This is a genomic window from Sorangium sp. So ce1504 (assembly GCF_051521635.1).
GTDB lineage: Bacteria > Myxococcota_A > Polyangia > Polyangiales > Polyangiaceae > Sorangium > Sorangium cellulosum_B.
This window is the reverse complement of record NZ_CP150365.1, coordinates 10,795,343-10,853,013: the sequence shown is the minus strand read 5'-3', so window position 1 is coordinate 10,853,013 and position 57,671 is coordinate 10,795,343. Positions and strand designations below refer to the sequence as shown.

General features: G+C 70.4%; 39 protein-coding genes (2 of these 39 running past the window's edge). 29 read left to right on the top strand and 10 right to left on the bottom strand.

The window, feature by feature from the left end; translation table 11 throughout:
- From WMF39_RS40795 to WMF39_RS40785, 3 genes are all read right to left on the bottom strand, one after another.
- On the bottom strand, window positions 1–182 hold the 5' portion of the coding sequence (locus WMF39_RS40795) for a hypothetical protein (protein WP_437741843.1). It extends 34 nt beyond the left edge of the window; 182 of the gene's 216 nt are visible here — the first part of the coding sequence; it begins with the start codon at window positions 180–182; its stop codon lies off the left edge, out of view.
- Between the two features lie 189 nt (window positions 183–371).
- Window positions 372–968: a dihydrofolate reductase family protein gene (locus tag WMF39_RS40790; protein WP_437741842.1), complete on the bottom strand. Its 597-nt coding sequence runs from the start codon at window positions 966–968 to the stop codon at window positions 372–374.
- Between the two features lie 46 nt (window positions 969–1,014).
- Entirely contained in the window at window positions 1,015–1,716 is a 702-nt protein-coding gene (locus tag WMF39_RS40785) for a hypothetical protein (RefSeq protein WP_437741841.1), read from the bottom strand.
- A gap of 195 nt (window positions 1,717–1,911) precedes the next feature.
- Here WMF39_RS40785 and WMF39_RS40780 point away from each other — a divergent pair, with 195 nt between their 5' ends.
- The 4 genes from WMF39_RS40780 (at window position 1,912) to WMF39_RS40765 (ending at window position 4,522) form a co-directional block, all read left to right on the top strand.
- A complete protein-coding gene (locus WMF39_RS40780) occupies window positions 1,912–2,343 on the top strand; it encodes a hypothetical protein (RefSeq protein ID WP_437741840.1) in 432 nt (143 codons plus the stop codon).
- The gene (locus WMF39_RS40775) at window positions 2,309–2,800 is read left to right on the top strand and encodes a DoxX family protein (RefSeq protein WP_437741839.1); all 492 of its coding nucleotides are present in this window, start codon (window positions 2,309–2,311) and stop codon (window positions 2,798–2,800) included. The genes WMF39_RS40780 and WMF39_RS40775 overlap by 35 nt, the downstream gene beginning before the upstream one ends.
- Window positions 2,801–2,909: 109 nt before the next feature.
- Window positions 2,910–3,548 (top strand): glutathione S-transferase family protein, encoded by a 639-nt coding sequence (locus WMF39_RS40770; protein WP_437741838.1) that lies wholly within the window; start codon window positions 2,910–2,912, stop codon window positions 3,546–3,548.
- Entirely contained in the window at window positions 3,545–4,522 is a 978-nt protein-coding gene (locus WMF39_RS40765) for an endo alpha-1,4 polygalactosaminidase (RefSeq protein ID WP_437741837.1), read from the top strand. Before WMF39_RS40770 ends, WMF39_RS40765 begins: the two co-directional genes overlap by 4 nt.
- 24 nt (window positions 4,523–4,546) lie before the next feature.
- Here WMF39_RS40765 and WMF39_RS40760 read toward each other — a convergent pair whose 3' ends face one another.
- Window positions 4,547–5,557: a LysR family transcriptional regulator gene (locus tag WMF39_RS40760; protein ID WP_437741836.1), complete on the bottom strand. Its 1,011-nt coding sequence runs from the start codon at window positions 5,555–5,557 to the stop codon at window positions 4,547–4,549.
- A 90-nt stretch (window positions 5,558–5,647) separates the two neighbouring features.
- Here WMF39_RS40760 and WMF39_RS40755 point away from each other — a divergent pair, with 90 nt between their 5' ends.
- On the top strand, window positions 5,648–6,841 hold the full coding sequence (locus tag WMF39_RS40755) for an FAD-dependent oxidoreductase (protein ID WP_437741835.1): 1,194 nt from the start codon (window positions 5,648–5,650) through the stop codon (window positions 6,839–6,841).
- 78 nt (window positions 6,842–6,919) lie between these two features.
- Here the strand turns inward: WMF39_RS40755 and WMF39_RS40750 are convergent, their stop codons facing one another.
- The 3 genes from WMF39_RS40750 to WMF39_RS40740 all read right to left on the bottom strand — a co-directional run bounded on the left by WMF39_RS40750 (window position 6,920) and on the right by WMF39_RS40740 (window position 10,788).
- Window positions 6,920–9,100, bottom strand: coding sequence for a penicillin-binding transpeptidase domain-containing protein (locus WMF39_RS40750; RefSeq protein ID WP_437741834.1), 2,181 nt, complete (start codon window positions 9,098–9,100; stop codon window positions 6,920–6,922).
- 1 nt (window position 9,101) lies between these two features.
- Window positions 9,102–9,482 (bottom strand): BlaI/MecI/CopY family transcriptional regulator, encoded by a 381-nt coding sequence (locus WMF39_RS40745; RefSeq protein WP_044969989.1) that lies wholly within the window; start codon window positions 9,480–9,482, stop codon window positions 9,102–9,104.
- A gap of 88 nt (window positions 9,483–9,570) precedes the next feature.
- The gene (locus WMF39_RS40740) at window positions 9,571–10,788 is read right to left on the bottom strand and encodes an FAD-dependent monooxygenase (RefSeq protein WP_437741833.1); all 1,218 of its coding nucleotides are present in this window, start codon (window positions 10,786–10,788) and stop codon (window positions 9,571–9,573) included.
- 209 nt (window positions 10,789–10,997) lie between these two features.
- On the opposite strand from WMF39_RS40740, the gene WMF39_RS40735 reads away from it, so the two are divergent.
- Window positions 10,998–11,663, top strand: coding sequence for a TetR/AcrR family transcriptional regulator (locus WMF39_RS40735; protein ID WP_437741832.1), 666 nt, complete (start codon window positions 10,998–11,000; stop codon window positions 11,661–11,663).
- Window positions 11,664–11,690: 27 nt separating this feature from the next.
- Here WMF39_RS40735 and WMF39_RS40730 read toward each other — a convergent pair whose 3' ends face one another.
- Complete coding sequence (locus tag WMF39_RS40730; protein ID WP_437741831.1) at window positions 11,691–12,704, bottom strand: formylglycine-generating enzyme family protein; 1,014 nt, start codon at window positions 12,702–12,704, stop codon at window positions 11,691–11,693.
- Window positions 12,705–12,811: 107 nt separating this feature from the next.
- Window positions 12,812–13,438, bottom strand: a complete 627-nt coding sequence (locus WMF39_RS40725) for a hypothetical protein (protein WP_437741830.1) — start codon at window positions 13,436–13,438, stop codon at window positions 12,812–12,814.
- Window positions 13,439–14,048: 610 nt separating this feature from the next.
- Between WMF39_RS40725 and WMF39_RS40720 the strand changes: the two genes are divergently transcribed.
- From WMF39_RS40720 to WMF39_RS40710, 3 genes are all read left to right on the top strand, one after another.
- On the top strand, window positions 14,049–14,723 hold the full coding sequence (locus tag WMF39_RS40720; RefSeq protein ID WP_437741829.1) for an HAD hydrolase-like protein: 675 nt from the start codon (window positions 14,049–14,051) through the stop codon (window positions 14,721–14,723).
- Between the two features lie 338 nt (window positions 14,724–15,061).
- The gene (locus WMF39_RS40715; protein ID WP_437741828.1) at window positions 15,062–16,060 is read left to right on the top strand and encodes a hypothetical protein; all 999 of its coding nucleotides are present in this window, start codon (window positions 15,062–15,064) and stop codon (window positions 16,058–16,060) included.
- Window positions 16,050–17,234, top strand: coding sequence for an alpha/beta hydrolase family esterase (locus tag WMF39_RS40710; protein ID WP_437741827.1), 1,185 nt, complete (start codon window positions 16,050–16,052; stop codon window positions 17,232–17,234). The genes WMF39_RS40715 and WMF39_RS40710 overlap by 11 nt, the downstream gene beginning before the upstream one ends.
- 51 nt (window positions 17,235–17,285) lie before the next feature.
- Here the strand turns inward: WMF39_RS40710 and WMF39_RS40705 are convergent, their stop codons facing one another.
- Window positions 17,286–17,651 carry a hypothetical protein gene (locus WMF39_RS40705; RefSeq protein WP_437741826.1) on the bottom strand — a complete coding sequence of 122 codons (366 nt, stop codon included), beginning with the start codon at window positions 17,649–17,651 and terminating at the stop codon, window positions 17,286–17,288.
- A gap of 496 nt (window positions 17,652–18,147) precedes the next feature.
- Between WMF39_RS40705 and WMF39_RS40700 the strand changes: the two genes are divergently transcribed.
- From WMF39_RS40700 to WMF39_RS40605, 20 genes are all read left to right on the top strand, one after another.
- Window positions 18,148–19,539, top strand: a complete 1,392-nt coding sequence (locus WMF39_RS40700; protein WP_437741825.1) for an MATE family efflux transporter — start codon at window positions 18,148–18,150, stop codon at window positions 19,537–19,539.
- Window positions 19,540–19,775: 236 nt separating this feature from the next.
- On the top strand, window positions 19,776–22,580 hold the full coding sequence (mxcH, locus tag WMF39_RS40695; RefSeq protein WP_437741824.1) for a TonB-dependent siderophore myxochelin receptor MxcH: 2,805 nt from the start codon (window positions 19,776–19,778) through the stop codon (window positions 22,578–22,580).
- Between the two features lie 88 nt (window positions 22,581–22,668).
- Window positions 22,669–23,427 carry a MotA/TolQ/ExbB proton channel family protein gene (locus WMF39_RS40690; protein ID WP_437741823.1) on the top strand — a complete coding sequence of 253 codons (759 nt, stop codon included), beginning with the start codon at window positions 22,669–22,671 and terminating at the stop codon, window positions 23,425–23,427.
- Between the two features lie 2 nt (window positions 23,428–23,429).
- Window positions 23,430–23,882, top strand: coding sequence for an ExbD/TolR family protein (locus WMF39_RS40685; protein ID WP_437526347.1), 453 nt, complete (start codon window positions 23,430–23,432; stop codon window positions 23,880–23,882).
- Window positions 23,879–24,817: a ferric siderophore ABC transporter substrate-binding protein gene (locus WMF39_RS40680; protein ID WP_437741822.1), complete on the top strand. Its 939-nt coding sequence runs from the start codon at window positions 23,879–23,881 to the stop codon at window positions 24,815–24,817. Before WMF39_RS40685 ends, WMF39_RS40680 begins: the two co-directional genes overlap by 4 nt.
- 30 nt (window positions 24,818–24,847) lie before the next feature.
- The gene (locus tag WMF39_RS40675; protein ID WP_437741821.1) at window positions 24,848–26,191 is read left to right on the top strand and encodes a hypothetical protein; all 1,344 of its coding nucleotides are present in this window, start codon (window positions 24,848–24,850) and stop codon (window positions 26,189–26,191) included.
- 20 nt (window positions 26,192–26,211) lie between these two features.
- Window positions 26,212–27,099: an ABC transporter ATP-binding protein gene (locus WMF39_RS40670; RefSeq protein ID WP_437741820.1), complete on the top strand. Its 888-nt coding sequence runs from the start codon at window positions 26,212–26,214 to the stop codon at window positions 27,097–27,099.
- On the top strand, window positions 27,096–30,500 hold the full coding sequence (locus WMF39_RS40665; protein WP_437741819.1) for an ABC transporter permease: 3,405 nt from the start codon (window positions 27,096–27,098) through the stop codon (window positions 30,498–30,500). Before WMF39_RS40670 ends, WMF39_RS40665 begins: the two co-directional genes overlap by 4 nt.
- 925 nt (window positions 30,501–31,425) lie before the next feature.
- Window positions 31,426–32,811, top strand: a complete 1,386-nt coding sequence (locus tag WMF39_RS40660) for a salicylate synthase (protein ID WP_437741818.1) — start codon at window positions 31,426–31,428, stop codon at window positions 32,809–32,811.
- 73 nt (window positions 32,812–32,884) lie between these two features.
- Window positions 32,885–39,490, top strand: coding sequence for an amino acid adenylation domain-containing protein (locus WMF39_RS40655; RefSeq protein ID WP_437741817.1), 6,606 nt, complete (start codon window positions 32,885–32,887; stop codon window positions 39,488–39,490).
- A 111-nt stretch (window positions 39,491–39,601) separates the two neighbouring features.
- Window positions 39,602–45,142: an amino acid adenylation domain-containing protein gene (locus tag WMF39_RS40650; RefSeq protein WP_437748098.1), complete on the top strand. Its 5,541-nt coding sequence runs from the start codon at window positions 39,602–39,604 to the stop codon at window positions 45,140–45,142.
- On the top strand, window positions 45,139–46,920 hold the full coding sequence (locus WMF39_RS40645) for an ABC transporter ATP-binding protein (protein ID WP_437741816.1): 1,782 nt from the start codon (window positions 45,139–45,141) through the stop codon (window positions 46,918–46,920). The genes WMF39_RS40650 and WMF39_RS40645 overlap by 4 nt, the downstream gene beginning before the upstream one ends.
- Window positions 46,917–48,656: an ABC transporter ATP-binding protein gene (locus tag WMF39_RS40640; protein WP_437741815.1), complete on the top strand. Its 1,740-nt coding sequence runs from the start codon at window positions 46,917–46,919 to the stop codon at window positions 48,654–48,656. The genes WMF39_RS40645 and WMF39_RS40640 overlap by 4 nt, the downstream gene beginning before the upstream one ends.
- Window positions 48,653–49,762 (top strand): hypothetical protein, encoded by a 1,110-nt coding sequence (locus tag WMF39_RS40635; RefSeq protein WP_437741814.1) that lies wholly within the window; start codon window positions 48,653–48,655, stop codon window positions 49,760–49,762. Before WMF39_RS40640 ends, WMF39_RS40635 begins: the two co-directional genes overlap by 4 nt.
- The gene (locus WMF39_RS40630; protein WP_437741813.1) at window positions 49,759–51,921 is read left to right on the top strand and encodes a methyltransferase; all 2,163 of its coding nucleotides are present in this window, start codon (window positions 49,759–49,761) and stop codon (window positions 51,919–51,921) included. Before WMF39_RS40635 ends, WMF39_RS40630 begins: the two co-directional genes overlap by 4 nt.
- Before the next feature lie 20 nt (window positions 51,922–51,941).
- Window positions 51,942–54,245, top strand: a complete 2,304-nt coding sequence (locus tag WMF39_RS40625; protein ID WP_437741812.1) for a methyltransferase — start codon at window positions 51,942–51,944, stop codon at window positions 54,243–54,245.
- Window positions 54,242–55,432, top strand: a complete 1,191-nt coding sequence (locus WMF39_RS40620; protein WP_437741811.1) for a cytochrome P450 — start codon at window positions 54,242–54,244, stop codon at window positions 55,430–55,432. The genes WMF39_RS40625 and WMF39_RS40620 overlap by 4 nt, the downstream gene beginning before the upstream one ends.
- Window positions 55,429–56,574 (top strand): Gfo/Idh/MocA family oxidoreductase, encoded by a 1,146-nt coding sequence (locus WMF39_RS40615; RefSeq protein ID WP_437741810.1) that lies wholly within the window; start codon window positions 55,429–55,431, stop codon window positions 56,572–56,574. The genes WMF39_RS40620 and WMF39_RS40615 overlap by 4 nt, the downstream gene beginning before the upstream one ends.
- Before the next feature lie 30 nt (window positions 56,575–56,604).
- Window positions 56,605–57,336: a VOC family protein gene (locus tag WMF39_RS40610; RefSeq protein WP_437741809.1), complete on the top strand. Its 732-nt coding sequence runs from the start codon at window positions 56,605–56,607 to the stop codon at window positions 57,334–57,336.
- A 36-nt stretch (window positions 57,337–57,372) separates the two neighbouring features.
- Window positions 57,373–57,671, top strand: the beginning of a protein-coding gene (locus tag WMF39_RS40605) for a (2,3-dihydroxybenzoyl)adenylate synthase (RefSeq protein WP_437741808.1). The gene runs 1,318 nt beyond the window's last position; 299 of the gene's 1,617 nt are visible here — the first part of the coding sequence; it begins with the start codon at window positions 57,373–57,375; its stop codon lies beyond the right edge, outside the window.

The window sequence follows — 57,671 nt, the reverse complement described above, 5'->3', positions numbered from 1 at the left end:
GCCTCGAGCTTGAGGAGGCTGAGCCTGTCGTTCAAGCGGACGATCTCTGCGTACTCCCTTTGCTCCTCCGGGGTGAGCGCGCCTTCGGTGCTCTTCTGAGCGAGCTCCTCGACGCGGGGGGAGAGGTCTCTGCTGACGGCATCGAGCGCCGCCTCAAGCTGTTCGAGGGTTCGCCTTTCCATGAGGTTCTCCGTCCGACGTCGGCACGGAGAGCATGCCATCCCTCCGCCGTCGCCTCAAGCTCCGCCCGCCTTGGGCGGGCGAAGCAGCTCCACGCCCGGGGCCGCACGGCCCGGCGCACGACCGGTAGCAGGATCCATTCCGCGCGCCGGCGGTGCGGAGGCCTAGCTTCGCGGAGCCATTGCCTAGGACTACGCCTTGCGTACCGGGTAGCGCAGGTGTGTGACGCTGACGCCCGCGATCACCGTCGGGTTGCCAAGGACGGCTGGCGTGCGGGCGAGGTGGTCAAAGAGTCGAACTCCGGAGCCAAGAAGAACCGCCGCGATGTCGACGTGGATTTCGTCGAGGAGCCCAGCATTCAGGCACTGCTGGATGGTGTCGGCGCCGTGGACCCCGACGGACTTCCCGGCGGCGGCGGCTTTGGCCTGGTTCACGGCGCTCTCGATGCCGTCGGTCACGAAGTGGACAGTCGAGTTGGGTCGCGGCCATCCGGGGGGGATGTGGTGGGTGAGCACGAACGCCGGTCCCCAAGCGTGATTTCCGCCCCAGCCCTGGGCGAAGTTGAACGTGCGTCGACCGGTGAGCATGGCACCAAGTTCGGACGTGAGACCGCGAAGGTGCTCGGCGCTCGGCCCGGACACCTTGAACGTCATGGGATCCGACCCTCCGGTGTGGATCTCGACGTCCCCCGAATTGGCGTACCAGTCGAACACCTCGGCCACGCCATCGTTGACGTCGGCGACGTAACCGTCGAGCGACATGGACATGATTGCGACGACCTTCGACATTGCGATGCTCCTTTCGAGGGTGGAGGCTGCGTTCAGGGGAGGCACGTCAGCAAAAATGGCACGTCTGGCGAAGATCGCAGCCGAAGCATCGCTCGGCGAGCGCCGTGAAATCGGGCACAGCAAATGGAAGACCTCCCTCACGCGAGAACAGGTCTTCGAAGAGCCGGGCAGGCGGAAAGACGTAGTTGCCAAAGGTGATGCTCACCCATGATCGAGCGGCGGCGATTCCGGCGATCTCCATGCGCCCGGCCTTGTAGGGGTAATTGGCGATGGCATACGGCGGAACGTCCACGAGATCCATGCGCGCTCCGAAATCGAGCGCCGCGTCCTCGGAGTCGAGGTCGGCGGACATCGACACGGGCACCTGGGTGCGATGGCATGTGATCGCGACGTAGTAGACGTCGTCGAACTGCGCTTGCGTCATGTCGTACCGCGCCCCGCCTTGAAGCGCTTCGAGCGCAAGCAGAGGCGGTCGCATCGGTCGGAACTCGCTCCAGATCGTGGCTTGACCGTTGTCATCATTCTCCAGGGAATGGCAGAGCTCCTCCGCGGAGTCGGGACGCAGCCACGATCCCGGATTGCGCCCGCGGTCCCTGCCGGCCTTGGGCATCCCGCGCGACATGGTGAACACGAAGGACCCAACGGGCTCGGGGTCCGTTCGCACAAACCGCTCGGGGTTCTTTCCGACGAACCCAGCACTCATTGCGGCTTCGAGAAACGCCGTCATCGCCTCCGCCTTGAAGACCAAGCTCGGATCGAGCGGGACGAGAAGATGAGAATAATACATGCTCATGGATTGCCTCGCGGTCCTGGGGCCCTCCGTGAACGAGTCGCCACGTATCCGTGGAGGGGGACCCCACCCCCTCGTGCCGCCCTCACGCATCGTGGAAAATTAGCGTATCCGACGGCTGCACCACCTTGTCAAGGAGACCAGCGCCGGACCGTGCGGGCTCTACACCGGACGAAGGCGCGGCTCGTGCCGACGGCGGCGAGCGGCGCGCCCGCGTTCGCGCGGTATCGCCCCGCGCCGGAGGGCGGCCACCGGGCCTGGGCGATCCATCTGCTCGACATCGCGGGGGACCGCATCGCCAGCATGACGTCCTTCCTGGAGGCCGAGACGCTCTTCCCGCGGTTCGGTCTGCCGCTCGATCTTCCTGCATGGCCGCGGCGCTCTCCCGGCGTCACCGGAGTCGCCGTTCCGGCAGGGCCGCGGCCGCCCTTCCGGCGCGTCCGCCGGGCCGGGCGCCCGGTCAGGGGCGGCGCGGCGATTTTTTTCCGGCGACCGATGATTCCTGGTGGGGTCGGGGGTCTACGGGGTGAATCCCAGCACGGAGGCACCCATGACCGCGATCTCCACCAGCATCCATCGTCGTGACCAGGATCTCACCACCGCGCCCCGGGCCGAGGCGCCGACCAGCGCCGCAGCGCCCGGCGCGGCGCCGTCCAGGCGAGCGCAGTGGGCGGGACGCGTCCTGAGCGGGCTGGGCGTGCTGTTCCTGACGTTCGACGCCGCGGTGAAGGTGCTGCAGCTGTTCCCCGCGGATGCAGCCACGGCCCAGCTCGGATTCCCGGTCAGCCTCGTCCCCACCCTCGGCTACCTTCAGATCGCTTGCCTGGTGACGTACCTGATCCCGCGCACCGCGGTGCTCGGCGCGATTCTGTGGACCGGTTACCTGGGCGGCGCGATCGCGATCCACGTGCGGGTCGGGAGCCCGCTCTTCAGCCACACGCTCTTTCCGATCTACATCGCCGCGCTCCTCTGGGCGGGGCTCTGGCTGCGCGACCGCCGCGCGCGCGCGCTGCTCGCGAGCCCGGCGTCGCTCGACCGATGAGCTTCACATGGGCTTCCCGCCTCTCGGCGTTCATGGTCAGCTTCATGGTCAGATCGGGCCGCGACCAGCCCGCCTCTCGAACCATGGATCGCGAGCAAGGAGACCACCGATGATCAAGGTCTACAACTTCGCGCGCGGGGCCCGCGGCCTGCGCGTGATGTGGCAGTGCGAAGAGATGGGTTTGCCCTACCAGGTCGAGATGGTCTCGTTTCCGCCGAGCGAAGCCTACCTCGCGCTGCACCCGCTCGGCACCGTGCCGTTCCTCGAGGATGAGGGCGGCGTGGCGATCCACGAGTCCGTCGCGATGATGCTCTACGTGGCGCAGCACTACGGGCCCACGCCCCTCCTGCCCGGCAAGGGCGACCCGGCGCTCGCGCGCGTGCTGCAAATGGCCGTGTTCGGCGAAGCGACCCTCGGGGCAGCCGTCAATGCGCTGCTGACAGCACATTTCGGCGCGCCGGAGGCGGACAAGCGCAACTGGTCGGTCCGCGCGCACGAGGCAAGCGTCGAGAAGGCCTTGCGCTTCACGGCCGACATGCTCGGCAACATGCCTTTTCTCGCCGGCGAGGGCCTCACGCTCGCCGACATCTCCGTGAGCACCGCGATCGGAATCTATCGCGGCGCGCTCGGCAAGACGCTGCCCGACGAGCTCGTCACCTACCAGGAGCGGATCGCCGCGCGGCCGGAGTACCAGCGCGCGCGCGCGAGGTGCCGCGAGCTGCGGAGCGACGGAGGAGCGCCATCATGAATCGATCGTGGCCCGCGGTGGTCAAATCGTTGATCTTCGTCCTCGCGGCAGCGCACGCCGCGTGCGGCGACGCCAGCGTGGATCCGGGCGGGGCAGGGGGCTCGCGCCCGGAGTCGCCCCAGAGCTCGGGCACGCCGGCGTCGACGTCCACCTCATCGGCGTCCGCCTCATCGACGTCCGCCGGCGGGGGCCCCGGCGTCTGGATCCCGGCGCTCGATACGTCGTGGCACTGGATGATCGACCACCCCCTGGACCTGGACGACCCCAGGGACATGGGCCTGGTCGATCCCACGGGAGCGCCCATCGAGTCGCCGCCTCCCACGGTCTACGACCTCGACTGGGAGTTCACGCCGGCCGAGACGGTGGCCGCGCTGCACGCGAAGGGCGCCAAGGTCATCTGCTACGTCGACGTCGGCGCGTTCGAGGACTACCGGCCAGACGCCGGCGCCTTCCCGGAGTCGGTCAAAGGCAACCCGGACTACCACTGGGAGGGCTCGTTCTGGCTCGACATCCGGCAGATCGATGTCCTCAGGCCGATCATGCTGGCCCGGTTCCAGGTCTGCAAGGACAAGGGCTTCGACGCCATCGAGCCCGACGAGGTCGACGGTTACGCCAACGACTCCGGGTTCCCCCTCCGCTATGAAGACCAGCTCGCCTACAACGTGTTCATCGCGGATCTCGCCCACTCGCTGGGCATGTCCGTGGGGCTCAAGGGCGACATCGAGCAGGCGGCGGACCTGTGGCCGTACTTCGACTGGACGCTGAACGAGCAGTGCTTCGAGTATGAAGAGTGCGAGATCCTCGTCGATTCCTTCCTGGCGAACGGCAAGGCCGTGTTCGAGGTGGAGTACGACGATCCGTTCTCCGGTCACATGACCGACAGGTCGCTCTTCTGCGAACAGGCGAACGCCTGGGGCTTCAACAGCATGGAGATGCCGCTCGACCTCGACGGCGGTCGGTGGCCCTGCCGGTGACCCGCGGCCTTCCGAGCGCCCGCATCATCGCCTCGTCGGTGAGCGGGACGTAGGCCTCGAATCCCGAGGTCCACTGGGCTTCTTCCTCGCGCCCCCCGCCGCGCGGCCGCGCGCGCGGGGGCCGTCGCGGAGCGCGGCGATGACGAGCTCCCGGAAGCAGCGGGCGCCCTCGTCCTCGTGGGTCCGCTCGTGCCAGACGAGCTGCATGCGGAAGACGAGCGCGGCCACGGGCGGCTCGAGGAGGGTGAGCGGCGCGAGGCGCGCGAGCGCCTCGGCGATGCGGCGCGGCATGGCGGCGACGAGGTCGGTGTTCGCGGCGATGACCGCGGCGGCGGAGAAGGTCGGGACGGCGGCGGCGATCTCGCGGTGCAGCCCCTGGGCCGCGAGCGCCTCCACGGCGGCGCGGTTGCCGATGCCGCCGCGCCCGAGCGCGATGTGGATGTCGATGTGGCGCAGCGAGTTGAACGCCTCGCGCGTGAGCCGGCGGCGGGCGCACGGGTGACCGCGGCGGACCACGAACACGCTGTCCTGCTCGAAGAGGTCCGCGGCGTGGTGGCCCGGCGGGAGCGGGTGCGCGGGCGCGATGGTCGCGTCGACGTCGCCGCCGCCGAGCCCCCCGGTCGCCTCGAGGTGGTCGACGCTCACGACGCGGAGGGTCGCGCGCGGCATCTCGGCCGCGGCCGCGCGCGCGATCGCCGGCAGGCTGCAGATCTGGTCGAGGTCCGAGAGCGCGAGCGTGAACGCGCGCGTGGTCGCCCGCGGGTCGAACGCGCGATCCCCCTCGATCGCGCCCGTGATCTCGCCGAACGCGGCCCGGAGCCGCGGCGCGATCTGCTGCGCGCGGGGCGTGGGGACGAGGCCGCGCCCGCTGCGCACGACGAGCGGGTCGCCGAGCTGCGCGCGCAGCCGCGCGAGCGAGTTGCTCACGGCCGACGGCGTCACGCGGAGCCGCCGCGCCGCCCGCGCCGCGCTCCGCTCCTCGAGCACCGCGTGCAGGACGAGCAGCAGGTTGAGATCGAGCGTCGACAAGTTCACGAACGGTGACGATTACCATCACGAATCATCACTGGCAATGAGCGTCAGTCCCACCCATGCTGGCCCGGAATCGAGGTTGGAGGAGGCGAGATGACACAGCGAGGTGTGCGGCGGGTGGTGGTCGTCGGCGGGGGCATCGCGGGCCCGGTGCTCGGGATGTTCCTTCAGCGGATCGGCGTGGAGGCGACGATCTTCGAGGCGCGCGCGGCCCCTCTGGAGCAGGAGGGCGCGTTCCTGGGCGTCGCGCCGAACGGGATGAACGTGCTCGCGGATCTGGGCATCGCGCGCGCGGTGCAGGCGCGGGGCGCGGTGTGCGACGGGATCCGGTTCGAGAACGCCCGCGGGCGGCGCATCGGCGTGATCGATCAGCGCGACGCGGCGCGCCGGTTCGGCGCGGGCCTCGTGATGATCCGGCGCGGCGCGCTGCACGCGGCGCTCGCGGAGGAGGCGGCCCGGCGGGGCGTCGCGATCCGGTACGGCATGCGACTCGAGGGGGTGGACCGCTCGGATCCGCGCGAGGTCGTGGCGCGCTTCGAGGGCGGCGGCGAGGCGCGGGGCGACGTGCTCATCGGGTGCGACGGCGTGCGATCGCGAACGCGGGCGGCGGCGCTGCCCGGCGCGCCGGCGCCGGGGTACACCGGCCTCATCGATTTCGGCGGCTTCGCGCGCTGCCCTGGCGCGCCGCTTCCGCCTGGCTGGAGCGTGATGGTCTTTGGCCGGCGCGCGTTCTTCGGCGCGTTCGCGGCGCCGGAAGGCGAGGTCTGGTGGTTCCACAACAGCGGGGAGCCCGCGCCGGAGGGCGCCGCCGCGCAGGGGCCGCTCCGCGAGCGCATCCTCGCGCTCCACGAGGGCGATCCAGGCTGGATCGCCGACGTGGTGCGCGCGACGCCCGAGGTGCTCGGTCCGTGGCTGCTGCACGACATCCTGACGATGCCGCGCTGGCACGCCGGCCGGGTCTGCCTGATCGGGGACGCGGCGCACGCGGCGACGCCGCACGCCGGCCAGGGCGCCTCGCTGGCCATGGAGGACGGGATGCTCCTCGCGAGGTGCCTGCGGGACGAGCCCGAGCCGGAGCGAGCGTTCGCGGCGTTCGAGCGGCTGCGGCGGCCGCGGGTCGAGGCGATCGTGCGCCAGGCGCGCCGCAACGGCAGCCGCAAGGCGGTCTCGGGGCCTGTCGCCGGGTGGCTCCGCGACAGGGCGCTGCCGCTGTTCTTGCGGATCGGCGCCGCCGCGCAGGAGCGCGCGCACGCGTACCGGATCGACTGGGAGGAGCGGATCGCGTAGCCGGGGAAAGTGCGGCGGCGCGTACCCCTCCCGGGGAGAGCGCGGCGGCGCGTACCCCTCGACGTGGGCGCGCTCGAATCAGCGCCCGAGCGCCCGCGCGGTGATGCGCGCGAACACCGGCCCCGCCACCTTGCCGCCCGTCGCGTCCTCCGCGGCGACCACCGCGCCGACGAGGATGACGAAACGCGGCTGCTCGGCCGGCGCGACCCCGATGAAGCTCGCGTAATTACGCGGCTCGCCCGCCGCCGATTGCTCGTCCGTGGTGCCGGTCTTCCCGGCGACCCGCACCCCTTGCACACGCGCCGCTTTGCCCGTCGCCTGCTCGTCGCTCACGGCGCGCTCCAGCATGCCCATCACCGCCCGCGCCGTCTCCGGGCGGAGCACGCGCTCGTTCTCCACGTGGTGCTCGAAGCGGACGCTGCCGTCCGCGCCCCGGGCGCGCCGGGCGAGCGTCGGCGCATTGAACACGCCATCATTGGCGATCGCGGCATAAGCGGCGGCCATCTGAAGCGGGCTGGCCATCGCGCCGCCATGGCCCGATGCCAGGGCCACGCCGCGGAGCGAGCCGTCCGCGATGACCGGAGGGACCTCGCCGACCGGCGCGCCGCGGAGCTGGATGCGCATCGCCTCGCCGAAATGAAAGCGCCGGAGCCAGCGCCCGAGCGCCTCGCCGCCCAGCTTGTCGAAGATCCGCGAGGCCCCGATGTTCGACGAGCGCGCGAGGATCTGCGGCACGTCGAGCCACTCGTTCGGGCTCGCGTCGCGCAGGATTTCCTTGCCATAGCTCCGCGCTCCCTTGTCGCAGAAGAACCGGTCGGTCACCGCAATGGCCCCCTCGTCGAGCGCGGCCGCGACGGTGAGCGACTTGATGGTCGAGCCGCTGACGCGCGGCGCCGCGGCGGTGCTCGGATCATGGATGGCCAGCACCTCGCCGGTCCTTGGATCGAGCACGATCGCCGTGGCGGCGACAGGGCGCCATTCGTCCGCCATCCGCTTCATCTCTTCATCGACGATCGCCTGGATGTCGCGATCGATCGTGAGCTCCAGGCGATCGGCCGGGGCGCCCAGCACGGAGGCGACCTCCGCGGTCAGGTGGGCCAGAGAGGCCGGCGTGGAGCTAGCAGCGGCGGAGGTGGAGGTCGGAACGGACGCGCCCGCCGGTGCAGGAGCGACCGGCTCCGACTTCCCGGACGGATTGGCCGGATTGGCCGCCACAGCCGCGGCAGGTCCTTCCTTGCCGGCGGTGACGCACGCCACCACCCCGAGCAGCGCCGCAGCCGACGCGGTGATTGCAACGCCCCGCGCCGCCGACGTGCGCAGAGACCCCGCCCGCGGTCGCACGATGGCCTCGACCCGCGCCAAGAGCTGCGAGGGCTCCGCCATCCCGAGCGCTCCGCCCGGCACCTCACGGAGCCGCGCTGCGCTCGTCGCAATGGCCAGCAGGTGCTCGGCATATTCGGTCGGCCGCGCCCCGCTCGCCAGGACCCGCTCGTCCGCCGAGAGCTCGCGCTCCATGCGAAGCCTGCGCGCCGCGAGCCACACCAGCGGGTTGAACCAGTGCATTGCACAGGCGAGCTGCCCAACGATCTGGGCAAGACAATCGCGCTGCCGAACGTGCGCCAGCTCGTGCAACAGCACGGCCCGCCAGCGCGCCTGGCTCCACTCGAGCGCCTCCCGCGGCACCAGCACCACCGCCGAAAAGACCCCGGTCACCGCCGGCACATCGATCTCGGAGCTGACGCACACGCGGGCGTTCATGCGCGCTTCGCCGAGGGTCGCCGTGATCCCCGGAAGCGAGAGCGGGGTTGCGCGCCGGGCGATCCCACGCGCCTTGGCGAGGCCATGAAACAGGCGAGCGAGCACCGCAAATGCCCCGAGCGCCCACACGGCAAGGAGCACCGAGCCCCACGGAAAGGACTGCTTTGCCGGGGCGACGGGCGTGGACGGAGCCTGCGCCACGGCGTGGGAGACAGGCTCGACCGAGGGCGGGGCAATGGCATCCCCGATGGGCTCGGCGAAGGGTCTACCCGCGTCCGGGACGCCAAGCTCGGCGACCGGCAGCACGCGCCACGCCGGAACGAGCCGCGAGGCGACCGGCACCAGCGCCGCGGCCGCGAGCCCGAGCACCAGCACGAGCCGGCGTGTGGAGGCCGGCGCGCGGCGGAGCAGCGGCATCACGGCGAGGGCGAGCCCGAGGAGCACGGCGCCCCGCGCGGCATCGACGAGGAACGGCAGCGGGCTCATCTCGATCGGGCTCATCTCAACCCCCTTCTTTCTTGGCGCGCTCGATCACCTGGGCGATGCGATCCAGCTCTTCCCGCGATAGCTTGGACTTCGACGTGTCGACCAGCGCGGTGACCGCTTGCTCGACCGAGCCTCCAAAGAACGTCCGCACGACCTGCGCCAGCGCGCTCCTGCGAGCCTCGCTCGGGGCCGCGACAGGCGTGTAGACGTAGCGTTGCCCTTCCTCCACGTGCTTGACGTGCCCGCGCTCCTCCAGCAGGCGCAGCAGCGCGCGGACCGCCGAGTAGCTCGGCGGATCCTCGAGGTTGTCCTTCACCTCGTGCGCGGTCGCGCGCCGCAGGCGGTACAAAATGTCCATGATCTCGCGCTCTCGGCGCGTGAGCGGCGGCTTCGGCATGACGTCCTTTCGTAGCCTGGTGCTAAGAAATTAGCAAGCAACGCATGCTAAATTCTTAGCACGTGCGATCCGCTCGGCGACTCGCGGGCTATCCGCTGGCCTGGACGCCATAGAGGGGGAGGGCGAGCGCCGTCGAGGCCCTCCGGCCCTTGCGACCGGCGAGCCCCGTGCGCGCCAGCCATGGTGTCACCCGGAGCGCCTGATTCCGGATCCACAGCGCTCGCGATGTGGCGGGGATCAGGCTGGCCGCGCCGCCGCCGGCGAGCGACTGGTTCACCTCGACGAACGGCCTCATGACGCGCTCGTACGAGGCGAAGGCGGCGCCGGGGTCGGAATGGGTCGCCAGCTCCCCCGCCAGGACATACGCGCCGACCATGGCGGTGCTCGTCCCTTGGCCTGACAAGAACGACGGAGCGTGGGCCGCGTCTCCCGCCAGGGCGACCCTTCCCTTCGACCATCGAGGCATGTGGATCTGGCTGACGACGTCGAAGAAGACATCGGTGGCCTCCTGCAGAGCGGCGAGCATCCGCGGCACTTCCCAGCGGGCGCCGGCGAAGACGCTGGCGGTCAATCTCCGCTGCGCCTCGATGTCGGCGAACTCCGAGAAGGGAGGCTGGGGACGGGCGAAGGTCAGGAAGGCGTGCAGGCGATCGCTGTCGCCGGCCGCGAACAGCACGGCCGCCTTCCCGGGCGTGTTGCTGATGAACGCCTCGTGAGAGAGCCCGAGGGTGTTGGGGATGGTGAAACCTGCAAAGCAGTAGCCGAGGTAACGGTGGTACTGCGCCTCGGGCCCGAAGGTGAGCCGGCGAGTGTTCGAATGCAATCCGTCAGCGCCGATGATCATGTCGAAGGGGCGTTGCAGGCCGCTCTGGAAGTGCACATCGACGCCGCCGCCGTGGTCGTTCAAGGTGGCGATGGAGTCGCCGAAGCGGAATTCGACGTCATCTCGGACGGCGTCGTAAAGCACCGTCGTGAGCTCTCCGCGAGGCAGCTCCAGATCCCGGCCTTCCTTGCCGCCGGTGAGCGCCTCGGGCCGGATCGACCCGATAAGCGCGCCGTCGCCATCGACGAACGTGATTTTGCGTGAGTCGATGTGCGCGGCTGCGATGCGCGACAACACGCCCATGCGCTTCACGACGTCGATCGCGGTGCCCCGGATGTCGATGGGGTAGCCGCCGCTTCGCACAGCGCCAGCCTTCTCCACCACCGTGACCTGGAAGCCGTACCTGTGAAGCCAGTACGCGAGCACGGGGCCGGCGATGCTCGCGCCGGAGATCAGGATCTTCTTGTTCCGCGAAGTCGCCATGTGTCCGCCTTCCTTCGGTGTGAGCTCGCAGCGGCGGAGGGCCCATCCTCGCGAGATCGGCGCGACCCGCCCGCTGCCATGAGGCAGGGCAAGCAGCTGCCGACCGCGGTCCACTCGGCCCGGGGAGCTCTGAGGTCGACTACACTACACCGTGTAGTGTACAAAGGCCAGGGCAAAATGAGGCCGAAATGGGCTATACCTGGAGGTGCATGTCCTCCACTGGCGCACAAAAGGCTCTTCGTAAAGGGTCCGCGCAAAAGCGATCCGCCATCCTCATGGCGGCCCGGGAGTTGTTCCTGGCCGACGGGTTCGACCGCTCGAGCGTCGATGCTGTCGCCGCGCGCGCCGGCGTCTCCAAGAGGACGGTGTATGACTACTTCGGCGACAAGCAGGCTCTCTTGCTGGCCGTCGTCGAGTCCGCAGGTGACCTGCTCATGGCGGCGATCCGACGGGCTATCGAGGACACCTTGACGCGCGTCACGGACCTGGAAGACGCCTTGATCACCTTCTCGGCGCGGATCGCGACCGAGATGCTCGGCTCGGTGGACTACCTTGCCCTCATGCGACTGGTCACGATGGAGTCCGTTCAGCTGTCCCAGCTGCGCGATCGCGACCACTGGATGATGAACGCTCCGGAGGAGGCGATCGCGGAGCGGTTCGCGGAATTTGCGCGTGCAGGGCTGCTCGACGCGCCGAACCCGCGGCTGGCGGCCGATCATTTCATCGCGCTGACGTTCTTGCTCGCCGTCAACGCGTTCGGACCGGCGATCGCCACGAGTGACGCGCGCAGGCGAGAGATCCTCGTCGAGGGGGTGCGCGCATTCCTTCGTGCCTACGCGCCCAGCCGCCCGGCCCAGCTTCGACCCCGCGTGTAGCGCAGGCGGCCCCGGCGGTGCGGCTAACTAAGGGGTCCTGGCGCAACGCGACCCGATGTTGCCTCGGTGCTCGGGGTAGTAGACGTGGCGGGTGGCTGACCGCAGGGTCGGGGCGAGGTCGTCGTTGCTGCCGCTCCGGAAGGCCCGGTAGAAGCCTGCTGTGACGGCGGCGCAGTCATGACATGGCATCGGGTACTGGACCGGATCCCAGTCCAACGTCCATTCCCACGCGTTCCCGCCCAGGTCGGACTGCCCCCACTTCCCGTCGCCTCTCGGTGACGTCGAGCCGACGTTCCGCAGGCTGCAGGTGCCGCCGCAGTAAACCGCGTAGCTGTCGTCGATCGTCGTGGAGGTCGCTGGCTTCGACCACGGATAGTACCTGTGCTCGCTGCCCCCGGAGGCCGCGTAGTTCCACTCCGCCTCTGTCGCCAGCCGTCCACCGTCCCACACACAGAACGCGAATGCCGTGTACCAGTCCAGGCAGTTGATCGGCTTATTTTCGTCGCTCCCCGCCGTGTCCGTCCAGCTCTGGTGCACGAAGCACTTCAGGGTGTCTTTCAGGGCAGCCGTGCTCGGCGGCAGCTTGGTATTCCACGCCGAGCTCCAGCCAGAGCCTGGGATCTTTGGATGTGCGCCCGCGCCATCCCCGGGCGGGCTGGCCTGCGTGCCCATGCCTGCGTTCATGAACGCCCGGAACCGGCCCACGGTGATCTCGTACCTGTCGAGGTAGAAGTCGCTCACCGTCGCCGGGTAGCTCCGGTCCAGATAGTCCACGCCGTCGTAGCTTCGAGCGAACGTTCCGCCGGGGACCAGCAAGCTCTCGCAGCAGTCCTCGTTCTCCGATGGCCCGCAGGTCGCCGGCAGCCCGGCGCAACTTGGCGCCGTTCCAGCCCAGGCGCCCGCGTGGCCGCTGCTTCGATCCCCGGCGATCGTCTCGTCCGCCGCGATCCTCTCCTCGTTTCCGCAGGTGCAACCTGCCGAGAGCAGCAGCCCGAAGAATGCGATGCCGACGGTGTGGCAAGGAGGGGCAAGCGAAATCATAGGTCACTCACGATGGTCAGCTCCTGCTCTCCTCCGGAGCGCGCGCCACCACGCGTGGCGCGCGCCCGTCGACATCGCAGCTCCGTCTCGTTGGGCCTGTGCTCCGATCAGCCCCCGAAGAACGCCTTCGCCTGCTCTCCCAGCACGTTCTCGCCCTTCGGGCTGCTGGCGTGGCAGCCGTCGCTGACCTCGCCCGCGTCGTTGTTGAGGATGAACTTCCCGAGGTAGCTCATGTTCTCGTTGATGGTCGCGTCCTTGGCCAGCTCCTGTGCCTTCATGTCCGTCCAATCGGCGCCGCCCGCTCCCGCGATGAAGCAATCGTGCCCTGCATTGTAGACCGGCTGGCCCACGATGTAGATATGCGTGCCCGGGTTGACGTGCTGGCGCGCCGCGTTGACCATGTCGCGGAGCTCCTTGTCGGTCGCCCGCTGCGACAGGATGCAGATCTGGACCATGATGGCTTTGACGACGTCCTTCCCGCCGATCGACTGCATCTTCCGGTCGAAGAGCTGCCAGGAAGAGCTGTTCGGGTTGGTCCAGTTCTGGACCACCATGGCGCCCGTTTGATAGTTGTCCGCGTTCCACATGACCTTGCCGCCGACGCGCTTGTAGCCAGTGCCGATGTTGTTGGCCATCGAGCAGCCGGTGTACGCAACCGAGTTCTCGCCTGTCGGAGGCAGGCCGTCATCCCCGCCGCCCGTCCCGGGATCGCCGCCCGTGCTCGTGCTGCTCACCGACGCCGGTCCGCTCGGGTCTGCGCCGCCGGTGCCGCCTCCGCCGGTGCCGGAAGCGCCGCTGGTACTGCCGCTCGGGGCTCCTCCCGCGCCGGTCGTCCCCGTCGTCGCTCCGGCAGAGCTGGAGCTTCCAGCAGCTGGCCCCCCGCTCGTCGAGCTCTCGGTCGTGGAAGCGCCGGTGCCCGTCGTCCCTCCGGTTGCTGTGCTCTCCGACTCCGAACCGTCGTTCGGGTCAACTTCGGAAGCGCAAGCTCCGAGGCTGAGCACGGCCATCCCAAGAGCGCAACGGACCACCAATCGGGAGGAAAGAACAGGATAATTCATCGTCGTCACCTTCTGTTAGGGGGCGCTGGTCAGGACCTGCGGAGACTCTCGGCTCGCGTCCGACCCTCCTTGTTCTATTGCCGCTGCGACCCGCGTGAATAGACGGCGAGATCGCCGTCACCCCCCTTGGACAGATTTGTCATCCCCGCTCGTCGACTTGGAGAGCCATCACGATGCCCACTCTCCGAGGGGAGCGTCACCGAAAAGTTCCGTTCGGTCTGACCTGGCGTCTGTGCCAGTTTGCGACCCTTGCCGTCGCCCCCTTCGGTGCCCTACGTGCGCCGCCATGCGTACGTTGTTTCTCGATCTCGACGGCACCTTGACGGATCCGGCCCCTGGCATCGCCGCCTGCTTCGTGCACGCGGCCCATGTGCTCGGGCACGGCTCGATCGGCCTCGCCGAGGTGCGCCGCTTCATCGGTCCGCCGCTGCGCGAGGCGTTCGCCGAGATCCTGGCGACGCGCGACAGCGCCCGCATCGAGGAGGCCGTGCGCGTCTATCGCGAGCGCTTCGGCACGCTCGGCCTGTTCGAGAACAGCGTGTATGCCGGTGTGCCAGAGGCGCTCGCGCAGCTCTGCCAGGCGGGCCACGGCCTCTGCCTCGTCACCAGCAAGGCGGCCGTCTATGCCGAGCGCATCGTCGACCACTTCGGCCTTCGCTCGCACGTGCCCCGCGTCTACGGCGCCGAGCTGTCCGGCGAGCGCTCGACCAAGGCCGAGCTCATCGCGCACGCCCTGGAGCGCGAGTCGCTCACCCCCGCCGACGCCTGCATGATCGGCGACCGCGAACACGATGTCCTCGGCGCCAAGGCGCACGGCCTCGTGGCGATCGGGGTGACGTGGGGCTATGGGTCGCGCGCGGAGCTGGAGGCTGCGGGCGCCGACCGCATCGTCGACACGCTGGAGGAGCTGGTGCTGACGGTGCGTGGGTTGAGGGAGACCCGAGGCCGAGCGGCTCGATGAGTCCACGGCTCCGCAGCGCCGGCCGTTGCCGACTGCGAGCGGCGGCAGCGTCATCATGACGAACCGCGTGTGACGGAGCGGGTCGAGGAGGCGGTCTGCGAGAGATCGTGCCTTACGTGATCCGCTTCACATGGAAAACAACGCTATCTCAGGTCCATCCTCCACGTAGGGAAGCGGCTTCCGTCACCACACTACAGCCCCCTGCGGGCCCCCCATGGTCCGCCGCTCGTCGCCCCTCCCCACGCCCGGGGGGTGTCGGGTTTGTCACTCCCCCCGCTGCCCTCTGTGGCGTTACTCTGTGGCGCGCAACGAGGCTTCTCGTCGATACTTATCAATTTATGACGGTAGAGCTGATTCATGCCATCGTTCGTCAGACCACCGTCCTCATCGCCCAGCTGGCGACCTCGGGCGGCTGGCGTGCCCCTCTGGCCCAGCTCGCAGACCAGGTGTTCCAGGACCTGGTCACCGAGCTCGAGCGGCAAGGGGTCAGCCGCAAGGTGGGCGCCGACATGTTCGGCATGGGGCTCCGGACCTATCAGCGCCGGGTCCGGCGGATCACGGAGAGCTCGGTCGAGCGCGGCCGTTCGCTGTGGGAAGCCGTGCTGGACCACATCCGCCGCCGGGGCATCACGCCGCGGGCCGAGATCTTGAGGGCGTTCGCCGGCGAGGACGACGTCCTGCTCCGCGGGGTGCTCTTCGACCTCTGCGAGAGCCGCCTGATCTTCCAGGCGGGGCAGGGGGCCCAGGTGGTGTATCGCGCGGTGTCCGACGACGAGCTGGGCGCGCTGCGCGCGCTCCGCTCCGGCGAAGGCGTGGACGAGCTCGTCTGGGCGATCATCTATCGGGAAGGCCCGCTCGTGCGCGACGAGCTGCTGCAGCGGACGCACATCGAGCGCGCGGAGCTCGACGCCGCGCTGGGGCGCCTCGTGGAATCGGCGCGCGTCGAGCGGACCGGGGAGGGCGCGGGCGCGACGTACAGCGCCGGGAGCCTCTACGTGCTGCTGGGCTCGCCTGTGGGGTGGGAGGCGGCGATCTTCGATCACTTCCAGGCGATGGTGAAGACCATCCTGTGCCGGCTGCGCGAGGATCGCTCCGCGCCCGGCCTCGGCGACCGCGTCGGGGGGAGCACCTATACCCTCGACCTGTGGCCCGGTCATCCGCACGAACAGCGGGCTTACGAGACGCTGGGGCGCCTGCGTGCCCAGCTGGTCGAGCTGCGCGAGCAGGTCGAGGCCTTCAACGCGGCGCACGAGAGGCCGGACAGGTACACGCAGGTCGTTCTGTACATCGGACAGTGCTTGATCCAGCAGGACAGCGGGGGCGGCGATGAGATCTAGGGTGATCGTGACGGCGTGCCTCATCGCGAGCATGACGGGCGGGGCGCTCCTCGGCTCGGCCTGCAGGGACATCGGGCCTCAGACCGGGAGCGAGACCAACTTTCTCAGGAGCTGTGATGCCAGCTGCGCGGACGGTCTCTCCTGCATCTGCGGCGTCTGCACGCGCGCCTGCTCGGTCGCCCGCGAGTGTACGGCGCTCGCCTCCGGCGCCGAGTGCGTGGCCGTGGCGGAGCGGCCTACCGAGGCGGCCTGCGACGCGGCCGAGAGCGCTGCGTTCTGCGATATCTCCTGCAGCGGCGACGCCGACTGCGAGCCGCTCGGCGCGCCGTTCCGCTGTCAGGGCGGCTTCTGCCGGACGCCCGGCGATGGCGAGACGGCGACCGCCTGCCCGGCGACCACCCTTGCACCCGGCGACAACGAGCGCACGGTGACGGTCGGGGACACCACCCGAAGCTACGTCGTTCGCCTCCCCGCGAGCTACACGGGCGCGAGCCCCATGCCGCTGGTGCTCGATTACCATACGCTGGGCGGGACCCCGGCGGAGGAGGCCGAGGCCTCGGGGTACCGCGAGCTCGCCGAGGCCGAGGGGTTCATCGTCGCGTGGCCGCAGGGCATCGACGGCGCGTGGAACATCGGTCCGTGTTGCACGACGTCGCGCGACGTCGACGACGTGGGGTTCGCGCGCGCCCTGGTCCAGGAGGTCCAGAAGGAGGCGTGTGTCGACGTCAAGCGGGTCTATGCCGTCGGCGTCGCGAACGGCGGCGGGATGGCCTACCACCTGGCCTGCAACGCCGCGGACGTCGTTGCCGCGGTCGCTCCCAGCGCGTTCGACCTTCTGGCGGAGTCGGAGCAGCCCTGCCAGCCGTCGCGGCCTGTGACCGAGATCTCGTTCCGGGGTACCGCGGACTTGCTTGTACCTTACGAGGGCGGGGCCCAGCAGGCGCCGAACGGCGCGAACATCACCTTCCTCGGAGCCGTCGGCACCTTCGAGAGGTGGGCCGAGCTGAACCGGTGCACGGGATCACCGGGCCCGGCAGGCAGCGACGGTTGCTCGACGTACTCGAGCTGCGCAAACGGCGCGGAGGTGACGCTGTGCACCACGGAGGGCGGCGGCATGACCTGGGGGAGCCCCGAGATCGGGTGGGCCACGCTGAAGCGGCATTCGCTTCCTTGAGACGGAGGCGGCCACCGACTCCGACGCCGGCCGGCCACCCCGCGTCGGCGCTCACCACCAGCCGATGTCCTGGATGACGGTGCCGGCGTCGCCGTACCGCACGATCGCGCGGTTCTGACGGATCTCATAGGACTTCGGCGAGCTGTCGACGATGTCCTGATCGAAGGTGTGGCACTCGAGCTTGTAGGTGCCCTCGCCCTGCATCAGCGCGCCCTTCAGCTTGATGTACGTCTCGTTGTGGCGGCTCCTGAGCCGCAGGATCGCCTCCTGGGTTGCGTCGATGAGCAGCTCGAGGTGGACCGTCTTCTCCCGCTTCGGGTGCGACGCGTCGAACGCGAGGTTGACGATGACGCCGGCGTCGAGCAGCGCCTCGATATCCGACTTGGAGAACATCTCGAAGACCATGAGCTTTGCCATCGCGCGCTCCTTCCAGGGATGTGCTCGTGGCTATGTACTACGGCGCGCACCCGGGGCCGAGGATCGTCGCGCGGCGTGACGCCGGGGCCCCACGATCACCCTCGGGCAACGGGGGCAGACCGCCGCGCGCTCCGCGGCCGATCGGCAGAAAATCCCTCCAGATCGCGGTCGAAATGCTGCTCCCGCAGGTCGCATCGTGCGATGAAAATAAAAATCAATTGCATCTGCGCCAGCGCGTATGCTAGGTAGGGAGCAAGCACGCTGGAGAGGGAGGAGCAGGGGCGCGGTGTGCCCTGGGGCTGCCTGTCGGATCGCGTTCGTCCGAGGAGGTGGCTTCGCGGGCACCCTGGCGCCTGCGGACGCTCACGTCTGCGCTCTCGATGTGGGGACGTCATGAAAACAGATTTCTTCCAGCTGCGTTGTCGTCGCGCGCGTGGAGGGCGGCGCGGTTTCGGCCGTGTGGAGTCGATGAGACGAATCGACGGAGATCTGTGCCATGAACGATAGAGACACGCAGAAGCAGTTCATCCTCGAGGGGAAGCTGACGAGAGTGATGTGGGAGCTCTCGTGGCCGGCGGTGCTGGCCATGGTGCTCTACGGGCTCAACGCCTTCCTGGACGCCGTGTTCGTGGGCCAGCTGATGAACAAGAGCGCCCTGGCCGGCGTCGGCATCGCCTACCCCTTGTCCCAGATGACGCTCGGCCTCGGCAGCCTGGTCGGGACGGGCGCGGGCACGGCGCTCAGCATCTACCTGGGCGCCGGCGACAAGAGCAAGCTCCACAGCCTGCTGGGCAGCGTGAACGGGCTGTCGCTGCTCCTCAGCTTGCCTTACACCGTGCTCGCCTACGTGTTCGCTGAGCCGCTGGTGCGCATGATGGGCGGCACCGGGGAGATCCTCGCGTACGGCACCGAGTACTTCAAGGTGACGGCGCTCGGCTCGGTGTTCTGGGTTCACGGCCTGGCCGTGAACATGACGGTGCGCGGCGAAGGCAAGATGAAGACAGCGGCGTGGATGATCTCCCTCGGCCTGCTGGTGGACGTCCTCCTGAAGCCGCTGTTCATCCACACGTTCGGCTGGGGCGTGCAAGGCGCGGCGTGGGCCACCAACGCGGCGATGTTCGTGTACTCGGTCGTGGGGCTCCTGTATTTCGCGAGGGGGCGCGCCTCGTTCGACACGGCCTGGCGCACGATCCGCGTCGATCCGGCGATCCGGAAGCAGATCGTCTCCCTGGGCATGCCGGGCATGATCTTGACCATCATGGGCATCGCCCAGAACGTCGTCGTCTACAACGCGGTCTCGGGCCAGGGCACGGAGAACGACGTCGCCTTCTACGCCGCCTGCAACCGCCTCTTCCTGTTCATGCTGACCCCGATGCTCGGGCTGATGCGCGCCTTGCAGCCGGTGGAAGGGATCAACTACGGGGCGCAGCGCTACGTCAGGGTGAAGCGGGCCTTCAACCTCTTCGGGCTCGCCGGGGTCGCGTTCGTCCTGCCGTTCTGGCTCGCGATGATGCTCGCCCCGAACGCGGTCCTCGGCTTCCTGCTGCCGGGGTCCGAGTTCACCGCGCAGCAGCTGCTCGATTTCCGGATCTACATCGCCGTGCTGCCCCTTCTGCCGTATGTCTTCAACGCGCTGGTGCTGTTCCCCTGCCTGGAGAGGGCGAAGCTCGCGAGCGTGGTCGCCCTCCTGAGGCAGGTGGTGCTCTTCATCCCCTTGATGTGGCTCCTCCCGAGGCTCGTCGGGGTGAGCGGGGTCTACTGGGGGACCACTGCCATCGATGTCGCGATGTTCCTCCTCGTGCTCGTCATGGTGAATCGAGAGTTTCGCAGGCTCGACGGGCGCGACGTGGAGACGAGCGCCGCGCTCAGGGAAGCGCCCGCCGGCTGAGCCCGGCCCGGCCTCCGAGATCTCCCGCCGGCCCGCGGCGATCACCCGGTGACCGCCAGGCAGCAGCACGCACCGGCCGACCCCCGCGCGCGGCGCCCCTCCCCGCGCGCGGTGTCCCCTTCTCCCTCGCCCGCCCAGAGAGCCCGCGCGGATCGCTGCGCGCGGCCATGAACGGCATCCAAAGTTCACATGCAAAACTGTTGCAACAGATTCGTGGTTGCTATAAATGTCGCCGCATGAACTCCGAGGCTCCCGCGCGTCGAGGCCCAGCGCGCCCGTCCCGGGCGCGAAGGAGCGCCGGCGCCGCCGCTTTTGTCGCGGCCGGAGCTCTGCTCGCCGGCGGGGCCGCGCACGCGCAGGACGCCGGCGCGGTCTCGCCGGCGGAGCCGGCCCGGGACGCCGCGCCGGACGGCGAAGCGCCTCCGGGCGCCGCGGATGAACCCCGACAGGCGCCGGAGAATCACCCGCCGGTCCTCACCTCGTTCGTCGAGGCCGATTACCCGGCGGCCGCTCTCGCGCAAGGCCGGGAGGGGACCGTCGTGCTGAGGCTCAGCATCGAGGCGGATGGGCGGGTGTCGGCGGCGGACGTGGCGCAGGCCGCGGGGCACGGCTTCGACGAGGCGGCGCAGGCCGCAGCGCAGCGCTTCCTGTTTTCGCCTGCGCGACGGGGGGACACCCCGGTCGCCTCCCGGATCCTCTACGCCTACGAGTTTCACCTCCCGAAGGCGCCTGCGAGCGGCGCGCTCCGCGGGCGCGTGCTCTTGCCCGGCGCGAGCTCCCACGGCGTCGCCGGCGCCGAGGTGCTCGTGCGGCACCAGGATGGCAGGGCCGAGCGAACGCGCACCGACGGCGAGGGCCGGTTCCGGATCGAGGGCCTCGCGCCCGGGCCCTGCGTCGTGATCGCCGAGGCGAGCGGCGTCGGCCGGGCCGAGGTCGAGACCGAGATCGCCGGAGCGCACGTCGCCGAGATCGCCTTGCGGCTCGTGCCATCCGGCGAGGAGGCCCCGATCGAGGTGACCGTGCGCGGGCCGTCGGAAGCCGAGCGGCGCCGGCAGTCGGCCGAGGCCGTGACGGTCGTCGAGACGGACCGCGTCAAGCGGGAGTCCTCGGACATGGGCGAGGTGCTCGCGCGCACGCAGGGGGTCGGCGTGCGCCGCGAGGGAGGCCTCGGCTCGGCCACGCGCTTCTCGCTGAACGGGCTGACGGGCGATCAGGTGCGGTTCTTCCTCGACGGCGTGCCGCTCGATCTGGCCGGCTATCCCTTCGGCGTCTCCAATGTGCCGGTAGGCCTCGTCGAGCGCGTCGAGATCTACAGCGGCGTGGTCCCGGTGCGCCTCGGCGCCGACGCCCTCGGCGGGGCAGTCGACCTGATCACCGATCAGGACCTCTGCGCGTCGCGCGCCGGCGCGTCCTACGAGGTGGGCTCGTTCGATACCCACCGAGCGGCGCTCGCCGGCAGCCACCTGCACAGGCCGAGCGGCCTGTTCGCCCGCGCGAGCGGCTTCTTCGATTACGCGAAGAACGACTACCCGGTCGAACTCGAGGTCGAGGACGAGCGCGGGCGCTTCTCGCCCGCGCGCGTTTACCGCTTTCACGACGCGTACCGCAGCGCGGGAGGCCACGTGGAGCTCGGGGTCGTCGATCGGCCGTGGGCGCGGCGCTTGCGCCTGCGCGCCTTCGTGACCGACTACGACAAGGAGTACCAGCACAAGCTCGTCATGAGGGTCCCGTACGGCGGCGTGACGTACGGAGAGACGTCGGCAGGCGTGAACCTCCGTTACGAACAGCCGCTGGGGCGCGGCGTGTCGCTCGACGCGGTGGGCGGCTATGCGTACGTCCGAGGGCGCTTCCTCGACGTCGCGACCTGCGACTACGACTGGATGGGACGCTGCGACCCCGAGGACAGCGAGCCTGGCGAGACGGACGCCGTCCCCCACGACCAGGTCTTCTGGGACCATTCCGCCTTCGCGCGCCTCAACGTGGAATGGCGCATCCGGCCGTCGCACGCCGTCCGCCTGGCCGTCGCGCCCACCTACGTGACACGGACGGGGGATGAGCGCCGGCAAAGCGACCTGGATAGCCCCGATCCGCTCTCCGATCGGCGCAGCGTGCTCGCGCTGGTGAACGGCATCGAATACGACCTCGACCTGCTCGAGGACCGGCTCGATAACGTCCTGTTCATCAAGCAGTACGTGCAGCGCGTCGCGAGCGAGAGCCCGGCCGCCGGTGATCTTGCGCGCGACCGCGACGGGAGCACCCACCGCTTCGGTATCGGCGACGCGCTCCGGTACAGGTTCACGCCGTGGCTCTACGGGAAGGCGTCCTACGAGTGGGCGACGCGGCTGCCCAGCCCCGACGAGGTCTTCGGCGACAACACGTTCATCGCGGCCAACCTCGGGCTCGATCCCGAGATCAGCCACAACGTCAACCTCGGGCTCACCCTCGACGCCCGCGAGACGCCGGCGGGCGCCTTTCGCGCGACGGGCAATGGCTTCCTGCGCGCAGCGGACCGGCTGATCGTGCTCCTCGGCAACGATCGGGACCAGAGCTACGAGAACGTCCACGGCGCGCGGTCGCTCGGCGTCGAAGGCTCCGCCGGATGGACCTCGCCCGGGGAGCACCTCGCGCTCGACGGCAACGTCACCTACCTCGATTTCCGCAACACCTCGAGCGAGGGGGCGTTCGGCGCCTTCGAGGGAGATCGCGTCCCGAACCGCCCGTACCTCTTCGCCAACGGCACCGCGCGCCTCCTGTTTCGCCGCGTCTTCGCCGCGGAGGACGAGGTCGCGCTCACGTGGAACAGCCGCTACGTACACGAGTACTTCCGCACCTGGGAGAGCCTCGGCCGGCGTGAGTCCAAGCAGGTGATCCCCTCGCAGCTCGTGCACTCGGCCGGGCTCGGATACGTCGTCCGGCGCGGCAGCGCGAGCCTGAGCACGACGCTCGAGATGCAGAACCTCACGGATGAGCGTGTGTTCGACTTCTTCGGCACGCCGCGCCCGGGACGGAGCTTCTACGTCAAGACCACGGCGGAGCTCTGAGCTCGAGGGGCAGGTGATGGGATGAACGGCCACGCGACGAACCAACAGGCCCTGCGGCTCGCGGAGCACACGAACCCGAGGAGATGAGATGCACACCGTTGTAGCCGTCAAGAACCTGCTCGTTCAGTCCGGCGCGTCCTGGGTCCTGTGGCTCCTGTTCGCGCTCTCGGCGGGCAGCATCGCCATCGCGATCGAGCGCTGGCTCTACTTCCGCTCGAAGGACGACGACGTGCGCGCGCTCGCCGCCGAGCTCGACGCCCACCTGTCGAACGGCTCGGTCGCCGCCGCGCTCGACGCGCTCCGGCCGATGCGGTCGGTCGGGGCGATCGTCGCCCGCGCGGGCCTGAGGCTCGCGCAGCGCGGGTCGGCCGCGGCGGACAAGGGGATGCAGAGCGCGATGGCCGCCGAGCGGAAGGCGCTCGAGGCTCGGCTCGCGTACCTCGGGACCCTCGGCAACAACGCGCCCTTCGTGGGCCTCTTTGGCACCGTCATCGGCGTGATCCTGGCGTTCGAGCAGCTCGGTCAGGCCACGGGGGCGGCGGGCGGCGGGGCTGCGAGCCAGGTCGCCTCCGCCGCGGTCATGGCGGCGATCGCGGAGGCGCTCGTGGCGACGGCCGTGGGCATCGGCGTCGCGCTGCCGGCGGTGGCCGCTTACAACTACCTGCAGCGCCGGATCGCCGCGATGCTCGACGACGCCGAGACGCTCTCGAACCTGGTGCTCGCCTACCTGGCGACCGGAGAGGCCGCGTATCCGTCCTCTCGTGTCGAGCCCGCGCGCGCGGCCCATGGCGGCGCTTCGATCGACGAGCCGATGAACGGCGAGGCGTCCCGCCCGGAGGCGGCCTAGTCGTGGCGAGCGCCGGGCAGAGCGCGAGATCCCGCCGCGGCGGGATCATCGAAGGGATCAACGTGACGCCGCTCGTCGATATCACGCTGGTCCTCTTGATCATCTTCATCGTCACCGCGAAGATCGTCGTCGCGCCCGCCGTCCCGCTGGATCTGCCGCACGCGTCGCAGAGCGAAGAGGTCCAGGCGGTGCTGAGCGTGGTGCTGCCCGCGGAGGGGCCCGTGCAGGTCGACGGGGCCGCGATCGACGATGCTGCGCTCCGCGAGCGCGCGCGGGCGGCCCTGTCGCGCGATCCGCAGCTCCGGGCCGTGATCCAGGCCGACCGCGCCGCCTCGCACGGCCGCGTGATGACGGTGCTCGACACGCTGAAAGCCGCGGGGATCGCGCGCGTCGCCTTCGGCGCCGTCCGCCCGGAGGCCGAGGCCCATGCGGCGGAGAGGACAGGCCACCCATGATTCGATCGGAATTCCACCCCGAGAGCGTCGCCGGGATCGTCCTCGACGCGGCGCGCTCGCACGTCCAGCCCCGGCGCGCGAGGGGACGGGCCCGCGCATTCGCGGCCGACAGCACGGCCGGGATCATCCTGGGAGCCGTCAAGGAACATTCGGCCCGAGCGCTCGTGCTCGCGCTCATGCCGGCGGCCGTCATGCAGGGCACGGTCGGGATCATCGCGCTCCGCCTGGGACCGGACGACACGGCGGCGAGCCAGCGCGAGGCGCGCCCGCCGCTGCAGGTCGAGCACGTGGTCGATCTGGCCCCACCGCCGTCGCCACCGAGCCCCTCGCCGCTCGAGGAAGCTCCGGCGCCCAGGGCCGCCGAGCGCTCCCCCGCGCGCGCGGCCGCTCCTGCCGCTCCTCGGGCGCCTGACGCGCCCTCCGCGCCTCCACCGCCCGCGCAGGCAGGGCAGGTTGCCCTGGCGGAAAACGCGGCTGCGCCGCTCGATTTCACCGGGTTCGACATCGCCGTTGGCCGCGGAGAGCGGTATGCCGGCGGTGTCACCTCCTCTGCGGGGACGAGCCCGCAGGCGGTGAACGCCGCGCGTGTGGACCAGAGCGCTCCTCCGGAGCGCCGGCAGGGGGGCCCCTCGCGCGCGAGGCCCGTCGGGCAGCCCGCGCGGGAGTGGAATTGCCCCTGGCCACGCGAAGCGGACGCGCTCTCGGTGGACGAGCAAACGGTGGTCATTCGCACGGTCGTTCGTTCGGACGGCACCGTCGCCTCGGCGGAGCTCCTCTCGGACCCGGGATACGGCTTCGGCCAGATGTCGCTCGCCTGCGCCCGCAGGCAGCGATTCCTGCCCGCCGCCGACGAGGGAGGCCAGCTCATCACGGCGACGTCGCCGCCCATCCGCGTGAGGTTCACGCGACATTCGCGATCCACAGGCGCGCCCTAGCGAAGCCCGACGCGAGAAAGGAAGCGAGAGATGAACTCTTCAGGTACTGCCAGGCTCCTCGAGGTCGAGGCCGCCGCACGCTCGAGCGCCCGGCGTGGCGAGCAAGGGCGGCGGCTGCGGCGGCTGCGGCGGTTCACCGAACGATGCGTGAACGTGAAGGGGCGCGCGCGATGGCCAGTCGCGATGGCGTGCCTCTTGTCCCTGCCGCTCATGGCTGGTTGCGGCAGCGACCCCGGGGAGAGCGGCGTCGAGGAGCCGGACGACGGCGGCCCCCGCTATGCCACCATCAGCCGCATCGAGGACAATGACTTCACGAACAGCACCGTGTTCGTCTGGGTGGTCGACGACCTGAGCGGAGGGGCCGTTCGCCTGGACGAGGCCATCGAGCTCCCCGGGAGAGGCTCTATCTGGGGAGTCCCGCGAACCGAGGTGTTCTACCTCGTGAGCTCCGAAGATCTCACCGTCTCGAAATACAGGGTGGTCGCCGGCAAACCGGAGCTCGACGCCCGGCTCGGGCTCGGCGGAGCCGGGATCTCCGTCCTCCTCGCGGAGAAGATGGTGTTCGACGGCCCGGACCGAGGGTTCCTCTTCGACCTCGTCTCGGGGCAGGTGCTCGAGCTCGACCTCGCCGCCATGGAGATCTCCCGGCGCATCGACGTGTCGGACGCGCAGATCGACGCCGCGGACTACACATTCGTCGGGGAGCCCAACTTTCGTGAGCATGGCGGCCGGCTCGTCGCTCCGCTGTACGGCGTGAGCGCGGCGTACGATCGCGTGGCCAGCGAGTCGAAGATCCTCTTCTTCAATCCGACCGACGGCTCGTTCGAGGTGAAGGCCGCCCCTTGCGGAGGCCTCCTCAACACGGTGAAGGCGCCGGGCGGAGACATCTATTTTTCGTCCGATCCCTATGTCGCCTCGGTCTTCATGACCGACCCGGAGAGAGCTCCTGCGCCGTGCATGGCGCGCCTGGCGGCGGGCCAGGACGAGCTCGACGCCGACGTCGTGGCGCTCAACGACGTGACCGGCGGCCCGACGGGCGGCATCGTCCCTGGCTCCGACGGCGTGGCGTACGTGCGCGTGCTGGACACCGGCAGCTTCTCGCCCGGCGCCGACGCCACCCATCTGGAGGCGTACGCGGCGCAGGACTGGCAGACGTGGCGCATCCAGCTCGACGATCCAGGATCGGCCGAGCGCCTCGATCGCCAGCCGCTCGCCGGCGGCATCAAGGTGTTCGAGGTGGACGAACAAGCCTACGAGAACGAGTCAACGACAGGCTTCGAGTCGACCACGCTGGTGCGGACGACCGGAGACGGCGCGCCCGCGCGCGCGCTGACGATGCCTGGCGTCACGTGGAGCGTGTTGCGCGTGCGCTGAACCGGATGCGGAGGGATCCCATGTCCAACTCGAACGGGCTGATCGTGAAGGGGTTGACGAAGACGTACGCCAACGGCGTTCGAGCGCTGAACGGCGTCCACCTGAACGTCGGACCGGGGCTCTACGGGCTCCTCGGTCCAAACGGCGCGGGCAAGAGCACGCTGATGCGCACCCTCGCCACGCTCCAGGCGCCGGACGCGGGGACGATCACGTTCAACGGGATCGACGTCATTGCGTCTCCTGACCGCCTCCGCCGCCGCCTCGGGTACCTCCCGCAGCAGATCGGCGCGTACCCGGGGGTGACGGGGCGGTCTCTGCTCGAGCGGTTCGCATGGCTGAAGGGGCGCACGGACCGGCGCGAGCGCGACGCGGAGATCTCGACGCTGCTCGCGCGCGTCAACCTGAGCGACGTCGGCCACCGCGAGGTCGCGACGTACTCCGGGGGCATGCTGCGGCGGTTCGGCATCGCGCTCGCGCTCGTGGGATCTCCGCAGCTCCTCATCGTCGACGAGCCGACCGCCGGCCTCGATCCGGCCGAGCGCAACCACTTTCATCGCGTGCTCGCGGAGGTCGCCGCGGAGGCCGTCGTGTTGCTCTCGACGCACATCGTGGACGACGTGGAGAACCTCTGCGGGAGGCTGTCCATCGTCAACCGGGGGCGCGTGGTCGCCGAGGGAGCGCCGGCCGAGCTGACCGCGCCGCTCGCGGACCGCCTGTGGACCCGGACGTACGCGCGGGGCGAGCCGATCCCCGACGACGCGCTGAACGTCTCGCCCACGCCGAGCGGCACCCGCGCCGTCGTGGTGCGCGATGTGTCGCCCGGCGACGGCTTCGTCGCTCACGCGCCCAAGCTCGACGATGCCTATCATTACCTGCTGGCCGAGTCGCGACAGGCGGAGGCCGCATGAGCTCCGCGCGCACCTATGTCGTCGAGGCGTGGCACGAGCTGCGGGCGGGGCTGCGTACGTCGCTCGTCCCGCTCATGTTCGTCGGCCTCGTCGGCTATCTGTTCATCATGCTCTCGAGCGCGGAGTACCTGCGCGACATGGGCGGGGCAGACGTCGCGCGCAACAGCCCGCATGTGGTCTTCCTGATGACCTCCGGGCAATCGTTCTGGCTCATCTTCGCGTGGGCGTGGATCTTCGCGCAGGTCGTCACGCGGGATCGCGCGGCGGGGCTCCACGAGCTGGTGCTCTCCGCGCCCGTGTCGCTTCGCGGGCTGCTGATCTCGCGCTACATCGGCGCGGTCGGGCTCGCTTGCATCCTGGGCTCGGCGAGCTCGCTCGGGTTTCTGCTCGTCCCCGGGCTCGCCGCGCTCGGGGTGTTCCCCGAAGAGGCGGTCGGGCCCACGCCGATCCTGGCGATCGCGTCGTCGTGGGCGCTCTTCGTGGTGCCGTCGGCCATCGGCCTCGGGGCGCTCTACCTGACTGCGGCGCTCCGGACCCGGAGCACGGCCGGGCCGTTCGCCGTGGCGGCGGTGGTCATCTTGATCTGGATGGTGGCCATGATCGTCCTGCGGGGCGGTGACCTGCACACGGACATCGCGACCGTGGTCGACGTGAGCGGCTTCGGGGAGGCGGAGGCGCAGACGAAGCGCTGGACGCCGCACGAAAAGGCGACGGCGCAGCTGGCCATGACCGCGCCGCTCCTCGTCAATCGGCTCCTCTGGACCCTGGTCCCCCTCGCCGTCCTGGCGTTCGCGCTCGTGCGGCACGGGCGCGAGTCGCTCGTGCTCGGGCGGACCGGCAAGCCGTCGCCGAGCGGCGAGGCGACCTTTCGTGCCGCCGCGCCCGCCGCGCCCGCCGTCGCAGCGCTGCCGCCGATCACGGCGCCATCCTGGCTCCGCGCGACGCTGTCCGAGGCGCGCTGGCACCTCTCGCTGACGACCCGAGGGTGGGCGTTCCGCACCGCGGTCGCGCTCTGGACCCTCATGAACGTGGCAGGCGCCTTCTACCATGTGATCGGGCACGCCGAGGGGCCGCTGGTCCCACGGCCTGCGCTGCTCGCGCCGTTCCTCATCCGCCTTTGTTACGTGTTCTCCGTGTTCGCCGTGGCGGGGTTCGTGGGGGCGCTCGCTCGTCGAGATCAGCAATCCGGGTTCGACGAGATGATCGACGCGACGCTGGCGCCGCTCGGCACACGCGTGGTTGGCCGCGCCGTCGCCGCCCTCCTGTTGACGACGGTCATGGCCCTGGCGCCGACGCTCTCGGCGTGGATCGTGACAGGTCTCACCCTCCCTTCGAGCTTCGAGCCGTGGAATGCGCTGCTCGTGAACGCGCTCGTCGCCGCGCCCGCCCTGCTGGAGCTCGGCGCGATCACGTTCCTCGTCCACGCGCTCGTGCGTTCGCCCGGTACGGGGTACGCCGCCTCGATGCTGGCTGCGTTCATCGCGCTCGTGAATCATGAGATCGACATCGTCTCGTATCCACCCGCGCAGCTGGGGATCCCGGTGCATGTAGCCCTCTCCGAGCTCTCGGGGTGGTCTCCGTGGCTCGTGCCGGTGCTCGAGATGGGCATCCTGAAGCTCGGCTGCGTCGGCCTCGCCGTGGCCCTGGCGTGGCTCGCCTACCCGCGCGGCACGGCCCTGAGGAGGATCGACCGATGGCGCGGGGCAGAGCGGCAGCTCGCCCAGGGCGCGGGAGCCCTGGCGGCCCTCAGCCTCTTTGTGATCGCTTGCTCATCGACGATCTTGCACGAGCAGATCGTTGTGCAGAGCGGCTTCGCATCGAAGAGCGAGGAGAACGCCGGCGACGCGGCCTGGGAAGCCCGTTTCTGGCCGGAAGCGTCGGCGTTCTCCGTGGAGGGCGGCGAGGTCGAGGCGAAGATCGCGCCGTCCGCGCGCACCGCCCGCGTCCGCTGGACGCTGCGGGGAGTGCGGGCCAGCGCGGCGAAGCTGCACGGGAGCCTGCGCACCGGGATGGACATCGACAGCGCCCAGGTCGACGGCTCCCCTCGTGAGGTCGTCACGGCGAACGAGCACTTCATGGTCGATCTGGGCAGCTGCGCGCAGAGCGGGTGCGACGTCGAGCTCGAGATCACGATCGCGTCGCCCCGCTGGTTCGCAGAGGGGGAGGCGCCGTGGCTGGACGGCTCCGGCGTGTGGGCGCGCGCGGCCGATCTCGTCCCGCGGCTCGGGCACGACGGAGAGCGAGCGCTGCGATCTCCATCCACACGCCGTGAGCTGGGGCTCGCGGAGCGCCCCGGCGCGCTCGACAGGAATGCGCTGGTACCCGCCCTCGCCGTGGCGCCGGCGGGCCTTTGGCGCTGGTCGGTGTCGTTCTCCGAGCAAGGCGTGAGCACGCCTGTCGAGGGGAGCACGACACAAGGCCTCGACTTCGCCGTGGCGTGGCTGCCCAGGGGTGCGGAGCCGAGACAGCTGCGGCAGGAGGGCCTCACGGCGTGGCATGGCCCCTCGCGCTCCGGTACGGCGCGCGAGGTCCTGGAGGACGTCCAGGCGATGGGCGCGTGTGTTCACGCGCGGCTCGGGGCCGTCCCGGAGGTGACGACGGTCGTGCAGGCGCCGCGCGACCTCGGCGAGATCCGGGCGCACGGCGCGGTCCTGTGGCTGCCGGAAGGGGACGGCTGGGACGTGGCCGCGTCCGGCGCCGGACGCCTGAAGCGGCGGGCTGCGGTGGCCGAGGCGCTCGCCGCGCGCTCGCTCGCGGACCGCGCCGATCTGCGCGCGGAGCCGGGGGCGCGGTGGCTCATCAACGGCGTCGCGGGGTGGATCGGGCTCGAATGCGTGCGGCGGTCCGATGGCGGTGACGCGTGGCTCGCGCTCCTGGATCGCCGCAGCGATGACGTCGCGGATGCGCTCGGCGCCCTCGACGCGCCCGTGTCGGGTCTGGCCGATGACGGCGCGGCCAGCTGGGTCATGGCGTACGCTCCGCTGGAGACCCTCGCATGGGCGCAGGCCATCGGAGACGCCGAGGCGCTGCGCGCAGCGACGCGGGTCGCCGACATGGTGCGCTCCGGAGAACCGGTCCGAGGCGCGCTCGCGCGAGCAGCAGGCCCGATCATGGCCGACCGCCTCCTGGGTCCCCCTTCGGCCTCGGATGTGACGGTCGCGATCGCCGACGGCGGCGCGCTGGAGGTTCGCGGCGAGCGCTCGCGGTGGGAGGGGGGTGGCTGGCGGCCCGTCTCCAGCTCGTTCGAGATCGTTCAACGCTTCCACGACGAGGAGACGCCGGCGCGCGTGACCCGCGTGCCGGCAAGATTGGAGAGCGATGCGCAGTTCGTCGTCTTCGACGCGTGGCCCTCATTCGAACGCTCGCCGCGGGACAACGCGTGGAAGGCAGGCCCCCATTGATGGCGCGAGCCCTCGCCGCGCCTGCACATCCTCGGGCGTCACGAGGATGAGGGCTGTGCAACGAACATGTTTCGCTGCGGCATGGAGGACCCGTTGGCTGCGCTGGTGCGCGCTGAGTAGGGAGGCGCCTGACGAGCGCATCGTCGACCTATTTCGTTAGACTTTCGATTGTGATCTGAGAGGTCGAATTCCTCCAGATCCGCTCAAATTAAGCGCGAAGGCGCCTCCGGGGAGCGATCGTGTCCGCCGCACGAATTCGCCGTCCGCCCGGCTTGACGTTGATGCAATTCATATGTATATGAATTTAGTACGCAGCTTCAAGATGTAGGCGACTCAGCGTCGTGCCTATCGGCGCTCGCGAGGCCACGCTCCACGGGCATGGCGTCGCGAGCCAGGAGGGGTACATTTGCGATAGCTGTCCATGACAGGTCGGCGTGAGCTCCGACCCGCAGATCGCGGGGGCGGGCGCTGTCGTATTGTCATGTCGTGACGAGAATCTCGTCTGGATGGGGTGCGACCGCATGGGCCTGCGAACCCTCGCAGGGCCCGCGGGTCGATGCTGGAAGGCGCGCGAAGAGGAACGCTTCGACCATCTGCCGCTCGGTCGACGTGTTTACCGTGACGCCTGTTCCCGATTCGAAGGCTCGCCACCCGAGCACGAAGCGGGGGCGCGGCCGTGGCTCGCGCCTGGAACACTGCCCGTAGCGAGCGGGACGTGGGCTGAAGAGCTCACGTGCTTCTCCTGCGACTGACGTCTCGGTTGCGGCCTCTCGTACCAGAGGTGACCTGTGTTGCAAAAGCAACTTTTATGTAAGAACAACGGAAGCGATGCGGAGCGACAGGGTGGATGTGCCATCTTTCGCTCCCCTCGAAGAAATCGAGGCGCAGGCGGCCCGGGACGGCATCACTCACGTGCGGGGCGAGCATGAACATCTCTCATCAACGGCACTACTTCGAGCGCCGCGTCTCGATCGGCGCAGACCCCATCGACCTCGCGGCGGCGCTCGCCAGGTCGGGCTCGCACGCGACGTACTTCGTGTACGAGCGCGACGGCGAGTGGAGCGTCGCCCTCGGCGCGGCCTTCGAGCTCACTGCAGACGTACACGGCGTGCACCGCATCGACGCGACAGGGAAGCAGAGCTGTCCCGGCGGGGACTGGCTCGCCGCGGTCGAGGCGGCGCTCGCGTCGATCCCGCTCCGTGGCTGGCGCGCGTACGGCACGGCTTCGTTCGAGTTCGCGTACCTGCTGCACGGCATCGAGGCGAACCTCGGCACAGAGCCCCTGCTTCACCTGACCATCCCGGAGGTCGAGATCCGCCTCCAGCGCGGCACGGCGCTGGTTCGAGCGCTGACCTCGGACGAGCTCGAGAGGATGGTGGACGTCCTCGCCTCCTCGAACCGGCGCCATGCGCGCGGGATGAGCGACGTCGCCGGTCTCCCCCCCGTCCCGTCGGAGGTGCTCCCCGCGAGGCTGCTCGAGACGACCGGCGCGGCGAAGTACAAGGAGCTGGTGGCCGCGGCGACGAACGAGATCGCGGCGCGCAAGCTCCACAAGGTCATCGCGTCGCGCGTCGTCCCGGTCGCCGCGCCCGTCGATCTGATCGCGACGTACGTCGCCGGGCGGCGACAGAACACCCCGGCCCGATCGTTCGTCGTCAACTGCCGCGGCCTGAAGTTCGCCGGGTTCAGCCCGGAGACCGTGCTCGAGGTGACCGCCGGAGGGCAGGTGATGACGCAGCCGCTCGCCGGGACCCGGGCGCTCGTCTCGGACGACAATGAAAACGCGCGCTTGCGGGCCGAGCTGCTCAGCGATTCGAAGGAGCTGGCCGAGCACGCGATGTCCGTGAAGCTGGCGTTCGAGGAGCTCAGCCGCGTCTGCAAGCAGGGGAGCGTGACCGTGAACGAGTTCATGGCGATATCCCGCCGCGGCACCGTTCAGCACCTCGCCTCACGGCTCTCGGGCATGCTCGAGACGGGCAACACGGCCTGGACGGCGTTCCAGGTGCTGTTCCCCGCCATCACCGCGTCGGGGATCCCCAAGAGGGAGGCGGTCGACTGGATCCGGAGGCACGAAGCGGAGAGCCGGGGCCTCTACTCGGGCGCGGTCCTGACGCTGGACCACGACGGAGCGATGGATGCGGCGCTCGTGCTGCGGACGATCTTCCAGCGGGGGAGCAGCGTCTGGCTGCGCGCGGGCGCCGGGATCGTCGCGGAGTCGACGCCCGAGCGAGAGCTGGAGGAGACCTGCGAGAAGCTCCAGAGCGTGGCGCGCCACCTGGTGCGGTCGGAGTTCGCCAGCGAGCCGGTGTGACGCAGGGGACATGGTGTTCCGGACTTGAGCTTGCCTTCTCACGAGTCAGCCAATGCACGAACAGACACAGCGAATGCACGACGAAGTCGCCTCTTCGGATCTGAGGGAGACGGTCGCGAGCGTGCTCGGCGTGGTGGCCGAGACCGTCCGTGAAGACAGCAACCTGATCGAGCTCGGGATGGACTCGATCACGATGATGCGCCTCGCCGGCAGGTGGCGGCGGCAAGGCATCGAGGTCGACTTCGCCGAGCTCGCGGCGAACCCGCGGGTGTCCGCCTGGAAGGCGCTGATAGGAGAGCGAAGCTGTACCAAGGGCGAACGCGACGAGCGTTCGCCCGCCGCGGCCACGATCGACGAGGCAGCGCCCTTCGAGCTCGCGCTGATGCAGCACGCGTACTGGGTCGGCCGCGAGCAAGGCCAGCAGCTGGGCGGCGTCGCCGCGCATTTCTATAACGAGTTCGATGGCGAGCGGGTCGACCCCGCGCGGCTGGAATCTGCCGTACGGGAGCTGCTCGGGCGGCACGGCATGCTGCGCGTGAAGATCCTGAGCGATGGCCGCCAGCAGATCCTGCCCGACAGCCGCGGGCGTGGGCTGAAAGTCCACGATCTGCGTGCCCTGTCGGCCGAGGCGGCGCAAGAGGCGCTCGCCGAGCTGCGCCGGACGCTGTCGCATCGGACGCTGGATCTGGCTGCCGGCGAGGTGTTCGACATCCAGATCTCGCTCCTGCCGGACGCGATCCGCGCGGGCGGCACGCGCCTGCATGTGAACCTGGACATGGTGGCCGCCGACGCGCTCAGCCTGCGGGTGCTGCTGGCCGACCTGGCGCACCTCTATGCCGGCTCGCAGCCGCTGCCTCCGATCAACACGAGCTATCCGCGCTACCTGGCGGAACGCGAGGCCAGCCGCGCGAGCGTCAAGGGCCAGCGGTCGCGGAACGCCGACCGAGCGTACTGGCAAGCTCGCTTGAGCGACCTTCCCGCTGCGCCGGAGCTGCCCGCCGCTCCCTACCACGTGAACGTGGGCGCCACGACGGTGGTGCGGCGCCATCGCTGGCTCGCTCCGGAGCAGGTGCGCGCCTTCGCGTCTCTGGCGGCGCGCCACGGCCTCACGCCGGCCATGGCGATGGCAGCGGTCTTCGCCGAGACGCTGACCGCCTGGAGCGCGGAGCCGCGGTTCTTGATGAACCTGCCGATGTTCGACCGAGAGCCCTTGCACCCGGACGTCGGGATGCTGGTGGGCGACTTCACCTCCTCGGTGCTCCTGGCCTGGGACGGCGCGGCGCCCGGCACCTTCGCTGAACGCGCGCAGCGCCTGCAGGCCCAGTTCCATGCGGACGCCGAGCACGTGGGTTATTCGGGCGTCGAGGTGCTGCGCGACCTCTCCCGGCAGCGAGGCGAGCAGGTGCTGGCCCCTGTCGTGTATACGAGCGCGCTCGGCCTGGGCGAGCTGTTTCCCGAGGTGGTGAAGCAGCGCTTCGGGAGGGCGTCCTGGATCATCTCCCAGGGGCCGCAGGTGTGGCTGGACGCGCAGGTCACGGAGCTCGACGGCGGCCTGCTGGTCAACCTGGATGCGCGTGAAGATGCGTTTGCGCCGGGCGTGCTGGACGCGATGTTCGACGCGCACGGCCGCCTGCTGGAGCGCCTGCTGGCGTACGAGGAAGCCTGGCGGCAGCCTGTGCCCGCGCTGCTCCCGGGAGAGCAGCTGAAGGTGCGCGTCGCCGCGAACGCCACCAGGACAGCAGTCTCGGGCAAGCGCCTGCACGACGGCTTCTTCGAGCTCGCGAAGCGACAGCCGGAGGCGCCTGCTCTCTTGTGGGGCGAAGGCGGCAGGATCTCGTACGGGGAGCTCCGGCAGCGCGCGCTGCGCGTGGCCGGCTACCTGCGCGAGCACGGCGTGAGCGCAGGCGACGTGGTGGCGATCCAGCTGCCCAAGGGGCCGAGCCAGATCGTCGCCGTGCTGGGCGTGCTGGCCGCCGGCGCCACGTACCTTCCGATCAGCGTGGATCAACCCGCGCTGCGCCGCCAGCGCATCCTCGACGCTGCCGGCGCCGCCCTCGTGCTCGATGACGTCCCGGAGGGGCAGGCGTCGCTGGCGGAGCCGCTGGCCGGCGCGGACTCGGATCTCGCCTACATCCTGTTCACCTCCGGTTCGACGGGCGAGCCGAAAGGCGTGGAGATCACGCACGCCGCGGCGATGAACACCATCGATGATCTGAACCAGCGCCTTTCGCTGGGCGCGACCGACCGGACGCTCGCGCTGTCCGCGCTCGAGTTCGATCTGTCGGTGTACGACATCTTCGCGCCGCTGTCGGCCGGCGGCGCCGTGGTCTGCGTCGAGGAGTGGGCGCGTCGCGACGCGGGGGTCTGGGTCGAGCTGCTGCGCAGCCATCGCGTGACCGTCCTCAACTGCGTGCCTGCCCTGCTCGATATCACGCTCGCCGCGGCCGGCGACGGTCCCGGTCCGCTGCCGCTCCGGGCGGTGCTCCTGGGCGGCGACTGGGTGACCCTCGATCTGCCGGGCCGCCTTGCGCAGCGCGCTCCGCGCTGCCGCTTCATCGCGCTGGGCGGCACCACCGAGACCGCGATCCACTCCACGATCTGCGAGGTCACCGAGGTGCCTCCGCACTGGAAGTCGGTGCCGTACGGCAAGCCCCTCGGCAACGTGCAGCTGCGCGTCGTCGATCCTCTGGGGCGCGACTGTCCGGACTTCGTCCCGGGCGAGCTGTGGATCGGCGGCGCCGGCGTGGCCCGCGGCTATCGCGGCGACCGAGAGAAAACGGCGAACAAGTTTCTCCAGGCGGACGGGACGCGCTGGTACCGCACCGGCGACCGCGCGCGTTACTGGGCCGACGGCAGCGTGGAGTTCCTCGGGCGCGCCGACTTCCAGGTGAAGCTGCGCGGGCACCGCATCGAGCTCGGCGAGATCGAGGCCGCGGTCGGAGGTTATCCCGGCGTCAGCCAGGCCGTCGCGGTGCTGGGTGAACGTGGGCTCTATGTGGCCATCACCTCGGAGGATCCGAGGATCGATGTGCCTGCGGCAGGCGAGATCATCGATCTGCGGCAACCGCCGCCGGAGCTCGCGGATCTGCGCGAGTTCCTGGTGAGCCGCCTCCCCGCCGTGATGGTGCCGGACCACCTGTGGCGCTGCAGGAGCTTGCCGCTCACGCCCAACGGCAAGATCGATCGCAACGCCTTGCAGCGAGCGGTGAACAGCATGGCCCTTCAGGCCAAGGCGACCGTGACCGCGCCGGTCGGCGAGGTGGAACGCCGGGTCGCCGGGGTCTGGGCCGAGCTGCTCAAGGTGCCGGAGGTGGGCCGCGAGGACAACTTCTTCTCCGCGGGCGGCGACTCCCTCCTGGCGACACGCCTGGTGCGCCGGCTGCGCGAGGTCGGACTCGACGGCGTCAAGCTGGCCGATCTGTTCGCCCGCCCGACGCTGGCCGAGTTCGCTGCCACGTTGTCGCTCGGCGCGGGCGCTCCGGCGCTGCCGGCCCTGGTCGCCGATCCGGAGAACCGCCACCAGCCCTTCCCGCCGACCGAGGTGCAGCGGGCCTACTGGCTGGGTCGAGACGAGAGCTTCACGCTCGGGGGCGTCGCCTGCCAGTTCTACCGCGAGTACGACGTCGTCGATCTCGACGTGTCGCGGCTGGAGGCGGCCGTCAACGTCCTGGTGCGGCGGCACGAGATGCTGCGCGCCGTCTTCGATGAGCAGGGCCAGCAACGCATCCTCGCGGACGTGCCGCGGTTCACGATAGAGGTCGTCGACGCCGGCGAGGACCCGGCTCAGGCGTACGAGGCGCTGCGGCGCGACTGCTCACACTGGGTCTTCGATCCGACCCGCTGGCCGCTGTTCGGCATGCGGGCGGTGCGGTCGGGCGACAGGACGCGCCTCGGCATCAGCCTCGACAACCTCATCCTCGACGCGCTCAGCATCCTCACCTTCTACTCGGAGCTCACCGCGCTCTACGAGGCTCCCGGCGCTGCTTTGCCGCCGGTCGGGCTGTCCTTCCGCGACTACGTGCTGACGTGCACGCCGGGATCGGAGGCGCTCGCCGCCGCGCGGGCGTACTGGGCGAAGAAGCTGCCAGAGCTGCCGCCGGCGCCGCAGCTGCCGCTCGCCAGAGATCCGGCCGAGGTGGGGCGCCCGCGCTTCACGCGCCACGAGGGCAGCGTCGACGCGAGCCGATGGCGCCGCATCGTCGAGCGCGCAGGCGAGCACGGCGTCACGCCGTCCACGGTCCTGCTCACGGCGTTCGCCGAGGTGCTCAGCCGCTGGTGCAGCCGCCCCGACCTCACGCTCAACCTGACGCTCTTCGATCGCCGCGAGGTGCATCCCGACATCCACACGGTCATGGGCGATTTCACGTCGCTCACGCTGGTCGGATACCGGCCCGCCGCCGGCGAGAGCTGGGTGACGCGGGCCCGGCGCGTCCAGCAGGAGCTGGGCGACGCGCTCGACCATCGCGACGTCTCGAGCATCTCGCTCGTTCGCGAGCTGGCCAGGTCGAGCGGCGCGCCGAGCGTGACCATGCCGGTGGTGTTCACGAGCGCCCTCGGCGTCCCCGGCGGCACCGCCGCGCCGGCCAGCGGCCCTTTCAGGAAGCAGGTGTGGGGCCTGACGCAGACCCCGCAGGTGTGGCTCGACCATCAGGTGATAGAGGCCGAGGGCGGCATCGCCCTGAACTGGGACGTTGTCGAGGACCTGTTCCCGGAAGGCCTGATCGCCACGATGTTCGACGCGTACCTGCGCGAGCTGAGCTGGCTGAGCAGCTCCGAATGGCACCTGCCCGTGCCCGATCTCCTGCCCGAGCCGCAGCGGCGCGCGCGCGCGCTCGTCAACGCGACGGCCGGAGAGAGCCCACGGCGGAGCCTGCACCGCGCGTTCTTCGACCTGGCGCGCGAGCAGCCGCAACGGATCGCATTGCGCTGGGGCGAGGCCGAGGTGATGAGCTACGGCGAGCTCGCGTCGCGCGCGCTGCGCCTCTCGGCCGCGCTGGCCGAGCAAGGCGTGGCGACAGGCGATGTCGTCGCCGTGAACCTGCCCAAGGGGCCCGATCAGATCGCCGCGGTGCTGGGCGTGCTGGCGGCCGGAGCCGCCTACCTGCCGGTCGGGGTGGATCAACCCGATGCGCGCCGCGACAGGATGCTGGGCCAGGCAGGGGTCCGCGTCGTCGTCACCGGCCCGGAGCCGAGGTGCTGGCCGGAGGGCGTTCGTCCGTGTGTGTTCGGACAGGCGATGGCGTCCGCGCCCGCGCCGAGCCCGGCGGCGATCGACGCGGAGCAGCTGGCGTACATCATCTTCACCTCCGGATCGACCGGCGAGCCGAAGGGCGTTGAAATCACCCATCGCGCCGCGCTGAACACGGTGCTGGACATCAATCAACGCTTCGGCGTCGGCGCGGAAGACCGCGTCCTGGCCGTGTCTGCGCTGGATTTCGATCTGTCCGTCTACGATATCTTCGGTCTGCTGTCCGCCGGCGGCTCGCTGGTCTTGATCGAGGAGGAATCGCGGCGCGATGCGAGGCGCTGGCATGATCTGGTGTGTCGGCATGAGGTGACGATCTGGAACAGCGTTCCGACCTTGCTCGACATGCTGCTCATCGTCGGCAGCGCGGCGGAGCCGCCGGGCGCCATCCGCCTGGCGCTCGTCTCGGGCGACTGGATCAGGACGGATCTGCCCGGGCGGCTCGCCGCGCAGCGGCCGGGATGTCGGTTCATCGCGCTCGGCGGCGCCACCGAGGCCTCGATCTGGTCCAACTTCTTCGAGGTGGATGGGATCCAGCCGTCGTGGCGCTCGATCCCCTATGGCTATCCCTTGCGCAACCAGCTCTTCCGCGTGGTGGACGCGCATGGCCGCGACTGTCCGGACTGGGTGCCGGGCGAGCTGTGGATCGGTGGTCTCGGGGTGGCGCGCGGTTACTGCGCCGCGCCGGATCTGACGGCTCGCAAGTTCGTCGGAGACGGCGCGCGGTGGTATCGCACCGGCGACGTCGGGCGTTACTGGCCCGACGGCGCGCTGGAGTTCCTCGGCCGCACCGACACTCAGGTCAAGATCCGCGGGCATCGCATCGAGCTCGGCGAGGTGGAAGCCGCTCTGCGGTCGCACCCCGGCGTGCGGGATGCGGTGGCCGTGGCGGCCTCCGGGCGCCTCGCCGCCGCGGTGGTCCCCGCTGCCGCGGAGGAAGCGCGAGGCGCGGCGGTCGACGGCCTGAATGGCCACCGCCCGGACGCTGCCGCGGAGCTCAGCGCGGAGCAGCTGCGCGACCATGTCACCATGAGCCTGCCGATTCACATGGTGCCAGAGAGGATCGTGGTGCTGGCCCAGCTGCCGCTCAGCGCGAACGGCAAGGTCGACCATGCCGAGATCGTCAGGCTGATCTCGGTGGAAGCCGAGCCCGACGCCCGGGAGGTCGAGCCCCCGCAGGGCGAATGGGAGCATGCCGTCGCGGCGCTCTGGAGCGAGCTCCTGGCCGTCGCCAGCGTCGGCCGCCATCAGAGCTTCTTCCAGCTGGGCGGCGACAGCCTCCTCGCGACGCGCTTCATCGAGGCCGTGAATCAGCGCCACGCCATCATGTTGCCTCTGAGGCGCCTGTTCAACGGACCGACGCTGCGCGAGGTCGCAGCGGCGCTCGCCGCCGAGCACGAGGCCCGCCAGGAGATCGAGGAGGGCGTGCTCTAGCGGCCTCCGCCGCGGTGGCGCGCCGGAGCCGGCGTGCGGGAGAGCGCTTCGCCGGTGAGTTCATCGTCTGATGTGACGCTTGTCGTCAACAAGCTACAGGAGCTTACGTCCATGCCCGTTGCCGGGATCATCGAAGAGCTGAAGACGCTGGGTGTCGATCTGTGGACGGAATCGGGGCAGCTCCGGTTCCGTGCGCCCAAAGGTTTGCTCACGGAAGACAAGATGACGGTGCTGCGCACGCACAAGGCGCAGATCATCGACTTTCTGGCAGCAAACCAGGGGGTGGTCGTCGCCGCGGACGAGCAGGGGCGTCATGAGCCGTTCCCGCTCACCGACGTGCAGACGGCCTACCTGCTGGGGCGCCAGAGCTCCTTCGGTTACGGCGGCGTCGCCTGCCACGGGTACCTGGAGGTGACGTATCCGGAGCTCGACCCCGCGCGCCTCGCCGACGCCTGGAACCTGCTGATCGAGCGGCACGAGATGCTGCGCGCCGTGATCGAGCAGGACGGCTACCAGCGCGTCCTGCCCACGGTACCTCGGTACCCCATCCAGTCGACGGACCTCCGCGGCGCCTCCGCCGCCGAGGTGGAGCGCGCGCTACGCGGCATCCGCGCCGAGATGGACCACCGGATGTACGAGACCACCGTATGGCCGCTGTTCGAGCTGCGGCATACCCGCACCAGCGGCGGCGACGTCGTGCACTTCTCGCTCGACTCGCTGATCGCCGACTGGGCGAGCGCCGGGATCTTCTTCGAGGAGCTCGACCTCATCCTCGCCGGCCGCAGCGACGAGCTGCGCCCGCTGGACCTCCGCTTTCGCGATTACATCCTCGCGGAGCGGCGGCTGCGCGAGACCGGGCGTTACCAGCGTGACCGCCAGTACTGGCTCTCGCGCGTCAACGATCTGCCCCCCGCGCCGGAGCTTCCGACGCTTCCATCGGCCGCGGAAGCCGGGCCCGTGCGCTTCCGCCGCCACCACAGCCGCCTGTCCGCCGAGCGCTGGGAGCGCCTCCGGCAGCGCGCCGGCGAGCGAGGGCTCACGGCCTCGATCGCGGTGCTGGGCGCCTATGCGACGGTGCTGCAGCGCTGGAGCCGCCGCCAACGGTTCAGCCTCAACCTCACGCTGCTCAACCGCCTGCCGCTGCACCCGCACGTCGACCGGATCGTCGGAGACTTCACGTCGGTCAGCCTCATGGACGTGCAGGCGGCGTCCGGGCGCAGCTTCAAGGAATGGGCTGCGCGGCTCGGCGATCAGATGTTCGCCGATCTCGACCACCGGCTGTTCACGGGGGTCGAGGTGCTGCGCGAGATGACCCGCAGGCGCGGGCGGGAAGCCGCGCTGATGCCGGTCGTCTTCACCAGCGCCATCGGCCTCGGCTCGCGGCGACGACCCAGCAGCGGCCGGCGCTTCGGCCATGGCGTCACGCAGACCCCGCAGGTCTACCTCGATTGTCAGGTCATGGATGACGCCGACGGGCTCGAGGTCAACTGGGACGTGCGTCAGGGCATCTTCCCGGACGGCCTCATCGACGACATGTTCGGCGCGCTGCAGCGGCTGCTGGAGGATCTCGCGGAGCGCTCCGAGGCATGGGAGGCCATCGAGCCGGTCGCGTTGCCCGGATGGCAGGCGCAGGAGCGCGAGCGGGTCAATCAGACAAGCTGTCCGCTGCCGGACTCCCTCTTGCACCGAGGGTTCCTGGAGCAGGCCGCCCGCGACCCCGGCGCGGTGGCGGTGATCGGCCACGCGGGCAGCTTGACGTACGGCGACCTCGCGATGAGGGCGGCCTCGGTCGCGCAGGCGCTGCGAGACGGCGGCTGTACCGCGGGCGATCGGGTCGCCGTCGTCATGAACAAGGGGATCGAGCAGGTCGTCGCGGTGCTGGGCGTGCTGCTCGCGGGCGCGGCCTATCTGCCGCTGGACGCCACGCAGCCGCGGCTGCGCATCGAGAAGGTGCTGTCGAACGCGGCGGTGCGACAGGTCCTGACCCAGTCGTGGATCTCCGCGGCGGCCAAGCTGCCGGACGGCCTGCGCGTGATCGACGTGGACACGCTGGCGCCTGCGCAGACCTGCCCCGAAGCGCCGATGGGCGACCCCGACGCGCTGGCGTACGTGATCTACACCTCCGGCTCCACGGGTGATCCGAAGGGGGTCATGATCACCCACCGGGCGGCGCTGAACACGATCGACGACATCAACCGTCGCTTCGGGGTGACCGGATCGGACCGGGTGCTGGGCCTCGCCCAGCTCGGCTTCGACCTGTCCGTGTACGACATCTTCGGAACCCTCGCCCTCGGCGGGACGCTCGTCCTTCCGGATCCCGACCGCGGCGCCGACCCCTCCCACTGGGCGGATCTCCTCGTGAAGCACGAGGTGACCCTGTGGAACTCCGTGCCTGCGCAGCTTCAGATGCTGGCGAGCTACCTGCAGACAGAGCCGGTCGCGATCCGCTCGTTGCGCATGGCGCTGCTGTCCGGCGACTGGATCCCCGTCACGCTGCCCGACCAGATCCGCCGGTTCATTCCTGACCTGACGCTCATCGGGCTCGGGGGCGCGACCGAGGCGGCCATCTGGTCGAATTACCATCGCATCGAGCGGGTCGATCCGGCGTGGACGAGCATCCCCTACGGGGTGCCGCTCGCCAACCAGGGCTTCCGCGTCCTCGACGAGTCGCTCCGCGACGCGCCGGTGTGGGTCCCTGGAGAGCTGTACATCACCGGGCACGGCCTTGCGGCGGGGTACCTGGGCGACCCGGAGCTCACGGCAGCGCGCTTCTTCAACCATCCCGTCGATGGACAGCGCCTCTACAGGACCGGAGATCTCGGGCGCTATCTCCCCGGCGGATCCATCGAGTTCCTCGGCCGCGAGGACAGCCAGGTCAAGATTCGCGGGCACCGGATCGAGCTCGGCGAGATCGAGGCCGCGCTGCTCGCGCATCCGGCGGTCGGCGCCGCCGCGGCCGTGGTGGCCGGCAAGGACCCCACGGATCGCACGCTGCTCGGCTTCGTCGAGCTCGCGCGGCGCAGCGCGCCTGCGGACGAGGATCTGGCCACGTCGCAGGCTCGCCTCGTGTCTGCGGCGCGGCAGTTCGCCGACAAGGAGGTCAGCGGCGTGACCGCGGCCCAGGTGACCGAGGCGACCCGAGCGCTGCGCGACGCCTCGTTCGCGTCCATGATGAACGCGTTTTCCGAGCGCGGGCTCTTCGCCGGTCCGCGCGACACGCGCTCGGCCGAGGAGATCCTGCGCGAGGCGCGCGTCCACGACCGCCATCACTGGCTCGTTCGCCGCTGGCTGGGGCTCCTGACCGAGGCGGGATGGCTCACGTACCACGAGGAGAGCCGCCGTTACGCGCAGCGCAGGGCCGCCGACGCGACAACGGTCCACGACGCCTGGCGGCGGTTCGAGGAGCTGGCGTCGTCGTCCGGGCTGTGTACGCCCGAGTTCGTTGAGTACCACAAGGCGCATGTCGAGCGGCTGCACGCCTTGCTCGAGAACCAGCAGAACCCGTTCGAGCTGCTGTTCCCGCAAGGGAAGCACGACGTGGCGCTCGCGGTGTACCGCGACGACGCGATCGCGCGTTACAACAACCACGCGGTCGCGGCGCTCCTGTACCGGATCGCCGCCGCGCATACGGACGGCGCCCCCCTGCGGGTGCTCGAGATCGGCGCCGGCACGGGGGCCACCACCGGCGTGGTCCTCCCGATGTTCGACGGCCATGACGTCGACTACCTGTTCACGGACCTGACAGCCTTCTTCCTGGCCGACGCGCGCGAGCGGTTCCGGGAGCGTTCCTGGGTCCGATTCGGGCAGCTCGATCTGAACGAGGATTACCGGGCCCAGGGCTTGCTGCCGAACTCCGCGGACGTCGTGCTGTGCGCCGGAATGCTGAACAGCACCCGCAACGTCGAAGCCGCGGTGGCGGCGGCGGTGGAGCTGCTCGGGCCATCGGGATGGCTCGTGTTCACCGAGCCTACCGCCGATCACCCGCACGTCCTGCTCACCCAGGGCTTCATGATGGACCCCGCGGGCGCAGACAGGGAACGCGGCACCACCAAGTTCCTGTCCACCGAGCAGTGGCAAGGCCTGATCGCGAAGAGCGGCGGCGAGCTGGTGCTCCGCCTGCCGGACGACGACCATCCGATGGCGGCGTATGGCATGCACATGTTCGCTGCGCGCTTCAAGACCGACCGGGCCCGGGTCGGGACCGACGAGCTCACGAGCTTCCTCGGGCAGCGGCTGCCAGCGCACATGGTGCCTGCTCATCTGCAGGTCGTCGACCGGCTGCCGCTCACGGCGAACGGCAAGGTCAACCGCAAGGCGCTCGCCGCCCTGCGGCCCGCGGCGTTCATCGACGGCGCCGGGAAGGAGGCCGATGCCACGCTGGACGAGCTGGAGAGCCGGCTGTGTGCGCTCTGGGCGAGCGCGCTCGGCATCGCGCGGATCGGCAAGGGCGAGAACTTCTACGACCGCGGCGCCGACTCGCTGATCCTCGCCAGGGTGGCAGGGCGCCTGCGCGAGGAGGTGCCGGAAGCCGCGCCGTTCGCCTACGACACGCTCCTGCGGCAGATGCTCAATGAGCCGACGGTCGACGCGCTCGCGCGCGCGCTGCGCAGGCAAGACGGCGCCGCGCACGCGCCGAGCGGCGCTGGGCCGGGCGCGGAGGCGTCCTCCAGCGGCGGCAAGACTGCGCAGGTCGCGCAGCGCCGGGAGGGCAGCAACTCGTTGATCCTCTCGTTCGGCGGCGGGGACGGGCCGGCGCGTGTGATGTTCCACGCGGCGCTGGGCACCATGGATTACTTCCAGCACCTGGGGCGGGCGCTCGCCGCCCAGAACCTGGGGCCCGTCCTGGGCTTCGCTGTCGCCGACCCCGAGCTGTACCTCGCGATCCCCCCGAAGGAGCTCGTCGCGCGCGTGTCCGACGATTACGCGCAGCGGCTCATCGATGAAGGCTTCACGCGGTTTCAGCTCATCGGCTACTGCCTCGGCGGGCTGCTCGCCACCGAGGTGGCCCGGCGGCTGCTCGAGCGCGGGATGTCGGTCGACCTGGCGCTCGTCGACAGCATCCCGATGTTCATCGAGACCGACGAAGAGCTCGCGTTCGAGGCGATCTTCGCCCCGAATTTGAACCTGGATCCGGTGAAGGCCGTCTTCGGCGACGACGTCGACAGCGCCGACGTGTACCGGGCCATCGAGAAGCTGATGGTCGACTACGACCGCAAGATTCCGGCCGGCGCAATGGCCAGGCTCGGCGGAGACCCCGGGCTGGAATCGGTCGCCGCCGCGGTGCGCAGGCAGTCCGCGCGCAGTCAGGACGAGCGCCTGGCCAGCTATGCGAAGGCGGCGGCTGCCCAGGCCGGGGTGCCCGTCGGACCCGAGCTCATCCCGGCGCTGTTCCGGACCTGCAGGCATAGCATGCGCGCAGCGCGGTTCGATCCCGAGCCGTACGTCGGCGATATGACGTTCTTGCGGTGCGACGAGGAGCAATCCTTCGGCATCACCGCGGGCGTCGGGCCCCTGACGGCGCCGTTCTGGGAAGGCGTCTGCCTCGGCGAGTTCAAGCTGATCGACGTGCCCGGCAACCATTTCAGCGTCATCGAGCCACCGCATGTGAATGTCGTGGCCGAGCACCTCGCGGTATCGTTGCGCCACACATGAGAGAGAATCGAGAGAATCAGCAGAAGGACGCCGCGCTCCGCGAGCTGCGCCGCCCGATAGCAGGGCTGACGCGGCTCGGGATCTTCCTTGGCGGCGTCGGGGCGCTGACGACGCTCGTCCCGTTCATCGGGATTGCCGAGCTCGCGCGGATCCTCGTCGCGTCAGGCCCGATCGACAGCGCGAAGGTGGCCGGGGTCGCGCTGATCATCGTTGTCGGCCTCGGCGTCGGGTGGACATGCACCGGAACGGCGCTGTGGGTGACTCACCTGGCCGACCATCGGCTTCAGGCCCTCCTGCGGCGCGCGCTGGTGCGCAAGCTGGGCGAGGTGCCGCTGGGGTGGTACTCCGACAAGACGTCAGGGGTGGTCCGCAAAGCGGTCCAGGACGACCTCGAGGACTTGCACCACCTCGTCGCGCACCACGATGTCGAGCTCGTCTCGGCCATCGTCCTTCCGCTCGGCGGCCTCCTGTACCTGTTCTGGCTGGACTTTCGGCTGGCGCTGCTCGCGATCGCCACCCTGCCCATCTACATCGTCGCTTACGCATGGATGATGCGGGGCTTCGCCGAGAAGATGATGCAGCTCGACGCGAGCTTCGCCAGGGTGAGCGCCGCGATCGTCGAGTTCGTCCACGGCATCGCGGTCGTGAAGGCGTTCGGCCAGACGGGCCGCGCTCACCAGAGCTACCAGCGCGCGGTCAGCGATTTCAGCGATCGGTACGCCGGCTGGGTGCGGCCGCTGCTCCGGCTCGAGGCGCTGACCTCGATGGCCCTCTCGGTGCCCGTGATCATGCTGGTGAGCCTGACGGTCGGCGCCTTGTTCATCCGAGAGGGCTGGGTGAGCCCCATCGACCTGCTCGCCGAGACCCTGGTCGCCGTGGTCATCCCGCAGACGGTGCTCACGCTGAACCAGGGGCTCACGGCCCAGCGCAAGGCCGTGGCGGCGGCGGAGCGCGTCGCCTCGCTGCTCGACGAGCCGTCATTGCCCATCACGACGACGCCAGAGGCGCCGCGCGGGGCGGGGGTGCAGTTCGATCACGTCTCGTTCAGCTACGATGGCTCGAGGAGCGTGCTCTCCGACGTGAGCTTCGCTTGCACGCCTGGCACGGTGACCGCGCTGGTCGGCACCTCGGGCGCGGGGAAGTCCACGCTGGCAAAGCTGGTGCCCAGGTTTTATGACGTGACCGGCGGCGCTGTCCTGCTCGGCGGCGTCGATATCCGCAATATCGCGCCGGACGTGCTGTACCGGAACGTCGGCTTCGTTCTGCAGGACGTCCAGCTGGTCCATGGAACGGTCGCCGACAACCTGCGCCTCGGCCGGCCCGAGGCCAGCGACGAAGACGTCGTCGCGGCCGCGCGCGCCGCGCAGATCCACGACCGGCTCGTCGCGCTTCCCAGGGGATATCAGTCCGTGATCGGCGAAGACGCCATCCTGTCCGGCGGCGAAGCGCAGCGGCTGTCCATCGCGCGCACGCTGCTCGCGGACACCGCGGTGCTGATCCTGGACGAGGCGACTGCGCACGCGGATCCGGAGTCAGAAGCGCAGATCCAGGACGCGCTGTCCGCGGTCGCGCGCGGGCGCACCGTGATCGTCATCGCCCACCGGCTGGCGACGATCACCGGCGTCGATCAGATCGTCGTGCTCGACGAGGGCCGCGTGCGCGAGCGCGGCACGCATTCCGCGCTGCTCGCCGCGGACGGGCTCTACGCCAGGATGTGGCGTGCTTACGCCGAGAGCGACATGGCGGCTGCCACTGCAGCGGTGGGTGAAGCCTCATGATCCGGCAACTGACCAAGATCCTGGGACCGCAGCACGCAAGGGCGCTGCACGTCTATTTCGGCTGGCTCATCGTCTACTCCGTCGTCCAGGGGGTGGCGATGGCGTTCCTCGTCCCGGTCCTCAAGGCGCTGCTCGGCGGGGACCTGGGCGAGGCGCTGCGCTGGCTGCTCCTCCTGGCCGCGGTCGTCGCGGTGACGTGCGTCGCCCGTTACCAGCAGACGATGAAGGGCTTCGCGCTCGCCCTGGTCGTCCTGACCACGCTGCACGACCGGCTCGGCAACCACGTCGCCCGCCTGCCGATCGGCTGGTTCTCCTCGGAGAAGGTCGGCCGTCTCTCACGGAGCGCGACGGGCGGCACCATGATGGTCACCAACGTGTTTGCCCACCTCCTGACCCCGGTGGTGAGCGGCATCCTGACGCCCGCGACGATCGCCGTCGCCATGCTGTTCTTCGACTGGCAGCTCGGGTTGACGGCCATCGCCTGCACGCCGCTGATCTACCTGACGCACCGCTGGTCGTCGGCGTGGATCGGCCGCACCGAGGAGCAGGTCGACACCGCGGGGGCGCTCGCCAGCAACCGGGTCGTCGAGTTCGCGCGCAACCAGCAGGTGCTGCGCGCCTTCGGTCGGGCCACGGGGGGTTATGCGCCGCTGGAGGAGGCGATCGATGGGCAGCGCGCCGCGGGCGGGTCGATGCTGCGTCAGACCTTCCCCAGGTTGCTCGCGGGCGGTCTGTCGGTGCAGCTCGCGTTCGCCGCGCTGATCGCGGTCGGCGTGGTGCGCGCGCTCGATCGGTCGATCGATCCGATCGAGCTCGTCGCGCTGCTGGCGCTGGCCGCCAGGTTCGTGGGGCCGCTGGCCGAGGCCGCGGGGCGTAGCGGGCTCTTGCGGATGGCAGGCAACGATCTGGAGCGGCTGTCCGCCATCTTCGATGAAGCGCCGCTGCCCGAGCCGGAGCGCTCCAGGCCCATCGCGGCGCCGGGGGAGATCGAGTTCTCCGATGCCCTGTTCGGCTATCAGCCGGGCGCTCCCGTGCTCCGTGATGTGTCTTTCCGGATAGCGCCGAGGACGATGACGGCGATCATCGGGGCATCCGGCTCCGGGAAGACCACGATAACACGGCTGATCGCGCGCTTCTTCGATGTCGACGCGGGCTCGGTGCGGGTGGGCGGCGTGGATGTCCGCGAGCTCTCCACGGAAGACCTGATGACGCAGCTGTCGCTCGTCATGCAGGACGTCTATCTGTTCGATGACACGCTGGAGGCGAACATCCGGGTGGGCCGGCTGGACGCCACGGACGCCGAGGTGCGCGAGGCCGCCCGCCTGGCCGGCGTGGAAGAGATCATCGAGCGCCTCCCGCAGGGCCTGAAGACCCGCGTCGGCGAGGGCGGAGCGTCGCTGTCCGGCGGGGAGCGCCAGCGGGTGTCGGTCGCCCGAGCCGTGCTCAAGAACGCTCCTATCGTGCTGCTGGACGAGGCGACGGCGGCGCTCGACCCGGAGAACGAGCGCTACATCCAGAGCGCGATGCGGACACTGATGCACCGGTCGACCCTGCTGGTCATCGCGCACCGGCTGCCGACCATCGTGTCCGCCGATCAGATCCTCGTGCTCGACGGCGGCCGCATCGTCGAGGCGGGAACGCATCAGGAGCTCCTGGCGCGCAACGGGCGGTACACGGCGTTCTGGAACGAGCGTCGCCGCGCCCACGGATGGCGGCTGGTGGAGGCTGCAGGATGACGATCGGCATCTTGGGAGGTTATGGCGACGTCGGCGCGCAAGCGGCCCGGCGGCTCCTGTCGCTCGGCCTCGGGCCGCTGAGGATCGGCGGGCGAAACGTCGACGCGGCCCGCCGCTTCGCGAGTGAGCTGTCCGCGGGAGCGGCCGAGCACCAGGCGGTCGATGTTCGGGACGACGCGTCGTTGCGTCGCTTCGTCGGTGGGTGTCGGATCGTGCTCAACTGCGCAGGTCCGTCGCACGCCATCGCGGACCGCGCGGCGAGCGCAGCCGTGGGAGCCGGCGCCGACTACGTGGACGCCGCCGGCGACGATGCGCTGTACGCGCTCCTGGACGACGAGGCGTACCGCACCCGCGGGCGCGTGGCCGTGCTCTCGGCGGGGCTGCAGCCTGGCCTCACGGCGCTCTTGCCGCGATGGGCGGCGCAGCGGGCTTTCAGCCAGGTTCACGGCATGCGCAGCTATTTCGGCGTGCTGGACCGCTTCACCGAGGTCGCCGCGGACGACTACCTCCAGGCGGCCACGGACGGGGTGAGCGAGCCGCTCGCGGCATGGCGAGAGGGGCGTCGCTCCGGGGTGCTGACCCGGACGCGCAACGTGGAAGTCCCGTTCTTCCCCGGTCCGGCCACCTTGCTGCCTTACCTCAACACCGAAGGAGAGCGGCTCGCGGCGTCGCTCCGGCTCGCTCGAGGAGACTGGTATACTGTCATTACCGGCCAGCACATCCTCACGGCCTTCGATCGCGCCCGCACCCTCGAACGCCGCGAGGCGGTCGCGGCGTTATGCCGGGCCAGCTTGCTCGACCTCGCTGGACGGGAGCCTCACGTCCTCCTCGTCGCGCAGCTCGACGGCCTGCGAGACGGCGCCCCGGTCACGCGCACGCTGGTTATGCGCGGGCGGCGCAACGCCGAGCTCACAGGGACCCTGGCCGCGCTCACCACGCTGGCGGTGGACCAGGGCCAGGTGCCCGCTGGGCGCCACTTCGCAGCGGCGGCGCTCGAACCCCTGTCGACGGTCGGTCGCCTTCGCGAGAGCGGCGCGGTGACCGCGCTCGATCTGCTGGATACGTCGATCGACGCGCTCGGCGCTACCGAGGAGGGCTCCCTGTGACCGCCGGGATCCCTCTCGTGCTGTGCGGCGCCGGGTTCGGTCCTCTGCACCTGGCCGCGCTCCAGCAGTTGAACGGGCGCTTTCGCCTCATCGGCCAGCTCGCCGACGACAGCGAGGGCGCCCGGAGGTTCGCCGATCAGGCCAGGATAGCGCTCTGGACCCGGCCGGATCAGGCGCCCCTCGGCGCCGGCGTGAGCTGCTGGGTATCGGCGACCGGGCACGGGGTGCCGGTGACCGAGCGCGCCGTCGACCTCCTGGGGCGCGGCAGCGCCGTGCTGGCGGAGGCGCCGCTCGAGCACGATGAGCTCGCCGCGTGCCTGCGGCAAGCGCGCCTTGGCCGAGCCGCCTTCCGGGTGGCAGCGGTCGCCTCTGCCACGCCGGCATCCCGGCGGTTCCTCGGCGCAGCGCAGGTGTTGCGCGCGCGCACGCCGGTCAGGTACGTCGCGGCGACGTGCACGAGAGCGTCGATCCAGGCGCTGCTCCGCCTCCTGGGAGACGCGCTCGGCGCCCTGCGCCCCTGGCAGATCCGTGAGCCGGCGCCGCTCGGGAGCGGGCTTGTCGTGCTCGGAGGCAGCCTCGCGGGTGTTCCCATCGTCCTGCGCGTGCGCAACGAGGTGTCGTCAGAGGCGCAGAGGGTCGTCGAGCTCGCCCTGGGCAGCGACGCCGGCGAGCTGAAGTTGACCGGGGTTCACGGCGACGTCCTCTGGACCGCACACGCCACGGGGTCTGCCGTGCTGCTCGGCGGGACGGACGCGCCGGCCGAGCGCGAGACCGTGAGCTGGCTGCGCGCGACCCGCGGCGAGCTGACGGCGTTCGCCAACGCCGTTGAGAGCCCAGGCGCAGCCGTCAGCGAGGCTCAGGTTCAGCTCACGCTGTGCCGCCTCCGGCATGACATCCTCGCCGCGCTCGGCTCGGCGACGGCGCGCGCCGACGCGGAGGTCGTCCCCGCAGCGGATCTGGCCGCGGCGGCCGTGGAGGCCGCCGCCGACGACGCCGGCGGTGAGGCGCCCCGCGTGCCGACGGGAGACGAGACACACGAGGCGGGGCTGAGGCTCACTCGGCTGCTGGAACCGGCGCCGGGGAGGGATGCCCTGGCGCACCTGCCGGGGGCGATGCAGCGACTCGAGGCGATCAGCCTGCGGGCCCTGGGGGAGCTGCTCCTCGCGAGCGGCGCCGTGCATCCGGGAGGCGAAGCGCGCACCGCGGAGGAGATCGTCGCCGCGCTGGGCGCGGCGCCGCGGCACGCATGGCTAGTCCGGCGGTGGCTCGCCGCGCTGCGCGACCACGGTGTGCTCGGCGACGTGGGGGATAAGTACGTGTGGCGACGGGCCCTGCGGGACGCCGGCGCGGCCGCCGACCTGCCCGACGCGTATGCCGCGCTCGGCTTCCCGCCCGCGATGGCGGAAGTTCACCAGGCCGCTCTGCTCCGCCTGCACGCGCTCGTGCGCGACGAGCTCTCGATTCAGCAGCTCTTGTTTCGCGAGCGGCAGGACCTCTCCACCCTCGCCGCCTACCAGGACAACGTCTTCACCGCTTACCTGAGCGCCGCCGGCGCTCACCTCGTTCGCCGCTGCGCGGAGCTGCGGCACCGGCCGCTGCGCGTGCTCGAGCTCGGCGGAGGCGCCGGGCTCACCACGACAGCCGCGCTGCGGGCCCTCGACGGCGCGCCGGTCGACTACCTGTTCACCGACGTCGCGCGCGCGTTCACGGCCGCGGCGCAGGAGCGGTTCGGCCGCCATCGCGGGATGCGCACTGCCGTGCTCGATATCAACATCGATTTCACGGCGCAGGGGGTGGAGCCGCACGCGGCGGACGTCGTGCTCGCGGGCAATGTCCTCCACAACGCCGCGCACACGGGTCGGACGCTGCGCCGCATCCGCCGCGCGCTCGCCCCCGGCGGGTGGCTCATCTTCACGGACTCCACACGAGAGAACTGCGCGATCCTGACGGCGATGCAGTTCCTGCTGTCTCCTGCGGCCGGCTCGCCGCCGCTCGGCAGCGAGGACCGGCGCGCCGGGACCGATCAGGTGTTCATCGACGCGCCCGGCTGGAATGAGGAGCTCCTGGCCGCAGCCTTCGTGCCGCGGTTCGTCCTTCCTTCGCTCGAATCCCCCCTGGCGGTGGCAGGCCAGCACCTGTTCTTCGCCACCGCCTGCTGACGACCACCCGAGGAGGTGCCATGACCGTGAGACAGATCATCGATGGGCTGGAGCGCCTCGGGAATCGAGCGGCGCTGGTGTCGAGCGGGCGCGAGTGGACCGGAGCAGAGGTGCTCGACTCGACGTACCGCGCTGTCACGGCGCTGCGCCAGCGCGGGGCCGTCGCGGGCCGCTCGCTGAGCTGGAGCGCCGGAGACAGGCCTCAGGCCCTGTCGGTCCGGCTGGCTGCCATGCTGCTCGGCGCGCGGTTCTCCGCCGAGCCGCCAGCGAGCGGCGGCGGCGATGTCCTGAGGATCACGGACGCTGACCTGTCCGCGCTCGACGGGGCGAGCGCCTGCGAGCCCCGCCTGGTGGACGACGCGCCGTTCTCCGTGGTTCGCGGATCCTTCGTGTGGTCGAGAGCGGTGTTCTGCGAGTCGGTGGCTGCCCTGCGCGACGCAATCGGCCCTTCGCCTGCGCGCACGGCGGTGCTCTCGCCGCTGGCCGGGTTCGGCGGGGATGCGGTGTTCGCGAGCTGGAGCGCCGGCGCCGCCGTCCACCATCATGCGGTCGACGCGAGCGCCGCGAGCCCGGCCAAGGCCCTTTCGTTCCTCGAGCGAGCGGCCCCGGACTGCGCGATCGTGTCAGCGACGCTGCTGCGCAGCCTCCTGGCCCACCCGGCGGCCGCGCTCGCCGACCTCGGGGCGCTGCGGCGCATCGTGGTCGACGCCGGCGCAGGCGCCGGTGGAGCGCTGTCCGCCGAGTCGTCCGCGGCCGTGCGGCGCGTCTTCGGCGCAGAGCTCGTGGACAGGATCGCCGGTGAAGCCGGGCTCGTGCCCGTGGAGCGCGAGCTGCGCAGAGCCGAGCAAGAAGCGGCGCGCATCGCGGAGCTCGTGATGAGCCATCCGGGCGTGGCGGCGGCGGCGGTGATCCCCTCCGACGGCGACGGCTGGGCCGTCTTTGCCGTCCCCGCGAAGCGTGCCAGCGACGATGCCGACGGGGACGCGAGCGGACAGCGCCTGATCGCCAAGGCGACCGCCGCGCTGGACGCCGAGCTCGCCGGGACCGACCTGAACCGGGCGATCGCGGCCGTGGAGCGGCTGGGACAGACAGCGCTGCTGTCGATGCTCAACGCGCTGGGCCGCAGCGGCCTTTTTACCGACACGGCCGCCGCCCACACCGTGGACGAGGTGCTCGCGCGGGCGCGTGTGGCCGCCGCGCATCGGCCGCTCATCCGTCGCTGGCTCAGGGTGCTCGCGGAGCAGAAGCTGCTGCGCCGGGACGGAGATCTGCTGAGCGCCGTGGGCCCGGTCTGCGACTTCTCGGACGCCGCGCTGGCGCGCGCATGGGACGAGCTGAAGGGAGAATGGCTGGCCACGGTCGGCGCGGCCGGCACGATCGACTACGCGGTCCGCAACGCCGACCGATTGCCCGACCTGATCTCCGGCGCGGTGCGGGCCGTCCACCTGTTGTTCCCGGAAGGGCGCACCGACCTCGCCAGGGCCTTGTATCGCGAGAGCATCGCCGCCCGGTACCAGCACCGCGCCGTCAGCCTCCTCGTGAGCAGGATTGCCAGGGAATGGCCCGGGCAGCGGCCGATCCGGCTGCTCGAGGTCGGCGCCGGCACGGGGGCGACCTCCGAGTCGCTCTTGCCGGAGCTCTCGGGCGCCGAGGTCGACTACCTCTACACCGACGTCTCCAGGTACTTCCTCGATCAGGCCACCCCGCGGCTCGCCGGGCACCGGTGCGTGCGCTTCGGCCTCTACGACATCAACGTCGCGCCGAGAGAACAGGGCTTCGTCCCGAACTCGTTCGACGTGATCATCGGAGGCGGCGTGCTCAACGCCGCGCGGAACACGGATGCCTCCCTCCGCTGGCTCAACGAGCTGCTCGGCCCCGGCGGCTGGCTCGTCCTGACCGAGCCCACGGTCGAAGAGTTCTGGGTCATGGCCTCCCAGGCCTTCATGCTGGACGACGCCAGCGACGGCAGGGCCGAGACGGAGTCGACGTTCCTCTCGCTGCCTCAGTGGAACGCGGCGCTGGACGGCGCTGGCCTCCAGCGCGTCCTCGGGCTGCCCCGGGACGGCCACCCGCTGGAGCGGCTCGGCCATCGTGTGTTCGCGGCCCGGACCAAGATGGATCGGGCGCTGCTGACCTCGGAGCGCCTCTCCGAGCATCTCGGCGAGCGCCTGGGAGCCTTCGCCAGCATCGAGATCGTGGATGAGCTGCCGCTCGCCGCTGGCGGCGCCCTCGACCGCGAGCGGCTGCGCGACTGGGCCGCGCGCCGCCGGCGCTTCGATTCCCGCCCGCTTTCCACGGCGGCATCACAAGGACGAACGCAATGACCACCGCGACGAATCCCCCCATCCCGTATCCCTTCAATCTCTTCGACGGCATCGCGCTCGCCTCTGCGTACTCCCGCGCTCAGCAAGCGCCGGGGCTGCTCAAGGTCAAGCTGCCTTACGGCGAGCCGGCGTGGCTCGCGACCCGCTACGAGGACGTCCGCTTCGTGCTGTCCGACCGGCGGTTCAGCCGCGAGGAGGCCACGAAGCGCGCGGACGCCCCGAGGGCGCTCCCGCGCATCGCCGGCGGGATCGTCATGATGGACCCGCCCGAGCTGACCCGCATCCGCAACCTGGTCACCCAGGCGTTCACCAACCGGCGCGTGGAGCAGCTGCGCCCGCACGTCCGCGACCTCGCCAACGAGCTGATCGACAGGATGGTGGCCAAAGGCCCCCCTGCGGATCTCGTGCGGGACTACGCGCTGCCGATCCCGATGTCCGTGATCTGCGAGCTCCTGGGCGTTCCGGTGGCGGATCAGTCCAGGTTCAAGGAGTGGAACGACTCTCTGCTCTCGACCAACACGCAGACCGCGGAGCAGACGCAGCGGAACCTCGGCGAGCTGTCCCAGTACATCATGGGGCTGATCCGCCTGCGCCGGGCCGAGCCGGGCGACGACCTGATGAGCGCGCTCATCGAGGCCCACGACGTGGACGACCGCCTGAACGAGCGCGAGATGGTCCAGCTCTGCATCGCCATCCTGATCGCGGGGTACGAGGCCACCTCCTCGCAGATCCCGAACTTCATCTACACGCTCCTGACCCATCAGGAGCAGCTCGCGCGCCTCAAGTCGGATCCTGGCCTCGTGGCGCAGGCGGTCGAGGAGCTGCTCCGTTTCGTGCCGATCGCGTCCGCCGCGATGTTTCCGCACTACGCCACCGAGGACGTCCAGGTGGGCGACACGCTGGTGCGCGCGGGTGAGCCCGTGTTTGCGTCGGTCGGCGCGGCCAACCACGACCCCCGCAAGTTCTCCGATCCACACCGGCTCGACTTCGATCGGGACGCGCGGGCGCATTTCGCGTTCGGCTGTGGGATGCATTATTGCATCGGCGCGTCGCTGGCCCGGGTCGAGCTCCAGGAAGCGCTGAGAGCGCTCGTGACCCGCTTGCCGGATCTGCGCCTCGACGCCGACGTCCAGTGGAAGACCGCGACGTTCTTCCGCGGCCCGCTCACGATGCGGGTGACCTGGTGAGCGCCGGCGGCGGCAAGAAGAAGCGCGTCGTCGTCGCCGGCACCGCCTTCGGGCGCATCTACCTCGATGCGGTCGCGTCGGCGCAGGGCTCGTTCACGCTGGCCGGCGTGCTCGGGCGCGGCAGCGAGTTCTCCAGGAAGTGCGCCGAGCGCTACGGAGCGCCGCTCTACACAAGGGTGGAGGACATCCCCGGCGACATCGACATCGCCTGCGTGGTGGTGCGCTCGGGGGCGACCGGCGGCCCAGGCTCCGATCTGGCCAGGACGCTGCTCGAGCGCGGGATCCACGTGCTGCAGGAGCATCCCGTGCACGCCGCGGAGATCACCGCGTGCCTGAAGGCCGCGAAGCGGGGGGGCGCCGCGTACGCGGTCAACACGCTGTACCCGAACGTGCGCCCGATCCGGCAGTTCCTTGCCGCGGCCGAGTACATCAGGAAGCGCCAGCGCGTCCAGTTCATCGACGCCGCTTGCAACAGCCAGGTCGCCTATCCGCTGCTCGACGTGATCGGCCGCGCCGCAGGCGACCTGCGCCCGTGGTCGTTCTCCGAATGCGCGCCGCGAGGCGGCCGGCCGTCGCCGGCCGCGGGCCAGCCGTTTCAGAGCCTGAGCGCGACCCTCGGCGGCGTGCCCGTGACGCTCCGCGTGCAGAACCAGGTCCACCCCGAGGATCCCGACAATCACTCCCTGCTCATGCACCGGATCTCGCTCGGATGCGACGCCGGCGTGCTGACCCTGGCCGACACCCACGGACCCGTCCTCTGGAATCCGCGCTTGCACTCGCCGCGCGACTCGACCGGGCGCCTGATCATGAGCGGCCCCGGCACCGACCGCCTCGCCGTGGAGAGCACGTCGATCCTGGGCGACCAGCACACGCGCAACTATCACGACGTGTTCGCGCGGACGTGGCCCGACGCGGTCGTTGTCGCCTTGCACGACCTGTGCGGCGACATCGCCGACCCGGCCCGCCGTGTCCGCAGCGGCCAGTGGGCCCTGGGCGTGTCGCTCGCGTGGCGAGATCTGACGGAGCGGATCGGGATGCCCGAGCTCATCCGTCCGGAGACCCCGGAGCCGCTCCCTCTCGACGAGCTGCGTGCGGCGGCGCGCGCTGCCACCTCCGATGCGGCCGGGAGCGGCGCGCGTTGATCGAGCGCCTGGCGCTCGGGAGAAATGAACATGGCGACTTCTTGCAGCCACGTCTTGGTATGGGTGCGCGACATTCATCAAGCCGTGCGCGACTACAGAGAGCTCGGGTTCAAGGTGGACTACGCGACACCCGAGCGAAAGGCCCAGCACGCGCACATCTGGTTCACGGAAGGCCCCATCGTCGAGCTGCTCACGACGCCGCGCAGCGCGCGGTGGTTCAAGTGGCCGATCGAGCTGATGGCCGGGCGCGGCTCGGGCCGGCGGATGATCCGCTGGTCCGAGCACGGTGAGGGCTTCTGCGACGTGGCGGTCGTGGTGGACACGCACGGTCTCGACCGTGAGCTCGCCGCGCTGCGGGAGGCAGGGATCCCCGTCGGCAGAGCCATCGGGTGGCGACGGACGAAGCCCGATGGCCAGGAGATCCGCTTCAAGTTTGCCTATCCGGCGAACGATCGTCTCCCGTTCATCGTGACCCCCTACGACCCGCCTCAACATCCGAGAGAGAACCGCCATCCGAACGGGGCCAAGAGGCTCAGCCGGGTGCGCATGGGGGTCCGCGCCGAGCATCGAGAGGCGGTGCGCCGGATCGTCGGTGACGACCCGACGTTCGCGCTCGAGCCCGCCGAGGTGACGGGGGTCTGCGCCATCGAGATCGCTGGCCTGACCGCCGATCTCGACCCGACCCTCCTGCACGGCGCGGCCGTGCTGCCCGCCCGCCCGAACGCTGACCCGGGCCGCGCGCATCGAAGCGCAGGACAGTGAGCGCCGACGAACGTCGGTGAAAGCGAGGGAGCTCCCATGTTGAGTGGATGTGTCGATTGGCCCGCTGAGTTCGTGGATCGTTATCGGGAAGCGGGGTACTGGCGAGGCGAGCGCCTGGGAGAGATGCTGCGCACGCGGGCCCGAGCGACGCCGGCGCGCGTGGCCGTCGTCGACGGAGCGCGTCGCTGGACGTACCAGGAGCTCGACGAGCGCGCGGATCGCATGGCCGCCGGGCTGCGCCGGCTCGGCATCGCGCAGGAGCAGCGCGTCCTGGTCCAGCTGCCCAACATCGCCGAGTTTCTGCCCCTGTGCTTCGCGCTGTTCCGGATCGGGGC

What these genes read in the sequence shown, in the direction of transcription:
- WMF39_RS40705 (WP_437741826.1), bottom strand. Translation starts at nt 17,651, where the DNA reads ATGGCAAAGCTCATGGTCTTCGAGATGTTCTCCAAGTCGGATATCGAG.
- WMF39_RS40645 (WP_437741816.1), top strand. Translation starts at nt 45,139, where the DNA reads ATGAGAGAGAATCGAGAGAATCAGCAGAAGGACGCCGCGCTCCGCGAG.
- WMF39_RS40650 (WP_437748098.1), top strand. Translation starts at nt 39,602, where the DNA reads ATGCCCGTTGCCGGGATCATCGAAGAGCTGAAGACGCTGGGTGTCGAT.
- WMF39_RS40620 (WP_437741811.1), top strand. Translation starts at nt 54,242, where the DNA reads ATGACCACCGCGACGAATCCCCCCATCCCGTATCCCTTCAATCTCTTC.
- WMF39_RS40665 (WP_437741819.1), top strand. Translation starts at nt 27,096, where the DNA reads ATGAGCTCCGCGCGCACCTATGTCGTCGAGGCGTGGCACGAGCTGCGG.
- WMF39_RS40755 (WP_437741835.1), top strand. Translation starts at nt 5,648, where the DNA reads ATGACACAGCGAGGTGTGCGGCGGGTGGTGGTCGTCGGCGGGGGCATC.
- WMF39_RS40720 (WP_437741829.1), top strand. Translation starts at nt 14,049, where the DNA reads ATGCGTACGTTGTTTCTCGATCTCGACGGCACCTTGACGGATCCGGCC.
- WMF39_RS40740 (WP_437741833.1), bottom strand. Translation starts at nt 10,788, where the DNA reads ATGGCGACTTCGCGGAACAAGAAGATCCTGATCTCCGGCGCGAGCATC.
- mxcH (WP_437741824.1), top strand. Translation starts at nt 19,776, where the DNA reads ATGAACTCCGAGGCTCCCGCGCGTCGAGGCCCAGCGCGCCCGTCCCGG.
- WMF39_RS40775 (WP_437741839.1), top strand. Translation starts at nt 2,309, where the DNA reads ATGACCGCGATCTCCACCAGCATCCATCGTCGTGACCAGGATCTCACC.
- WMF39_RS40790 (WP_437741842.1), bottom strand. Translation starts at nt 968, where the DNA reads ATGTCGAAGGTCGTCGCAATCATGTCCATGTCGCTCGACGGTTACGTC.
- WMF39_RS40680 (WP_437741822.1), top strand. Translation starts at nt 23,879, where the DNA reads ATGATTCGATCGGAATTCCACCCCGAGAGCGTCGCCGGGATCGTCCTC.
- WMF39_RS40610 (WP_437741809.1), top strand. Translation starts at nt 56,605, where the DNA reads ATGGCGACTTCTTGCAGCCACGTCTTGGTATGGGTGCGCGACATTCAT.
- WMF39_RS40670 (WP_437741820.1), top strand. Translation starts at nt 26,212, where the DNA reads ATGTCCAACTCGAACGGGCTGATCGTGAAGGGGTTGACGAAGACGTAC.
- WMF39_RS40735 (WP_437741832.1), top strand. Translation starts at nt 10,998, where the DNA reads ATGTCCTCCACTGGCGCACAAAAGGCTCTTCGTAAAGGGTCCGCGCAA.
- WMF39_RS40660 (WP_437741818.1), top strand. Translation starts at nt 31,426, where the DNA reads ATGAACATCTCTCATCAACGGCACTACTTCGAGCGCCGCGTCTCGATC.
- WMF39_RS40635 (WP_437741814.1), top strand. Translation starts at nt 48,653, where the DNA reads ATGACGATCGGCATCTTGGGAGGTTATGGCGACGTCGGCGCGCAAGCG.
- WMF39_RS40765 (WP_437741837.1), top strand. Translation starts at nt 3,545, where the DNA reads ATGAATCGATCGTGGCCCGCGGTGGTCAAATCGTTGATCTTCGTCCTC.
- WMF39_RS40690 (WP_437741823.1), top strand. Translation starts at nt 22,669, where the DNA reads ATGCACACCGTTGTAGCCGTCAAGAACCTGCTCGTTCAGTCCGGCGCG.
- WMF39_RS40745 (WP_044969989.1), bottom strand. Translation starts at nt 9,482, where the DNA reads ATGCCGAAGCCGCCGCTCACGCGCCGAGAGCGCGAGATCATGGACATT.
- WMF39_RS40700 (WP_437741825.1), top strand. Translation starts at nt 18,148, where the DNA reads ATGAACGATAGAGACACGCAGAAGCAGTTCATCCTCGAGGGGAAGCTG.
- WMF39_RS40730 (WP_437741831.1), bottom strand. Translation starts at nt 12,704, where the DNA reads ATGATTTCGCTTGCCCCTCCTTGCCACACCGTCGGCATCGCATTCTTC.
- WMF39_RS40715 (WP_437741828.1), top strand. Translation starts at nt 15,062, where the DNA reads ATGACGGTAGAGCTGATTCATGCCATCGTTCGTCAGACCACCGTCCTC.
- WMF39_RS40750 (WP_437741834.1), bottom strand. Translation starts at nt 9,100, where the DNA reads ATGAGCCCGATCGAGATGAGCCCGCTGCCGTTCCTCGTCGATGCCGCG.
- WMF39_RS40625 (WP_437741812.1), top strand. Translation starts at nt 51,942, where the DNA reads ATGACCGTGAGACAGATCATCGATGGGCTGGAGCGCCTCGGGAATCGA.
- WMF39_RS40770 (WP_437741838.1), top strand. Translation starts at nt 2,910, where the DNA reads ATGATCAAGGTCTACAACTTCGCGCGCGGGGCCCGCGGCCTGCGCGTG.
- WMF39_RS40640 (WP_437741815.1), top strand. Translation starts at nt 46,917, where the DNA reads ATGATCCGGCAACTGACCAAGATCCTGGGACCGCAGCACGCAAGGGCG.
- WMF39_RS40655 (WP_437741817.1), top strand. Translation starts at nt 32,885, where the DNA reads ATGCACGACGAAGTCGCCTCTTCGGATCTGAGGGAGACGGTCGCGAGC.
- WMF39_RS40710 (WP_437741827.1), top strand. Translation starts at nt 16,050, where the DNA reads ATGAGATCTAGGGTGATCGTGACGGCGTGCCTCATCGCGAGCATGACG.
- WMF39_RS40675 (WP_437741821.1), top strand. Translation starts at nt 24,848, where the DNA reads ATGAACTCTTCAGGTACTGCCAGGCTCCTCGAGGTCGAGGCCGCCGCA.